Below are 57,671 nucleotides of genomic sequence, written 5' to 3' on the forward strand. Positions count from 1 at the left end.
ATTATGCCGCAAAACACCTCGAAATACCTATCGGCGCACCGCTGATGCTGGTGAACAGGCTGTTTTTTAACGCGGAGCTGAAGCCGTTCTATGCCGCCGAAATATTCTACCGGGCTGACCGCTACGAATACCGAGTCTCGCTAAAGCGCGAAGATGGCAAGGATTTTTCACTCGGCAATTGACGTGTTCCCGGAATTAAAGCTGATGTCAGGTGAAAATTGCACTTATCTTAGCCGTGCGGGTTTCCCAAGCCAACTTTGTGTGACTAAACCAGCCAAACAATCGCTCCGACGATAATCACCCACATTATGAGCGACACGCATAAAACAACCACATAATTTTTAAATCGCTTCGTCATAAAGGTTATTATGCCTCAGCATTGCCACTGGTTAAACAGCCAATAAAAAGCATACCTTACGCTTTGCTAAATCTCTTGAGCTCATTCTGCATCAATATGAGAAAGTGCCCCGGGATGGTGCACTGGCCTGTGGATAAGTGAGGTGATCAGCCTACCGCGCACAGTGGTCAGTGCAGTCGACGTTCTTCGGTCTAGAACGTGGCGAAGCTGGTCAATAGCACGCGACCACTTTTCTGACAGAGCGAAGGGTAGGCGTAGAGGCAATACCGCGGGCATGGCGACTCTTGAAGCCTCGCTGTTTAAAATCTAGGTAATCGCAATTCGGTCTGGATTCGCCTTCGATAGATAAAGTCAGACCTTTTCGTCTTAAACTGATGGGGAGGATGCCCCCTCCGGTCGGCATCGAGTATGATGCCTGCCCAGCGCCATGGTGGCGCTTACGGAGGAAAGGCAGATGACACAGGTGTATGTCCTTGCGATCGACCTCGCAAAGCGGAGTTTCCAAGTCTGTGCGACGGATCGCGGCGGTGCGTGTGTGGATGCCCCCCGGTTTGGCAAGAAGATTTTTTTGACGGCAGTCCGCGAACGAGGAATTCTATCGGTCGTGTGGCAGGCCTCTTGATGTGGCCTGATTAGCCACGGGCCGGGATGCGGTTCGAAGAACAGGAACCACATCCGTTCAGAGAGCCTTGTGCTCGAGCGCCGGGACTGGTTTACCCCATTCTGAACATTGAGGTACTTTCCGCATCGTTCCGTCAGTCGATCTTCCCACCGGGGCTTGTCGCCCCCGGCATCACCGCGTTCGCGAAAGGCAGCGGATTACGCCATTATGTAATTCTGCTCCCTTGTCATCATTGCCCATATGATGCCCACCATCTTGTTCGCGAGCGCGACAGCTGCCACCATCCGAGGCTTTCGCCCAAGATTTGCTCCAAGCCAGTTGTCCGGTAAGACGCCCTTGCGCACAATCCATTGGATTAGGCTCATGGCTCCGACGATGAGAAGTTTTCGGATGTCGGTCTGCCCCACCTTGCTGACACCGCCCAGTCGTGTCTTGCCACCCGTTCAGTGCTGCCTGGGCACAAGGCCCAGCCAGGCAGCAAAGTTCCGGCCGCTCTTGAATGCACGAAGATCGGGGGCAAACGCGGGGATCGCGCCGGCGGTAGCGGGGCCGACGCCGGGAACGGTGCAAAGTCGACGCATATCTTCATTCGCCTTGGTAGCTTCTCGAAGCTTCAGCATCAGCCCATCGATCTTCTCAGTCAGCAGCCTGATCTGGTCCAGGTGAAGCTCACCAATCTCTCTAACTCAATCAGGGAGATCATTTGTTTGATCAGCCAGAATGCACACCACCGCAGCGAGATTGGTTGGTCCTTGAGCAACGACGATTCCGAATTAACCGAGGTGCCCGCGCAACGCATTGATGGGCTGGGTGCGCTGGCGCACGAAGCAATGGTGCGTTCGGAACGCCACCGCACGCGCCTGATGTTCAGCGCTCTTGACTGCAACATAGTGCATGTTCGGCCGTAGAGCGGCATCTGCAATTGCCGCTGCATCAGCTGCATCATTCTTCTGCCGCTTGACGAAGGGCTTAACGCGAATGGGCGGGATCAGTCGTGGCTCGTGGCCGCAGCCTTGAGCAAAGCGACCCCAGAAATGACTGGTGGCGCAAGCCTCCATCGCGACGACGCAAGTGATTACTCACTCAAAAGCTGCAGCAATCGAGCCCGTGAAAGCACCCGGTTGAATAGAACCGCACCGCCGCGATCCGTCGCACAGACTTGGAAACACCGCTTTGCGAGGTTGATTGCAAGAATATGCACTTGTGTCATCTGCCTTTCCTGCGTAAGCGGCACCATGGCGCTGGGCAGGCATCATACTCGATGCCGACCGGAGGGGGCATCCACCCCATCAGTTCATCAAAGTGGCCGAACGTAAGATCATCAACCATTCGATGACCAGCCGCGATCTGCTACATCGGTGCAACCTATCCCCTCAAACAAAAAAAGCTGGAAAGTGTAACCCCACCAAACTCAGGAACAGCGAAGTATGCTCACTGCTCCAGTTATGCTCACATTTTTTGGCGCAACCATTCGCAAGCAAATTATGGATTTTACAATCATCGAATGTGAATATTTGAATTTATGTTATCACTCCACTAGGAATATCACTATCATTAACCTTTCGTTAACATTCTTAATGACTCAGGCTCTGAGTTGTACTAATGAGATAAGGTAATTCGTCAAAGTATATTCAAAGGTTGATCTAGATGAGGATATCGGAGCTAGGATCCAACGTGGAGTATGCAAATACTAGCGCATTAGAGCGGCACCTGTCCCAGTCCTCTAGAGTTGTGGGAGCGGATGGGTCACAGACTTCTTATTCGCCAGCTCAGGTGGTGACGAAGCGCTCAATAGATATTTTTATCGCTGCATCTGTTCTGCTTGCACTTGCTCCAGTCCTGCTGCTCATAGCCTTGCTTATTAGGCTTGATAGCCCCGGGCCTGCTCTATTCACCCAAGCGCGCTGGGGGCAGAATTGTCGCAGGATTCGAATATATAAATTCCGATCGATGCGTGCTGACGCAGGAGATGCGAGCGGTGTCGCCCAAACCGTGGAGAATGATCCGCGACTGACCCGGATTGGCGCATTTATTCGAAAGACCAATATCGATGAACTGCCGCAACTTCTGAATGTATTGCGCGGCGACATGTCGCTTGTCGGGCCCCGGTGCCATGCGATTGGAATGCTAGCTGCCGGAGTTCGGTATGAGGAGCTTGTTCCTCATTATCACGATCGGCACGCAGTGAAGCCAGGGCTGACGGGTTTAGCTCAGATGCGAGGCTTGAGGGGACCAACCGATAGGCCTGGGAAAGCTCGTGCGCGTATTGCCAGCGACTTGTATTACATCGAAAACTTTTCCATTCGTCTCGATCTTTGGATCATGTTCGGCACCGTGATGTCGGAAATAAAGGGTGGCAAAGGTTTTTGACGCCGTTTTGGGTGTTTAGTGACCCCTTATCCGCTGACTTTTAGCATACCGCTATTGTCGCTGATTGCCTTGCCACGCAATAATTGCTCGACTGTCTTTGAAACGGCCGGTGACTATTCGGACGGTTTGCTTAAAACTGTCAGCCATCCGTCGTATATGCTCTTAGCCACGCTGGTCCGCCTACACGAAAGCATGGGAGGGGCGTCTGACTGTTATATATTCCTCCAAACTCCTGAATTCGACTAAGGTATATTCAGCATGACCGTCGTGGTCGAGACAGCGCTTCCCAACCAATAAGCCGTTTAATCTACGTTGAACACCATATTATAGCGGGTGTAGATCGCCTTCTGGACGCAAAGTAACAAGATATCGGCAATTTTAAACACGCCGATCTTACACAAGCACTCTCCAGCTTTACCAGTGCATTAAATGATATGGGCCGGGGTTGCAGCCAGTATGACGCCGTCCCCGGTTTCTAATCCATCTATTGGGCGGCGACTAACGATCAAACTTCACGGCTACGAGGTTAGGCCGTTCGATATGCCCTCCTCTACTGATCAGAATTTCCGTCTTGCCCACGTGCTCCGGTAGGCCTTCCTGCTCAGTACGTCCCAACGGGCGCGCGAACATCAATGACCTTAGCCTTGATGCTGCAATGAAAATCTCGATATCCGCGAAGACGAATGCAGGCCGGGCTTAGAAGTGTCCCTTACAGAACCTGCAAGTATCCTTTTTCCACGGTCAGATCGCAGACCGCGCGACGGAGGCGAGCGTTCGCGGTCTCCAATTCATTTAAGCGCTTTACCCGATCTCTTCCGCCTTTTGCGTTTACACTGCCATTTCAATGGCTTTCTTTGGCTCATAAACAACGGTTCAAAAAGAACCACTTCTAGATGTGGACGGGCTCCTAAGAGTCAGGGAAAAAATCGGCGCCGGTAAACAGGTCGGTTGCGGCGATGTAAACGTCGTCTGCGGTATCACATCCGGAGCTCACGCTTTCTACGGAGTCTGTCGCCTTAAATCGTCCATAACGAAATCAGATTCGGGGAGCCCCTGTTTCCCATATCACCTTGGCAAGATCCTTGTTTCCTCCGATGATCAGCGTCCCGCCCGGAACCTGGCAGGTGTAGCTCCGAATTCGAATTTCTACGGGAGCTTCTTCGACCACTATGAGTGGGACAGGCATATCGGCAATGAAGTCGATATGTTCGATCACTTGAACGGACAATTTTTTCTCGCTGCCTTTGGCGAAATAGTGTGCGGCGCGACCGTTTCCGGTTTGGCCCGGATTGATGCTGATGAGGTGAGTGGAGCGCTTGTCGTACCACATTTTGAAATTACGCCGCGCACCTTCCGCTGTGCAGCGATCAAGCACGGTATCTTGGCTTTTAAGGTCGAAGATGGAGTCGGATGCTCTCTTTCCGTAACAATTTCGATAGACTACGCCACTCCAACCCGCTTCGTCTGAGAATATATCGCCATTAAGAAATCCGTCATAGTCGGAGATCATGCCTTCGGCATAGACGCGTTCTATCAGGATGTTATCGCCGACATCCTGATCCGACTTTCCACCCAACTGTATAACTGCGCTGATCTTCTTTCGGTCAGTATTTATTGCGCTGGATTGATAGTGCACATCCCGGATAATTACATCGTCCGAGCGTCCGCGCAAACGAATGAGTCCGCCGGATCTTGCATCCATAGACCGCACCCGGTTGACTCGAAGGCCCGGGGCACTGCTCATTATGTCATGCCCCTTATCGCCATCACAGCTTACCAAGCGGCCGGAGCGAAGCATTTCAATATCGGTTATATTAACACCTTCGACGACGCTACCAGGACGGACCTTCAGGATCACGGGGCTGTCGGCAAACTTTTTGGACGCAATCCTCTGCGCAGGTTTCGCTGCAATTCCTTTGCTACTTTGCGGCTGTGCGGATCTTGGTAGATTAGGTGCGGAGGGCGGAGCCTGCTCCGCTTGCTCGTCTGTAGCCAGCGCCGAACCATAGGGTAAGACCGCAGCCGCGAGAACTCCCAGAAAATCACGCCGAAGCAGTTTATTCATATCCACCGCCACCTTCGTTCGTTGTTTAATGCGAAAGAATATCAAGATTGCGTACACTCAACCCAACAACAAGTCTGATTAACTTGAGCGATCCCAATCCCCTGCTTATCGTTCATTAATGATCACAAATACTAATTGCATTGATACAACGGTTACACCCGTTGCTATTTAGAGCGTGCTCTCCGCGTTTTGACAGGGCGGCCAGTCCGTTCTGCAAACAAAATCAGCCTTACGGATTGCTTCACGTAGATACGGCGTCAGTGCTTTGCTCGGCTTCTCGAGGATCTCACGCAGCAGCTTGGGCTCCTGCTGGAGTGAAACAGCAAGATCCTTTTGCACCACAAATGAAGTCTTCTTCAATGTGTTGGCACCGAGTGCGTTGTAGAACCTGACCCTGTCCATCACCACCGAAATTTCTGCTGGTGCCAAGTTCTGGGACCGTGTCATTAACTCGGCAATGCGTTCCGGGTCTTCTGCACCCGCACGGGTTACCATTGCCATCCGTAGCCATAAATTTCCGTCTGTCGGTGTGCACCGGATTGCGTGAGCGATATAGCCGTTCGCTTTGGAAACCGCTTCAAGCCAGGAATCATAATCCTGCGGAGCAAGATTGATCTCTATCCGGCTCAGCACAAGGACAAGACCAGCCTTCAGAATATCAGATCGACAGACATTTTCAGACACAATCTCATTAGAGATAGTGCTTAGCTTTACCACGTCTTTGCGCGTGCGCGGTTCGCCCGACAGCACTGTACGCGAGTAAAACTTTACCCCGCTATAGTCACTGTCTAGCATCAAGGAATTTGACGCTAAAATGATGATATAAAATGCCGTTACACTTAGTAAGGCAGACCCGAAGACGGTGAATATATTCAGCCTAAGCTTGCTCAATGTAATACTTTTGATAGCGTGAATTATAAAATTCCAGTGAGCCAAACGACCTGTAAAGGCGCAGTTTCTGCTCATCGACCTTGTTAAGTATGACACCTAGGCATTTGGAAGCTATGAGATTCTCAGTTTCCAATGTATGGCGGACGACTCGCCGTGATGTTTTGCCCCACTCGGCAACATATACAAATGCATCGATTTTGCGCGCCATCGCTCGCGCATCCACGACTGGGCCAAGCGGTGGTAGATCGAGTATGATATAGTCGTGATCGGCGGCGAGCACGGACAATGCTTCAGACATTCCTGCAGATGTAAGAAGATCCGACGAATGGAGCACCCGCTGCGAAATAACTGCAGGGATAAATCCTAGATTGGTTTTCCTATTGCGAACCAAAACCTGCTGAATCGGCATCTTGCCCAGGATTACTTCCAACAGGCCATAGCGAGCGTTGCGTGCCAAGGACCGGGTTGAGCCTGGATTGCGGAGATCGCAGTCAACAAGTACCGTCCGGCTCCCCTGCTTTGCCAGCAATTCAGCAAAGTTTGCTGCAATGGTCGATTTGCCTTCTCCTGGAAGAGTGGAGATTATCCCAATCGTTTTACAGCCGTCCCCCGGAATAGCGAGGTCAGCAGCAATCTTCGCACGGCGAAGGGTTTCGGCGAAACCTGACAGGGGATGCTCAACGACGTAGTTTGTGACTGAACTGACTTTTTCAATCTCGTTTGCGGACGGGTTAGCTAGTGCTTTCTCGCCCTTGGCCGGTGTCAGCAAGGGCGCAGCGCCCAGAAACTGCAGTCCCAGTTCAGCCGTCACCTGCTCACCAGTGCGGAAATAACGGTCGCGGAACTCCTTAAATGCAGCAAGACACAAACCAATCGCAGCTCCGGCCATCAGGAAAAGCGCCAGCAGGAGTGGCTTGCGTGGATGGCTTGGAACGTCAGACACTTTCGCCTTGGCAATAATGCGTGCATCTGTGACGGGAAAGGACTGCTGCTGAAGAGCTTGCTGATAGCGCTCAAGGAAAAGCTTCAGTAGGTTGCTGTCAGTTTCTGCGGTCCGTTCGAGTTGGCGTAGTTCCACCTGCTTTTCGCCAGCCACAGCTGTCACAACCTTGGCTTTATCCAGGTTTTCTGTTGTTATCCGCTCCTGCGCCTTTGCGACTTCGAGTTCATTTCGGTATGAGTTCGAAATGCGGCGAAGTTCACCGAACATTTGGAGTTTGTATTGCTCCATTTCCGCCCGAAGGCGTATGGCCTGAATGTGGTCGGGCCCGAGGCGATTGGATATCTCACTCTCGCGTTTGGAAGCCTCCAGGTATTTCTTCTGCAAATCGTTGGATATATTGCTGTCCAATGAATCGGCAACGACAGCATTGACATCGCCTTTATCCAGAACTTCCATGATACGGCTGTAACGCGCCTCTGCTTTTGCTGCAGCATCCTGGGCAACGACTAGAGCCCGGGTCAACTCATCGAGTTGCTGATCTGAGACCAGAACACTGCCTGCAGAAAGGAGATTGTTATCGCTCCGAAATTTCTGGACGGCCGTATCGGAAGCGCGTGACTGCTCGCGCAGTTCTGCAATACGGCTATTGAGCCAGCTGCTGGCGCGTTCTGTCGTCTCGAAGTTCGAATTGAGCTTATCGAGCAAGTAGCCTTGCCCTATTTCGTTCGTAATCTGTGCTGCTAGAACAGGATCTGCCCAAGTAAAGCTTACGTTCAAGACATAGGTGCGAGGCACGCGTACCACATCAAGATTCGCAACAATCTGATTAATTGCTGCCCTCCGGCGTGCTGTAGCGGTGTCACCGGTCAATTCATCAGGCACAAACCAATTTTTTACATCAACGAGCTTCCGCACCGTCTTGATTGCGTCAGATAGAAAGCCATCCGATTTTAAAAACTTATCGTTATCTGCCAGTTTCAGGCGATCAACTGCGCCGCCAATAACGGCATCCGATTGCAGCAGCTCAACCTGACTTAATATAGAATTCTCGTTGTCTACCGCATCCTGCACCGTTCGCAGCTCGTTTATCACGCTTGCGTTGCCATCATCCATCAAGATGGTGACTTCAGATGTGTAAAGTTGCTGCGCGGAGAAAAGGTAAATCAACCCTAATGCCAGACCAGCGCAACATGCCACACCGAAGATTTTCCAGCGTCGCGTCGCGATTTGAACCAGTTTCTCGAAGTCGATGACCGGCATTTCCGGCAAAATTGCCTTCTGATCCAACTGGTGACGCGTCGTATCGCTGTGCCTCTGGATATTCAATTTTGAACCTCTCTGGAGGCCACCAGCCCTCGGTGCTTAATGAAAAAGAAGGTCGCGCGTCAACGCGGCCTTCAATATGTTCGAAGGAGCAAAAAATCAGTTATGGAGTCACATCGCTCGGGCTGACAGAAGAAGTGGTTACAACACTGCCGGAATATTTGCGAGATGTGAACGAAAACGGATCATCACCGTTCGTATAGACATCATCTGGAACAATTCCTCGGGTTCCACCCCCGGCATCTCCGCCGCCGCCGATTGATGATGCAGAGGGGCCCGCACCAGAAGCACCGGCAAGAGCAGACGTCTGGACGTCGTCAAGACCTGAGGCGAATGCCTCAGCAAGAACCGGACTGTTAAGTTCAGCAACAGCAACCTGAATTTTCGAAGCATATTCGGCATTCGCTGAAACACACGACGTTGCCGCGCGCGCAAGCCCTGCACCAATTGCAGCCTGCTGGCTCGCGGTTGCGGTTTTTGCCAATTCAAGCAACGGGGTCAGGGTATCCGAAGAAGATGCCGCCAGCGATCTGATGCGTGAAGATAAAACAAGTGCATTCACGTCCCGATCACCGGCAACGTCACGGTATATATCCTCTGGTGCAGCTAGAAACGCAACAATACTCTCATCGGACACCCGGGCCGGAGAAACAAGGCAGCTCACGGCACCTGCAGGACCGGAGGAGACCGGTTGAGTAGAGTCAGTGACCGCTGGAGCAGAGAAGGCGCTTCCCGCTGCAAGGCAAAGACCAATGCTCACACTTAAATATAATACGTTCGGGCGCATGTCTTATCTTCCAGTTCGTTGAATTGGACACTACATATCATCGCCTAACCTGCCGGACAAATACTTAAATCTCAATGTTGAAATTTCGTTAATTTGCCCGCGCACCTGGTAAACAGCAATTAGAATGAGCGCACTGCATCCTTCGCATTGGCGGCATCGATCGGCACACCTGATACAGTCGTCGACACAGAGTTCACAACGTTCAGGAACTTGAGAAGTTCAACAGAATCGGAGTTCGTCGTGTAAAGGATATCCTTGTCCTGCATCGGGAACTTCTGCATTGCAAAGAAGCCAGACGGATCACGAACATTGGCACGGAAAATGACAGGAACGGAGTCGCCTCTGAATTTGGCCGTATCTATGCCAAGGCCCGACAATGACTTGCGGTCAACTTCGCGATACACAAGGACCTGAGACGGGTTGGCGCGACCATCAAGAAGACCGCCAGCCTTACCCATTGCTTCACCAAGCGTGAGATTGGCATCCTCGAAGTCCATACGACCATTGATCCCCGACGCTCCAAGAGCAATAAAGGTCCGGCGTTCACGGTTCACGATCAAGGTGTCATTTGGCGCGAGATAAATGTTTTCAGCAGGCGTGTTGATAAGGTGATCGTAGAGGATTGTCGCCGAACGACCGCCACGCTGTAGTGTAATGTAAGTTTCCACCCCTGGAGCATTCAGTCCGCCCGCTTGGGATATAGCATCCAGAACCCGATCACCCGCCTCGGTAAGCTCAATTTTTGCTGGCGTATTAACGTCACCGACAACTGCTACCTGAGCCGAACGATTACGAACTTTCGTCACAACGACCTGCGGCTCGATTGCACGGTTGGCAAGAGCATCCTGGATTTCGGATTGAACTTGATCGACAGATCGGCCCGAAACCTTGATTCGCCCTGCATAGGGGACATTGATCTGCCCGTTCCGGTCGATGGTTTGCTCTGGTAGCGTGATGAAATTACCGGGACGGCTACCAGCATCCGCCGGAATGAACAGGCCACCAGCCTGAGATTCAAAGATAGCGACCTGAACCACATCTCCTGCACCAAGCGGGATACCAGGCGCGGTGCCGCGTCCACCACCAAAGCCACCAGCGAGAGAAGTAACGCCTTTTTCCTCAAAATAATTCAGCACACGCTGGTCTAGGTCTATCAGAGCATAGTCTACTCCAACCACCTTATTGGCTGAATCTTTGCTGGAAACCTTCAGTGAAGCGCCACTCTCGATATCTCGAAAGGTGGGACCGGAACTTGGTGTAGATGTACACCCCGACAGCAGGGCAAGTACAAGAGTTCCCGTCAAAGCTGAGCGCATTATTCACGAGTCCATACAATAAGTGTTCGCCAAGTACGGCAGAACTTGATTAAGAAATTCTAATTGCAATAACGTTAACTGAGTGTTTAGCTTGTTTCAGGCTGAGACCCCTCATCAGCACGTTACTTGGTACAGTCTCTAACCGCAATTGCGCCACATGGCAAGCGGGCTATATGGCATTGTACACATCCTGCTCTTTAGTTGTTGTTTTGAAGCAACAACGCTTATGTACGCGATCATCTCGCGGATAAGTTGGAAAAGCGGATATTCATAAAATTCGATCTAAATCCTTAGCTTCTGAGCAATTCAGCCCTGCTAGCTTGTCCCAAAGCAAAACACCGAGCCAACGCTTATAGATCGTTACGGGAAGGGCAAGTAGAAATGGGCAAGCTTTCTATTAAAACTGCATTGACAGTCGGCGCTGTAATAGCGAGTTTGAGTTCTGCCAATGCGGCCTCACCAAATGCCATGCGCAGTGTTGGTACCGCAATTGAAGGTGCTTTCGTTTCCGAAGGGCGCCCGACATTAGCTCCATTTGCGCAGGTTCGCTTTTGCCTCAGCAATCCCGTTGACTGCGAGAAAAGCGACGTCGTACCAGCCGCTCCCGAAGATAAAGCAGCACGGCTGATGTTGCAGCAGGTGAACGCCCAGGTGAATTCGTCCATCATAGGTCGAAACGACAAGAAGAACGGAAAGTCGGTTGACATCTGGCAGGTCGGCGCCAAATCGGGCGATTGCGAAGATTACGCTTTGACCAAACGCCGCATTCTGATGTCCAAAGGCTATCCGGCTGCAGCACTGCGTATTGCCGTTGCCTACACATCTTCTGGCGAAGGTCATGCAGTTCTTATTGCAAAGACCGCGACTGGCGACCTGGTTTTGGACAACCGGACGAACGTTATAAAGTCGTGGAGAAATGCGGATCTACGTTGGGTCAAGATACAGTCGGGCTCGAACCCGCATCTGTGGTATACGATGTAACCTTTTAGGAGACGTATCAGACTTCTTGCCGCCAGCCCAAGTTGGACATCTTATTAATCCAGCGTCTCATTTTTTTCTGAGACTGTGAATACTTTCTAAACCTTGAACAGCGATATTGTGCTCTTGTATTGGTGTATTATGCCTGTCTGGAGCGTGCGAAATGTCAGTCGGAGATCGGTCCTTACTCACCTCAATCTCCCATTCGAAGGGGATGAAGGGTGGCGTTTTCTGGATGCTGCTGTTTACGACCTTCACAAATCTACTGCTTCTCGTCATGCCGCTTTACATGACGCAGGTATACGATCGTGTATTGCCAAGCAGTAGCGTGGAGACGCTCGTTTTCCTGACTATCATCGCCTGCGGAGGGCTTTTTGTTTTTGGCTGCATTGAATCAGTCAGACAAATCATTGCCCAGAGATTGAGTTCCCTTTACGAATTCTCAGTCATGCCCAAGCTGATCATGGCCGCGTCGGATGGGCATGGCGCTCAAATCCTGTCGGAGACCTCCGGATCGATCAGCAAGGTGGGAGTCGTCAAGCGTTTCATTGCGAGTGGCAGTTTCACCGGTTTGTTCGATCTCCCTTTCGCACCATTATTTTTGGGCCTGATGTTTCTCGCTCATCCTGTCATTGGTTGGGCGACAGTCGGCGGTATCGTTCTGCTGGTTCTTGTGACCTTCGCCAATCAGCGCATTGCAGACAGAGGCTCGCGCAACCTCTCGTTCCTGCAAGGCAAGGCCATGCGCCATGCAGGGGATGCCCTGCGCCAGAGCGAAGAAATCCGAGCTATGGGAATGGGCTTCAACATGGTTCAGCGTTGGAGCAACGCTGCCTTGGCCGCATCGAGGCCGATCGACTCTTTGGCCAAGACAAACGCCAACTTCTATGGTCTGTCCCGATTTGTGAGACAAAGTATCCAGGTACTGGTGCTGGGCGCCGGTGCATGGTTGGTGATCACAGGCAAAATGTCTGCTAGCCTGATCTTCGCAGCGTCGCTGGTTTCTTCTCGTGCGCTCATGCCCGTCGAACAAGTTGTCGGGTCATGGCGCCAGATTAACGAGGCGCTGATGGCGTTTCGGGAAGTCGACCGCTCGTTTACAAAACTCGAAACGACGGAAAATTCGCGGCCCCTCATGACACTGCCTGAGCCAATTGGCCGTCTTGAAATTCGCCAGGCCACATTTTCGTTCAGCCGCGACGCGTCGAGCCCCGCTCTCTTTCAAGATGTAAGTCTTGTTCTTCAACCGGGCCAGATTGCCGCGCTTGTCGGCCCAAGTGGCTCGGGGAAATCCACGTTGGCGAGGATCGCCGCAGCCACGATGCTGCCAACGGCAGGAGAAATACTGCTTGACGGATTTCCACTACGTCATTGGCCAAGTGCCCAGCGCGGCGCAAGTTTTGGCTATATGGGACAAGAAAGCATACTGCATGAGGGAACGGTGGCCGAAAACATTGGTCGCTTTGGGCAGTCTGTGCCCGATGAAGCCATTCTGGAGGCGGCCATGGCGGCAGGGGCCCATAGTTTTATCGCAACATTGCCTGACGGTTATAGTACACGCGTAGGGGCCGGAGGTTTGCGGTTGTCTGGCGGGCAAATCCAACGCATTGCTTTGGCACGCGCATTTTTTGGTAGTCCCAAGGTTCTGGTGCTGGATGAACCGAACAGCCACCTGGATAGCATGGGTGAAACTGTGTTGACCGAGGCGCTGGTAAAGCAGCGCGCTAGAGGTTGCGCGATTTTGATGGTGACCCACCGGAATCGGATTCTCTCCGTGGCGGACCAAGTCTACATGATGGAAAAGGGCAAATTGACGGCTATTGCACCTCGGCCGACACCGGGCAGAGTGGCGGATGTGCATATGGTGCGGGCGAAGGTTTTGCCAGCTAGCGGTGCGCTTTGATGAAGAAGAGTGGTACTGAATTTCGCGGAGCGAACCGCTCGCCGGGCTCCATTGACGCAATAACCTCTATCCGCGGACCTGCAATGGCAGGTCTTGGGGTTATCGCGCTCCTTCTAGGCGGTTTTTCCGCCTGGGCTTTCAGCGCACCTTTGTCGGGGGCTATAATTGCCACCGGGGAGATTGTTACGGACAGCAATGCCCAGATTGTCCGGCATGAGCGAGGCGGTGTCCTGGCGGCGTTGCTCGTCCGTGAGGGTAGCCATGTTCGGGAAGGCGATATTGTGGCGACGTTGCAGCGCGCTCAGGAACAATCCGCGCTTCAGGAACTACGGGCGAGGATTGCAGGCTTGGCTGCACGACAGCAGCGCCTCACCGCTGAGCAGCTTGATCGCAACGATCTCGCCATATCGATAGATACCCTTCCAAAATCTGTAGAGGGTCTCGAAGCAACCCTGATCGATTATCTCATCAATGACCAGATGACCGAATTCCGCGACCGTCGCACACAGCTTTCGGATACGCTTGGGGTTCTTTTGGCGCAGCGACGGGCTTTCGAGGAGCAAATGCTCGGATCTCAGGGTCAACTTGATGCCCTCAACGGCCAGCTTTCAAGTCTTTCCACCGATGTTGAATTGCGGCGCACAGCGATAAAGGAGGGCTTCGGGCGTGAAAGCGGCTTGCGCGAGATGGAGCGGCAGGAGGGTTCGGCTCGCGGCGAAATCGCAAAAATGAACTCAACGCTCGCGGCATTGCGCCACCAGATTAATGAGATAGATCAGCGCATCGGCTCTACACGTTCGCAATTCAAGGAGAAGGTCAGCAATGAACTATCCAAGACGCGTTCGGAATTGATCGAAGCGATTGAAACACTCGCCGGCAAAGCGGAGACCGCTGCCCGTGTCGATATCCGAGCGCCGGTTACCGGTGTCGTGAAGACACTGCATGTGAACACTATAGGCAGCGCCGTAGAGCCTTATCGTCCTCTGCTTGAGATCGTGCCGGAAGGTCGTCCCCTCCTCATCGAGGCGCATATACAGCCGACCGATGTGGACAATGTGTTTCCGCAACAAAAAGCGAAGGTTGTACTGTCTGCTTTCAATCGCCATTTGTTCGATCCCGCCGACGCGCATGTCGAGTTTGTGGCAGCCGACGCGACAAAAGACGAGGCGACGGGGCAGAGCTATTTCGTCGTCCGTCTGGCAGTAGATGCAACGAACGACAAGCCGCTTCCACCAATTGTACCCGGCATGCCAGCGGAGGCTTATCTGGTCACCGGTGACCGGACATTCGCTGAATATATAGCTGAACCCTTCGTGCAAAGCTTCCAACGCGCGTTTCGTCAGTAAACCGCAGCAGGACCATGATGGACTTGCATCGGAAAAGTGGAGCGGTTTTCTTGAGTTAAAAGGAAACCGGAATGCCGAAGCGAAGGCCCTGCGTTTGACACTCTAAGCCCAGCACAGTTCGAGAAAATAGCCGCTTGATCTGAAAATGCCGCCTTACCTTTGCGACGCAAGTCCACCTCAAGCTTTTACTCGTTATCGCGCATTGCTTGCGCCGCCGGAAGCACGTTCTATATCGGAATTGCCGGTGGCACTCATGAATGTGACTGAAGGCGAAAGCTTCTCGGCGACCGATCTGGACAAAGCGCCGATGGCATTCATGTAGATATTGGCCATCGGCATATTCTTGCCGGTTCTCGCCCACCAAAGTGCAAGGGCTGTGAAAACCGCAACATAGACAAGCACAAGTGCTGCAGAAATAGCAGACGCTGGCATTGCGAATGTAGGAATAAGGGCCAACAGAAGATTGGCTAGGAAAAAGTACATGAGAGTGACGCCTCCTGCTTTCGAGATAGCGGCCTTAGCTCGCGCAGGAAGGAGACGATCACCCACTACAGCAAAGAGGAGAAGCAGCGAAGCGGCTAATATTCCATACGCATAATAGCCAAGGTGATGAGAGTTTCGCCACTCCCTGATCACAGCGATCTTTCGGACAACGCCCATTGGTCCGTATGTGATCATTTGGTGGAGAATGACTATCAAAGCCCCGGCAATGATGACAGTTGAAAGCACCAGCCAGGATCGCCTTGCGCTGCTGTTACGTTCCGTCAAGAGCGCCGCCGCTACCGCCATGCCGAACACAAGCAGTACGCTGCTGTGAAGAATACTGGGGCCAAACCCTGATCCAATGCCCATCGTCAAAGAGCCTATATGACCCAGCGGATAGGGCAGCGGGGACAAGCTGCTAAGAAGAAGATGGTGACCCACCCACAAAGTGACCACAAACGCGCCAACACCAATAGCGCCCCATCGGTGGCGGATGAAGAGCAGCGGCAGGGTCAGAACAAGTAGAATCATGTATAGCTTGAAGATATCGTTGTTATGCACCTGGCCGAGAAGAGTGATGCCCCCTACTAGACCCTTCGCGGTCATGGCTCCACTCACAAAGAAGGCAGTCGCGAGGGCGACGAGAGCGAGATAGCACATAATCGCTCTCTGGATTAAGCTGGCCATGGCTCCTTTGAAGGACGTCTTGTATTTACGGTAATACACCAGCTCGATCATCATCCCGAACAAAACAAGTAAGGCAGGCGTTGCCGCTCGTGTGACGGCTTTCATCATCGCGGCTTCGTCCGACGCCGTTTCGTCATAGATCTGGTGATGTATCACGATGTGGGAAATTATCGCGAATGTTACTGCCGAGTAGCGGAAGATATCAAGATAAGCTATCCGCTTGTTGGGCGAAGAAATTCTGGCGGCGTCCTGCATATTCAACACTTTATTATTATTGATAAAAAAAAATTTCTTAGAGAATGAATCTGACAGAAATATTTCAATCGATCGTTTTGCTGCACTTAGACGCTAGGCGACGCCTTGCGGTTCCCAGTCCGCGACTGACCGGATAATGTTGGAGTAAGCCTCTACAGCTTTCTCCATGGAAAAATCCTGCGCGCGCTTTGTTGCACGCAGGCCATAATCTGCTCTCAATGACTGATCGGACAGTTTCCGGATACCATCGGACAGCGCCTCCTCGTTCAGGACAGGCACGAGAAGTCCGTGGGAAGCCTCGGTACAGCTGGTCACCTTTAAAGTGGCGCGGCCGTCGAGAATTTCCGACGGTCCAGAGTCGCAGTCGGTCGAAAGAATGGGCCGCCCAAGACACATTGCTTCCACAAGGGCATTGGGAAAGCCTTCTGCAAGCGAGGAAGAAACATAAGCCTGCGCATTCGCGACAACAGAATAGGGATTCGCAAGATGACCGGCGAATTGTACACGACTGGCCAGACCAAGGTTACGAGCATGTGCCTCGAGGGAGGAACGCTCCGGCCCCTCGCCCAGGATCACAAGGTTGAAGTCGGTGTTGGACCTGGCAAGTGCGCTGATTGTCAGCGCGTGGTTCTTGTTGGGCATAAGCCGACCGACGGACACTAGGTAATTTGATGGAAGAGCAATGGCGGGCTCTTGCGAACCCAGCAACTTTATTCTTTCAATATCCAAGGGATTGAAAGCGGTTACCAGCTTACTGCGGGATATGCCGAAATTGATTGCTAAATCCTCGCTCACTCCATCCGAGACACAGATGATGCGCCGGGAGAGCGGATAGATAAGGCGAATGAGAAACTTATAGATACCCGCAGCGCGTCTCGTCGAGAAATGGCTCGTCGTATTGACGCGCTCACTGATCAATGTGGGGATACCCATTGTCTTGCTGAGAAGGGCGGCAACAAGGTTGGATCGTGTCAGGAACGCAACGACCGCATCCGGTCTTTCCGACTTCAGCACGCGGCGCAAATTTGTCAGGCTAGCCAGCATCGCACCTTTGGAATCCAGACGGTGTCGTTTTATGCTGTCAGGTACGCTGTATTTGTCTTCTACCTCATCCAGCGTTGCAATATGGACATCGACACCGGGGTTAGAGGCTGCAAATTCGCGCGCAATCGTGCACAGAACGCGCTCGGCGCCGCCACCCTCCAAAGAATTAATAACAAACATCAGCTTTGGCGATCTGGCGATAGTCGTCATCTTCTTCTCGATCGAACTGGAATGGCTGGAGACGCGAGGCAGGGGCAGTGAATGGTCACGGGTTGGCAGCTGTCGTTGCATAGATTGCAGGTGGCGGCTCCATACTCAACAGATCAGCATAAAGGGCAGCTGTCCGGCTCGCGATAAATTCCCAGCTGTAGTTGTCAAGTATACGTTTGTCAGCCTCGTATATTTTGGGGTCGTCACTCAAGCGGGCCGTCATCGCGTCCATATCCCCTGGGAGAAAATAGGCGTGCTCTGCCAACCCCAATTCGCGATTTCCAGGTATATCGCTCAACGCAATAGGCGCACCGCAGGCAATGGCTTCCAGTGCGACAAAGGGAAGACCCTCATGATAAGAAGGAAGAACGAACAGCGATGCAGATTTGAAGAGCGCCAGCACCTTTGAGCGCGGCTGCCGTCCGGTAAAAATAATGTCCTCGCTGGCGTGAGACAGCAGTTCCAAAGCAAACTTGTCCTGATGATCAGCGTCACCAGCTATGACCAGTTTCCTCGCGTGGTTCTGACCTCGCCCGTTGGCCCAGGCTTTGACCAGATCCTGAAAGCCTTTCTCCGGTACGAGTCTCGCAACGCCGAGCACGTATTCGCCAGGAACCAGGCCGAATTCATGGAGAATACTTTCATCAACGGTCACATCACCACCGATGGAAACGCCGTTGGGAACGTAAGATATCCGCTGATCCTTTATTCCGTACTCGGATTTCAGCCGATCCTTTATGTTGTGCGTGATGACGATAAGCCTTGAAGCGAATCGTACGGCCATCGCCTCGCCCTTCATCAACATTGTCTTGGCAAACCAGTTCCACTTTGCCCTGCGGTAATCCTCACCATGGTGTGTGACCACCACCTTCATACCTAGAAGTCGGGCAAGCGGAGCCATCAATGCGGGGCCTATGGCGTGGATGTGCACAGCATTTGCCTTGTGGCGGAATTTCGCATGGATGATCGCCAAAGCGGTATGCACGATCGTTTCCAGATATTTGTTGGCCGGGGAGTAGATCGGAACGACCTCTACACCTTTATAAATCATAGGTGCGCTGACGTAACCACGCCGTGCCAGAATCTTAACTCGGAGTTTATCTCCTAGAATTTGCTTGAGACGTGGGTAGAGCTCTTCGCAGTGCGTTTCAACACCGCCCATGACATTTGGAATGCCACGCAAGCCTACCACGCATACGCACATCGGCTGATGAACTGATATACTGGAATTTTCGGGTCGGTTCATTCAGAGCCATTCCTGCGGTAAGGTGGCTGCGATGCAGAACGCACGGGCAAATCCGACCGTTGATCGCGTGTTATTATCTACGCACTGGCCGAATTACGCTCCTGCCGAACCCGCAGACCAGGATTGAGATGGGAGTGGTTATATTCGGATTTAATAATTGCGTCGATTGGAATCTTTTTATATCGTTAAAGCTGATAAGTTGTGCCTGCGATTTCGTCAAGCATTCAGGAAGCTTAATAGAAATATAAACTAAACGGATATGAAATCACTACGCTGGCGCTTTGATTTCTGGGGGCAAAGCCCTATGGAATTTGATTTGTTTGCTAATGCTATAGAGAGACCGGAGAACAAGAATGTCCGATATGCAGATTACCACAGCTACCGGTTCCGAGAATAGCTCTTCCATACCTATGGACGAACCGGAAAAGGTCTGGGGTAAAGCACATACTGAAGGATGTGCAAGATCCTTTACGCAGCTGAAAAATCTGCTGGCTGCCGATCTTACACGTTATTCTGGTCGCGCCGATACAAAGTCATTCCTTAAACATTTTATTGCGACACCAGGTTTCAAATATACAGTATGGATGCGCCTTTGTGGATATTTGAAGGTAAACCCAGTGACACGTCATTGGCTTTACTATTTTGTAAAGTATATGCTTTTGCGTTGCCGTTATAAATTCGGGATTGCGATTCCGGAATATACAGTCATCGGACCGGGCTTATTTATTAACCGATTTGGCGGCATCTACGTTCACGGCGATTCAGTAATCGGTTCGAACGTGAATTTTACGCATGGCGTTGTCTTGGGATATATGAACAGAGGCGAGCGCCAAGGCGCGCCGATCGTGGGAGATGAGAGCTTCCTCGGATCTGGGGCTAAGGTTATTGGACACATCCGTCTGGGCAAACGTAGCGCGGTCGGTGCCAATGCTGTTGTCACCAAGGATTTTCCGGATGACTCGGTAGTCGGCGGCATACCCGCCAAACTTCTTTCTTCTCAAGGTAGCGAAGGCTATATTAATAACAAGGCCGGACCAGTAGCTGATTACCCTCCCCGTTTCCGGTGATAATATTCTGATTGCCAGACAGGCAAACCTTACTCATTGCTAGTGCCGATGATTTATGGCGAGAAAGTAGAGCTATGGAAGTCGGCGTTATGCGTGTGCTGCCCCCCCACGTTGCATTGCTTGGGCTCTGCGTGGCATTGGTTTGCTTCTTTTTAATCATTCGGACGGAGCGAAGCGTGATGCTTCGTTTTCTCGCACTCGCCCTGTGGGCTCGATTCATTTCCGCAGAATTCCCGATCTACACCTTTCGCTCGGTTGGCGGCGCTTCCATAATATCCCTGGTTTCGCTAGCCACCATCGGCATTGGAATTTTGCTGGTCGGTTTCCGGGCCTTTCGGTCGCCGATGGCAATCCCCTGTTACGCGTTGATTTTCGCAAATCTAAGCAGCGGCATTCTCAACGGGTTCATGGGAGGAGCAATAGATGGCTCGATCAAAGCCGTTTACTTCCTTGTCATCGCCACGGCAGCAATGAGAGCATATCTGGAGGTGGGAACCTATCGCGTCGCACGCGTTCTGATGCTGGCACTTGCAGTGCCAGTCGCTTTCCAGTTTATTGGATTCGTGTTCGGTGTTGCCAAGGCCAATGAAACTGATGGTTCGGCCAGCGTCATTGGCGGCTTCAATCACGAATCCGGCTTCTCAATGGTTTCACTGACATTCATTCTCGTGGCGGGAATCTTCGCAGCCAACTGGAAAGCGCGTGGACTGGGTCTTCTCGCTATCGGCGTTGCATCAATCGTGCTGGCGAACTATCGCACAGCCTTGATCGCAGCTTTACCAATCGTTGCGGCAATTGTTCTTGTCACCACTTCACGCGGAATCCGAAACGAGCAGAAGATCTTACTGTCAGTCATCATGCTGCCGATGATCGTTCTTGTGATACTTGCAGGCATCCATTTCCAGGACCGCTTCGTGGATTTGTTTGCGTCAGCAGGAGAGTTCGACCGCCTTTTCGTCATTCCCGATCATTATACAACTGACGCAAGGCGCCTGATGAGTGGTCGCCCCTATATCTGGAGTCAATATCTCAGCGCGTATTTGCAGGGAAGCAATATGCAATTGCTGTTTGGCTTCGGGCCTTCATCCTGGGAGGGGAGCTTCAAGGTATATGCACATAATACCCTGGTATCGGCGCTTTACGACACAGGGATTTTCGGTTTCCTTGCATCGCTGTCCTTCTTGTCGCTGTTTCTCGTGATGTCCATAAGAAGTCTTCAGGGTAGACACAGCATTCTCATACTGCTGGCATATGTGGGGTTTTTCGTTCTCAACATGTCCACCATGCCCATATGGAGCATCGAAGGGCTTATTTTCTATTCATTACTCGTCGGACTTTCCTTCAGTGAAGCCGTCCGTGTTCCTGCACAGAAAAGACCCTCTGTTCCCATCGGCCCACGCCTACCCGGATTTCGGGACGATTTCGTATCCCAGGAGAATGTTCTGCGGCGCGATGCTTGATCGCGCCGAGACAGTATAAATCAGGCGATAAAATCGCTAGCGGATAGAGAAGCGACGTTCTTCAGGAGAATGCTGTCTCCAGAATTGAACTGAACAAGCGCTCCAGCGGCTCCATAGCTGATGGAAAGATCGCTGTAGTGGAGGCCCGTTCCCGAGATATCGATATGGTCGTTATTGCCGTTTGCCTGACCGAAGTCATAAATTGTGTCATGGCCAAAGCCCTTGCCTGAATAGACAAAGGTATCATCGCCACGTCCCCCGAACAGATGATCGTCTCCAGCACCACCGGTAATCGTATCATTGCCTCCGGCAGCCAGCGGCGATCCATCCTTCATGTCGCCGTAGAGCCAGTCATTGCCCGCTCCGCCATCGATCACATCACTCCCACCTGCCCCGATGATAATATCGTGGCCTGCGGCGCCAGCAAAACTGTTGTTCTGGACATTTCCGATTGCAACGTCATCTCCGGCACCAAGATCAATCGGGCGAGTAATCCGGTCTATGACCGTATTGGAGAAATCAAGATAATCCGCATCGGCAGAGCCCATGATACGAATACCAGCCTTACCGCCGCCGGAGATAACCTCAATACCTGTGAAGGAATGCAGGCCGATAGTGGCGTTGTTCTTGTCCGCGAGAATGGTGTCGCGCCCTGCACCGCCGTCGATAGTATCGAACCCGTTGCTCTGTAGGCTAAACGTGATTGTGTCGTCACCGCCGCCCGTGTTGATGATGTCGTCACCGCGCCCGCCTTGAACACGGTCAGCGCCATCCGATGTCACGATCAAATCATTGCCATCACCACCATCGATCGTCCAATTGTCCGCCGAAGTGAAAATCATACGGTCGTTGGCACCGGTACCGATCACGCTCTGGTTCTCGACGACGTTCGTCAACTCCAGCACAAAGGAGGCAGTTGTCGATGCACCATGAGCATTGGATGCAACGACAGACACCGAGAAAGAGTGTGCCTTTTCGTAATCGAGACCAGCCGAATTCGCCACGAATATTTCGCCGGTAAGGGAATTGATTCTGAACATGCCGCCAGCGTCATCAGAAAGCTTGAAAGAGCTTGCCCCGTCGGAAGTGACCTTGGCAACTGATGTGCCAGCCGCAGTGTTTTCGAGGATAGCATTCTTTGCGGCATGAAGTTCCGCTGGCTTGGCCAGCATTTGCTCCACGCTTCCGATCAGCGATGCGGTCTTGCCCATGATGACCGGATTTGTCAGCTTCGAGTTGCCGGTTGTCGACTGGTTGCTCTCGACGCCGCCGATGACAAGTGACGCACCGTTTTCAGCAAGATCGAACAGAAAACCGAGACCGTCATCATCCAGGAATTGAGAGTTTGTGATATCTGCATGCGCACCGGCAGCAAGCCAAACATTGGCGGGTTTGGTGCTGCTACCGCCGTGATAAGTGGGGTTCAACCCGACAATGCCGTCGGCCACTGTGTCTGTTGCCCAGATACGGAAGTTTCTGCTGTTACCGTCGGCAACGGCACCGATCAATTGCGTTGACGTCGATTTGATATCGTAGCCTGCGTCGGTATTGTTGTACGCCCGTGTATTTTCAAAGACGACGTTATAGACTCCGCGCTCTGTGGCAAAGCCATCGCCATTATAGTAGCTGCTCGTTGTGTCGGTGATGTTGCCAATCTCGGTGTTGCGCACAACGATGTCATGTGCAGTTCCATCGATGTGGACGCCGATTGCGAAACTTGCTCCGTCGATATGCTGGCTGTCACCTTTGACATTGTCGATCACGACATTCTGGCTGTCATACTGCAGACGCACAACACCCTTGGCGAAGCCATCAACCTCGACATTGCGAATGGTAAGCCCGTCCACGGACGCAGCGACATTCTTGCCTGTGGCCAGGTTTTCAACATATCTGCTCACATTCTCTGCAGAAGAGTCCTGGATCGTAATGTTTTCCAGATTTCCGCCCAGGCGGAATGCGGTTGCTACATTTTTGAAGTTAACATTGTCGAAGACGAGGTTGTTGGAACCTTCGTTGAGCCGAAATATCTCGATGCCCTGTTGGGCAGTCGGAGAATAGACTTCAGCCCGATTGCTGACGAAAGTCGCGTCCATTTCCTGACCGGTCGATGACATCCCGACAATGGTTATGGGCTTACCCTCGTCACCACCGCTGTAAATATTGATCGATTTCGCAATGTTATAGTCACCCTGGTCAGCGATCAGCACAACCCGGTCGCCGCCGGATGCCTGCGTCACCACAGTATTTATGCTGTTGATCGATGCCGCGTTCTCAATGCTGCTTCCGCTTTTGTCGCCGCAACCTGTCGGAGAAATATAGAAATCGGTCATTGGGGCTTCCTTTTGGATCTGGGACAAATATCCCATGAACATCCAAATGAATTGCTCCCAATATATTTCGAATTTTACCATGTCTCTAAAAAACACGGGGTACGGTGCAATGACAGTCAAGGTTTACTTGCGTTATTTGCTTAACGAATTATTAATGGAATGCTCATTCACCGCAGTGCAAGATAAACCGGATCGTCGAGGATTTCTGACCATGGCTTCATTTTATGTTTCCCCGACTGGAGCGGGACTTATGGATGGGTCAAGCATCGAAAACGCGGGCAGCCTTTATGATATCCCTGCATTTGTAGCAGCCGCAGGCCCAGGCGGCGAGGTGCGCATGATTGCGGACCAGGGCGACTACAAGATCGACTCGACCCCGATTGTGATCACAAACGGCGGCGAGGACGGACAACCCGTCTGGATTCACGGCGTTGACAGCAACGGCAACGCGATTGAAGCCAACATAGTCGGCACACGGTCCGACCCTTACGATCCCGCTGGCTTTGCAGGCGAACAAGGCTTTCGCCTGATCGCTGGCGCCGATAACCTAACATTTTCCGACCTGGGCTTTACCAATATCGGCTATGGCGCGATCCGCGTTGGCGACGATATCAAGAACCTGACAATCGAACATATCACCGCGACCAATGTGCAGCGGTTCTTCGAAAACAATGCTTCCGGCGACGCAACATCTGCGACGATTTCAGGACTGACCATCCGCGATGTCGATATTAATGGATTCTCTAAAGCCGCTATCAAGCTTCAATACGACACGCATGACGTGGTGATTGAGGACGTAAAGGCCGACAGCCAATTCCAGGACGGCGACAACTTCGCGGTCGGCGTTCACATTGATGGAACCGCGCATGATATCATTGTCCGTCGCGTCGAAGTTTCAAACACGCTTGATACCATCAACACCTATTGGAATGGAGACGGGTTCGCGACGGAACGGGGCGTCTACAACGTTCATTTCATTGATACCGTTTCGGCAAACAATTCGGATGGCGGATATGATATCAAGTCGCAATCCACCACGCTGACCAGAACGATATCGGAAGGCAATGGCCGCAATTACCGCCTCTGGGCAACTGATACCGTGCTGGAGGATGTGGTCAGTCTCGACCCTAACCTTCAGGGCGGAGCAAGCAACCAGAACCATTTCTGGCTGGCCAAGGGCGCAAAGGCGACGATTAACAGCGCCCATATTTCAGATACCGATCCGGCGACCATTGTTTTCAACCTGACTGAAAAAAACGCGGCCTTGACGGTAACGGACCTGACTTCTTCGGTCAGTTCAACCAGTTCATGGCTGCGAAAAGGGTCCGGTTCGGTCCTGACCGTAAACGGCCAGGACAGTGGCATCAATGCTGCGACACTGTCTGACCCCTATATCTATTCAGGTTCTACGAAAGACGTTTACCTCTACAGCAACGCCGGTAATGCGATCCTGGTCGGCGGCCATGGGGAAGACGTCCTGCGCGGCTCCGATGGCAATGACCTTCTTGAGGGAGGGCAAGGCGACGACCTTCTGATCGGTGGGGCCGGAAACGATGTTCTGGATGGTGGGGCCGGCGCAGATGTGCTGATCGGAGGCAAGGGTTTCGATCTGGCAAGCTACGCTTCGGCCACATCCGGCGTTACGGTTGATCTGGCCGGTGGAGCCCCTGGCGGTGCCGCGGCGGGCGACTTTCTCGTCGATATAGAGGGGCTTGTCGGCTCCAGTTACGATGACCAACTTTTTGGATCGGACAACACCAATTATTTGATCGGTGGTGCGGGCAATGACGTTCTCGAAGGCCGTGGTGGTGATGACACCCTGAGCGGTGGCGAGGGTGCAGATGTTCTGAACGGCGGCGAAGGAATCGACACCGCAGATTATACGGGGAGTGCGACTCCGGTCACCGTGAACCTTGGACAAGGAACCGGCAGCGGCGGCGATGCGGAAGGCGATCTGCTGACCGGCATAGAAATCGTCATCGGCTCTGGTGGCAATGATACGCTCATTGGCGGCAACGCCAACGAAACCTTTATTGGCGGCGCAGGCGCAGATTCCATCGAGGGCGGAGGTGGCGTGGATTATGCCGACTACACCTCCAGCCAGTCTGCCGTAACTGTAAATCTGGAAACCAATGTCAATCTTGGTGGAGACGCCGAGGGGGACATTCTGGCGGGTATCGAAAATCTTCGCGGTTCGAACTTTGCTGACAATTTGACAGGTGACGACAGCGCCAACCGTCTGGACGGTGGATTGGGCGGGGACATTTTAGACGGCGGCAACGGTGACGACGTCATTGTCGGCGGAGAAGGCGCAGATAGCCTGAATGGCGGCGAAGGCCTTGATACCTCCGACTATTCGTCAAGCAACGCGGCGGTCGTCATCAATCTCGCGCTTGGAACAGGTCTGGGGGGCGACGCACAGGGTGACGTGCTTTCGCAGATAGAGCGCGTCATCGGCACTGCACTGGATGATGTCCTGATCGGTGATGCTGCCGACAATGCCCTGGAAGGCGGACGCGGCAACGATCTGCTGTCGGGGGGTATTGGCGCAGATACTCTCATAGGCGGTGAAGGCATTGATACGGCAGACTATTCGACGGCAGAGTCTGGCATTGCAATCGATGGCATGCTTGGAGCAGGCACAGCGGGAGAGGCTGCTGGCGACACATTGCAGGGCATCGAAATTGTTTCCGGATCAAATTATGATGACACGATCCGGCTTGGCGGCAGCATTATCGAAGCTCGTGGCGGCGCAGGCAACGATTCGTTGATTGGTAGTAGCGGCGATGAAACTTTCAGCGGTGGAGCAGGTGCTGACGTTCTTGAAGGAGCAGAAGGCCTCGACACAGCCTCCTACGCGGACAGCGCTTCGGGCGTCACGGTCAACCTGCTCCTGGGTGTAGGTTCCGGTGGCGATGCCGAAGGCGATACGTTAAGCGGCATCGAGCGGGTTATTGGTTCGGCGTTTTCAGATAACCTGACCGGTGATGACGAAGCCAACATATTTGTCGGCAGCGCAGGGGCGGACACTCTTGATGGCGGCAATCAGATTGATACCGTGGATTACAGCGCCAGTGCGGCCGCTATAACGGTGGACCTTGCTCTCGGCACAGGTCTCGGAGGGGATGCAGAGGGCGATCAACTCATCAGCATCGAGAAAATTATCGGCACGCGTTATGACGATAGCCTGACTGGCGATGATGGCGACAACATCTTCGCAGGAGGCGCCGGCGCTGACAGGCTGGATGGCGGGGCCGGAAATGACACCGCAGACTATCGCAGCAGCAGTCTGGCCATTACCGTCAATCTGGCAAGCGGCGTCGCGACAGGCGGCGATGCAACGGGCGACGTGTTCATTTCGATAGACAATGTGATTGGCACCGCGTTCAACGATGTCATTACCGGCAACGGTGCGGATAACCGGCTGGAGGGCGGGGATGGCAACGACACGCTCGATGGCGGCGCAGGCGCGGACCTGCTGATCGGTGGTCTGGGGAATGATACTTATATTATCGATTCCTACGAAGATGTCGTTGCAGAGCAAATCGGCGGTGGAACTGACCTCATCTCAACCTCGCTCGAGAGCTATACGCTCGGTGCGAATGTGGAAGGCATTTCCTATACCGGCACACAAGCCTTTGTCGGGTACGGGAATAGCGACAAGAATACGTTTTCCGGCGGCAGCGGCTCGGAAACTTTCTACGGTTACGACGGGGCTGACAAGTTCAACGGTTCTTTGGGAGCTGACACCTATTACGGTGGCGAAGGTAACGATTACGTCGATTACTCTAAGGCCGCGACAGCAATCACGGTTAACCTGACCACGAACATCAATCTCGGCGATACGGCCGCAGGAGATCTGCTCTACAGCATTGAAAACATGGGTGCCAGCAACTACGCCGACATGCTGACTGGCAACGAGTTTGCGAATACCATTTATGGACGGGGTGGAGCGGATACCATTTATGGCATGGATGGCAACGATGTGCTGGACGGTGGCGCCGGCGCAGATACGCTGGTCGGCGGAACTGGCGATGATACATATATCATCGATGATGCAGGCGATGTCGTGAATGAGTTGGCGGATGAAGGCACCGACTCGATCAAGACAAACCTTGATAACTACAGCCTGACAAGCAATGTCGAAAACCTTACCCATACCAGCACCAGAACCTTTACTGGCACCGGTAATAGTCTCGATAATATCATAACCGGCGGCGCAGCCGCTGACCACCTGATGGGTATGGATGGTAATGACCGCCTGATCGGTGGTGGTGGGGCCGACATTCTTGATGGCGGACAGGGAATCGACACCGTCGATTATTCTGACAGTCTGTACGGGATTTCCGTCAATCTGGCTGGCGGCAAGGGCGTCGGCGGCGATGCGCAAGGCGATGAATTGATTGCCATCGAGAATATCGTTGGCACCAGATATGCGGACAGAATCATCGGAAACGCTTCCGATAATGCTGTGTACGGTGGCGGTGGAGACGACGTTATCACTGGCGGCGGCGGCAATGACTTTGCTGACGGTGGAAGCGGCAACGATACCTTCGTTCTGGGCGGAGCCTTTTCAGATTACGGCTTTGCCATTGTCGATGGGCAATTGCAGATCAATGACATGCGGCAGGATTCGCCTGACGGAGCCGACATCATCGTAGGATTCGAAACGGTCCGCTTCGCTGATGGTGATCTTACCGTGGCAAATGTGGTGGGCGGATTGGAACTGCCCCCGACCGATGTTCAGCTGTTTCCCACAGTCATCGCGGAGAACAGCGTCAACGGCACACTCGTCGGCACTGCACTTGGACAAGATCCAAATCCAAACGATATCCTCACCTATAGCCTGAGCGACGATGCTGGTGGACGCTTTTCAATCGATCCGACGACTGGTGCCTTGACGGTCAAGGACAGCACGCTTCTCGATTACGAGACCTCGCCGAGCCACGCGATCATCATCAGAGCGACAGACCCGGCGGGCCAATTTGTGGAGCGCACCATTACCGTTGAGGTCAGCAACATCAACGAGGCCCCAAGCTCGGCTTCCCTCGTTAGCGGCCATGTGGCGGAAAATTCCGAAATTGGAACCGTGGCCGGTGTCATTGTTGCCGCGGACCCGGATGCCGGTGATACCTTGTCGTACACCATGGTTGACGATGCTGGCGGACGCTTCGCGATAGACGCGGCAACGGGCCTCATCACTGTGGCGGGAGTTGATCGACTAAATTATGAAACATCAGCGTCCCACGACATTGTTGTCAGGATAACCGATACCGCCGGTAGCTTCATCGACAAGGCCTTCTCGATAGGCGTCGATGACGTTGTCGAGGCTCCAAGTGCAGTTGGTTTCATTGGAGGTAGTGTCGCAGAAAACTCAGCTGCGGGTACCGTGGTAGCCACACTCTCCGGCTATGGCGCGACCGGCTATGAAATGATTGACCCTAGCGGGCGGTTCACTCTTAATAGCGCAACCGGCGTCATCAGCGTGGCAGCAGGCGCAGTGCTGGATTTCGAGGCCCAGCAAAGCTACACGCTCTCAGTTGTGGCATCGAACGATCAGGGGCGCTCCGCACCGTTAGAGCTGGTCGTCAACCTAAGCAACGTTGTCGAAAACCAGAATCTTGTCGGCAGTGCTTTCAATGACGTTATCCAGGTGCCCTCCTCCGATCACTGGACGATTGATGGCGGCGACGGGGACGATACGATCACCACGCTTGGAGGAAATGACAAGATCAGTGGTGGCAGAGGTCAGGACATCATCAACACGGGGGGTGGCGACGACTTTATCTACTACACGTTCCAGAACAATGGTTTCGACCGCGTAGACGGAGGCGAGGGTTTCGACACGATCATGACCAATATGAACAATGCCACGATCGGCCTCACCTCTATTTCCAACATCGAGCGGATTTCGAGCGGCGGCAAAGCTGGCATACAGATCAAGGGGTCGGCCGATGCAGATTACCTTGACTTCTCATCGGTCTCTTTCGATAGGATCACACGCGCGATCGATGCTGGCGCTGGCAACGATACGGTGATTGGAAATGGTCAAGACAACGGAATCATCGGTGGCGATGGGAATGACATCATTGCTGGCAAGGTGGGGCTTGATACACTCACCGGCGGTAAGGGAGCCGACATCTTTGTATACAACTCCGTTGCTGACAGCAGCGCAGCAACAGGCATCGATCTGATTACCGACTTTGAGAAAGGTCTGGACAAGATAGATCTCCGGGACATCAACACAACGTTGCAGCAGGCGGGGGAAAGCCTGACATTTATAAACAACGCAGCATTTTCCGGCCATCTGGGAGAGGTGATGGTCCAAGCCAAATCAAGTTATTTCGAAGTCAGTGCCGATGTAAACGGCGACAGAACTGCGGATCTGATAATCAATGTGACATCGCTTAACGCACCCGGCCACGATGACTTCCTGTTCTCGTAAATCGTGGGGTTACCAAAGTTCTTCATGCCTTAACAACGTGAGGAGTATAAGTTTGAAGCACAACTTCTACTCCTCACGATGATTTCACCCGAAATCTGCAAAAAATTGCTGCCATACCTCACCCAAACATCACCGATTTTCCGGAAATCCCATGTCACGAACATTGTTTAGTGCCGTCAAAAGGCGGTTGAGCGGCTTGCTGGGCAATGACGCCCACGGAATGCAAAAAGGATTTATTGTACTTTTGTTGGGTGCGACATCTGCCAAGCTCATCACTATCCTTGTGATGCCAATTCTGACGCGCATGTACACGCCAGAAGATTTCGGTCTTTACGCAATCTTCAACACTGTCGTAAACTTTCTTTATCCCTTTGTGACCCTGAGATACGTTTTGGCCATCCCGCTGCCCAGGCGCGAAAGATCAGCATTTCTGCTTCTCGTGCTTTGTCTCGCAATGACGCTGCTATCTGCGCCAATCATTTCTGTGGGACTGCTGATTTTTGGTGAACATCTGGGGAATGCGCTAGGGGCGCCGCAGATCGGCACATACTGGTGGATTCTGGTACTCGGAACCACTGGAGCGGGTCTTTATGAGGTCGCCCTTCAGTGGGCCATCCGCGGTCGCAGGTTCAAGAATATCGCAGGCTCTCAGTTCAATCAAAGCATCTCGGGCGCAGTCATCAAGATAGCATTGGGTTGGTGGCACCCTGCTGCATTGAACTTGCTTATCGGCGGCGTGGCAGAACGTACCATGGGAATTCTGTCCTTGCTGCGCGGAATGACCAAGATGGATATCCCGTCTTTGTTTACCCGTGCGAGCCTCGGCCGTTTGTTCTTCTTTTTCCGTTATTTCCGGGAGATGCCAACATTTCGCTTGCCTGCCCAAATTCTGGCGGGGCTCGCGACGCAAATCCCAATTTTGATGATCGCCTTTGCGTATGGCTCGGAAACAGTTGGACAGCTAAGCCTTGCATTCTCGATTCTTTTTGCGACCGTAAATCTCATAGGACAGACAACAAGCAAGGCCTTTATCGGTATCCTTTCCAAAATCGGGAGGCACCGTCCAAAGGAAATTCTCTCGCTGTTGATCAGTACCTGCAAGAAATCCGCAATCATATCTGCCGGTCCCGTTCTTGTGCTTCTTATTGGCGGCAGGCCGCTTTTCGAGTTTGCTTTCGGAGAACAGTGGTCTCAGGCCGGCACCTTCGCTCAATATCTGGCACCACTCCTTTTTGCGCAGTTGCTCGTATCTCCTACCGCCTCCGTCATTTCAGTGCTCAACAAAAACAAATATAACCTGCGTATAAGCTTCGAGCGCTGCTGTCTCTCAGTCATCCCATTTGTCTTTGCCCTTTACTATGCTATGGACGCAAAATACGTCATTGCGTTTTATAGTCTTCTCCTTGTTGTCCATTACGGTACAATCTTGTTGACGACGGTGACAATCTTGAAGAAGGAGATTACACGCCATGCGCTTGAGGGTTGATACGAAAGTGAGACGCGAATCTTCCGAGGTTTCCGGCGTTGCTATATTGCAGGGCGTGTGTGTTTGCGGTTTTTTTAACTGCGGCAAAGGATTTTCAGCTTGAGGGATATCGCAGTCGTCATTCCGCTATTCAACAAGGGGCCTCATATCGCGGAAACCTTGGAGAGCGTGCTGCAACAGACACTCGCCCCTAGGGAAATCATCGTGATCGACGATGGATCTTCAGATGAAGGGCCTTCGATTGTCGAAAGCTTCGTAGCGCGGGATAATCGTATCCGGCTGCTGCATCGTTCACCTCCCGGGCCAGGCGGATATGCAGCGCGCAACTTCGGGATCGAGGCATCAACCGCCGACTGGATCGCTTTTCTTGATGCGGACGACGTATGGCATAACGATCATTTGCAAAGTCTCTCGGCTGCCATTGTGGCGGCGGGGCCAGATGTTGGCTGTGGCTTTTCAGGGGTCAAGATAGTAGAGGGCGGCAAGCAGCGCAGCTATGCCGGTACTCTTGCGCCGATTCCTGTGGGGAAGGCACTCGCACTCCATGACATATTGCGGCCTTGGCTCCAGACGGGTCTCTGCCCCATATGGACGGGCGCATCGGCATTCCGCCGCTCTGTGCTGATCGAGGCTGGCTTATTTCCTGCAGGCAAGGCACGACGCGGCGGTGACAAGGATATGTGGTTGCGGGCGACCGCGCGCACGCGCACTGCATTTAGCGGCAAGGAAACTGCAGAGTTCCGTCAGGATACGGTAAACCGCGTCACGCGTACGACACGGCATGGGGCTGTGCCTATCGTTGTTACGAGTGCACTCGAACTGATCAAGGATGCTCAGGACCCTTCGCTTAAGCTGCTAAAGCAGCTTATAAATCTTGAACTTATGCAGTATGCGCGTTACTCGGCAGGTGCCAAGTCGCACGTCAATCCGCTATTTTTCAAGGCTTATAGGTACGACGGTGGATTGAAGCCCCTATTCAAAATGCTGACATTTGCGACTATAGGGGCGACGCGCGAAGTGATGTCGCGGATTGTCAACAGAACAAATGCCCGTCCCTAATCTGAAATCGACAAGCTCATATCTTGTTGGCACTAAATTAAAACTTGCAATGATAGGCGACAATTGCTGCATTGCAGAAACAATGACCCGTATGGTTTTAAGAGGCAGAGACCCGCTATGAAGATTACGATGATTGGTGCAGGCTACGTTGGCCTGGTGTCCGGTGTTTGCTTTGCAGATTTTGGACATGACGTCATTTGTTTGGATCGAGACGAAAGTAAGGTTGAAGCCTTACGGAACGGCAAGATTCCGATTTTTGAGCCGGGCCTGGAGCAACTGGTCGCGGAAAACGTTGCTGCGGGACGGCTGAGTTTCTCTACGGATCTGGCAGCCAGTGTCAGCGGAGCAGACGTGGTGTTTATCGCAGTGGGCACGCCTTCACGCCGCGGCGACGGACATGCAGACCTTTCCTACGTCTATGCTGCAGCGCGTGATATCGCGCAGAACGTAACCGGCTTTACCGTCATTGTAACCAAGTCAACGGTTCCGGTCGGGACCGGCGACGAAGTAGAACGTATCGTGAAAGAAACCAATCCGAATGCGGATGTAGCGGTGGTTTCAAACCCCGAATTTCTGCGCGAGGGCGCCGCTATCGAAGATTTCAAGCGCCCTGACCGAATTGTGGTCGGCATGAATGACGAGCGAGCTCGTCCGGTCATGACGGAAGTCTATCGTCCGCTTTATCTCAACCAGTCTCCGCTGCTGTTTACAACTCGCCGTACATCCGAGTTGATCAAGTATGCCGGCAACGCATTCCTGGCTATGAAGATCACGTTCATCAACGAGATGGCCGATCTGTGCGAAAAGGTCGGCGCGAATGTTCAGGAAGTTGCGCGTGGTATCGGTATAGACGGCCGCATCGGCTCTAAGTTCCTCAATGCTGGACCTGGCTACGGCGGTTCGTGCTTTCCCAAGGACACTCTGGCGCTGGTCAAGACGGCTCAGGACAACGACAGCCCGGTACGTCTGATCGAGACCACGGTCGCAATCAATGACAACCGTAAACGAGCCATGGGTCGTAAAATCATCGCAGCCGCCGGCGGAGATGTACGTGACAAGACTGTTGCTATCCTCGGGCTTACATTTAAGCCGAATACGGACGATATGCGCGATAGTCCCGCCATCACCATCATCCAGACGCTGCAAGATGCCGGTGCCAAGGTTGTTGGTTATGATCCCGAAGGCATGGAAAACGCGCGTAGCATGATGAACGACATCTCCTATGCATCGAGCCCCTATGCCGCTGCGGAAGGCGCGGATGCGCTGGTCATCGTGACAGAGTGGAACCAGTTCCGTGCGCTGGATTTTGATCGCCTCAAGACAATTATGAACCAACCCGTGCTTGTGGATCTGCGTAACATCTATCGCAGCGATGAAGTCACCAAACATGGCTTCACCTACAGCAGTATCGGTCGCCCTGAGTAGGGATTAACGGTGCGAATGGCGAATGCGAAAGGCAGTAACATGAGATATCTGATAACTGGAACGGCCGGATTTATCGGTTTTAATGTTGCAAAGCGGTTGCTGGATGAAGGTCATTTTGTGACCGGTCTCGATGGGATGACGCCGTATTACGACGTCAGGCTCAAAGAGGCTCGCCATTCGATACTTGCGCGCTCTAACGGTTTCCGACCCGTTATTGGGATGCTCGAAAGCAAGGAGACACTTGCTGAGGCCGCGGACGCTGGGGAGCCAGATGTCATCATTCATCTGGCTGCTCAGGCTGGCGTTCGATATAGCCTGGAAAATCCCAAGGCATATGTCGACAGTAATTTGATAGGTTCCTGGAACATCCTTGAGCTTGCAAAAACGGTTGGCGCCAAGCATCTTCTGATGGCGTCAACGTCTTCTATTTATGGTGCCAACGAGCAGATCCCGTTTGCGGAAACCGATCGCGCAGATGAGCCCATGACGCTTTATGCTGCCACCAAAAAGTCGATGGAAGTCATGGGGCATAGCTATGCCCACCTTTATAAAATTCCTACGACGTGTTTCCGGTTCTTCACTGTTTACGGACCATGGGGCCGGCCGGATATGGCCCTGTTCAAGTTTGTCGATGCCATCGAGAACGGCAGGCCAATCGATATCTATGGTGAAGGCCAGATGAGCCGGGACTTTACGTATATCGATGACTTGGTAGAAGCCATCGTCAGGCTGTCCAATATCCCGCCCTCCCCTGAAAACCGCGTCGAAGGAGACACGCTTTCGGCTCAAGGACCTTTCCGGATCGTGAATATCGGCGGCGGCCAGCCTGTTGCCTTACTCGATTTTGTCGACACGATCGAGGAGGCGTTGGGCAAGAAAGCCATTCGCAACATGTTGCCAATGCAGCAGGGCGACGTTCCTCGAACTTTTGCTGCAACGGAGTTGCTACAGTCACTTACCGGCTTCGTACCGCAAATCGATGTAAAAACCGGTGTTGGTAGATTTGTGGATTGGTACAAATCTTACTTTAACTAGTTTCGCGGCAGCCATGTCGATTGATGTGAGACCAGTGAAGAGATTTATCTTCCGACATTTGCGCAATTAAATTTTAACAACCTCGCCCTTGCTTAAATCGCTGCAGTTGAATTGACAGAGCAGAGGCGGTGAGGAGTAGGTATGTTGAAAGATCGTCAGTCGACAGGCCCGTCCGCGCTGCTAGAGCCGCTATCTTTGCAGCGGACTAACGACGTTGAATCCGCGGCGACGCAGCGATCGAAAGACCTTCTATTCCGCGTTATGGAGGTCGGTTACTGGCTGATCATAAGTTTTTCGCTTCTGACTTATGGCGCAGTCGATACCACTGCGGTCGCTGCAGTCACCATTTTCGCCTTCCTGTACCTCCCAGTTGTTGTTGTCGGCAATCGAGGCATACCGGAGCATATCCGTGGTCTGTTCTTCCTCACGACCCTGACCCTTGCAACTGGCGTAGCATGGGCTCATTTCCAAGCTTTGCCCAGCTACAGCTCCGCCTTTGCAGACCTAGTGTGGAATCAAACCGGCGGGCTTCTGGCCAATGACATTCAGCGCACAGTAAGCCTTACTCCCGGCGATGCACAAACGGGCATAATGAAACTCGCACTTCCTTTTGCTGTATTCATTCTGACTTTGCTGCTCTTCAACAATGATGACCGCGCGAGCCATGGATTGAGAATGCTGGCGTTCGGTGGCGGAGCCGTGGCTATATTTGCAGTCCTACAATTCACGATAGCGCCGAGGTCGCTTCTGTTCGGACAGAAGGCCTTTTATTTCGACAGTTTGACGGCACCTTTCGTGAATCGAAATACGGCAGCAACATTCTACGGAGTCCTACTACTCATTCTCACAGCTTTGCTACTGAAATGCTGGCGCTCACTTGACCTCAGCCGCGGTCGGGTGCTGGCGACAATTTTCGACCTTCAGCACAGCTTTATCGTGCGGCGAACATGGCTAATCGCATTTCTGACACTCGTCGTGCTCACAGCCTTGCTTCTGACGCGATCACGAGCTGGGGTTGGCGCTACCGCAATTGCAGTATCGTTCTTTCTTGTCATTTCAGCGCTGGTTGATACGCGTAAAAGAAAAACTCCGGAAACCAAAGCTCCATTGAACACCTGGATGAAACGCTCGTTGGTAGCCGCGTTGATGCTTCTGATCGTCGGCGCTGTCTTCGGCACGTTTTCAGGGCAAGCAGTGTTGCGCGCCAAGGAGAGTGGTCTCACCGATTCACGCTTTTGTATATTGCCCGGCATCATGAAGATGCTGTCTGACACCTGGCCAATGGGTGCTGGATTAACGAGCTTTCGAGATGTGTTTCCCGCCTATCGCGATCCAGCCTGCGGCTTGGGTGGCGTTTTTGACCGCGCGCACAACGTTTATCTGGAGGCCATCGTGGGTTTCGGCGCGATGGGGTTGGCAATGATCGTCGTTACGATTGCCGCTCTTGCATCAGTATTCGTAAATGGAATCCGCAAACGTCGCAGATTCCGTTTCGCTGGCATTCTGGGGCTTTCAGTTCTGCTTCTGGTCATGCTGCACAGCGCCCTAGACTTCTCATTACAGATACCTGGATTTGCGGTCTGGTTTGCATCAGCATCCGGGCTCCTCGCAGCATTGTGCGCCCTGCCGCCGAATAAGATGCGGCGCCGATAAAGCGACAGCGCCAGCTGGGTCTACGGCGGCCTAAAATCAGCCGCGCTGCGGCTTAAAAGCGGCCATCTAGGGCGTGCGCGTGAACCCGAGGGCAGGTGTAGCCCGAACGGGGCATCGTGCGCGCTCCGATTTTAAAAGGGTTTTCAGCAAGCTTGACGTGTCTAGCTGTATTCACAAACACACGGGCTGATGCAGACGGAGAGGACCGCAATCTCAAATAAATCCACAAGCTCCCAATCAGAGCCCGGAAATTTGAACGGCTGTGCCGATAGAATCGTCATTCAGGAGGCCGCATTCCGCAGCGATGGTCAGACGCGCCATGTCTGCCTCATAACGTGCATTATTCACCGCTAGTTGCGCGTCCGCAATATCAGAAATGGCACGGATTTCGTCAAAAACGCTCCGCTCACCCAGTTCTCTCTCGGTTTTCACGCCGACCGATCTCATTCGCGCACCATTTTCTTGCTTTTGCGCAAGCGCAAGTATCGCACGAGCGGTCTCGAGACGTTGCATGGAAGCGGTCAGTGTGGTTCCGACATCTTGTAAAATAGCGTGTTTATCGAAAGTAGCCGCCTCAATTTCCTTTTCGCGGCTGCGAAGGGACGCCTCTCGTGCACCTCCGGTATAGAGAGGCATCGAGAAGTTTAAGGTTGCACTGGCATCCGTGGAATTGTCCGATTGGCCGTAGTTTTCACGTTCCAAACCCGCAGAAAGTCGAAGACCGAGGCGCGGCTTATAAGCTGCATCGGCCTGACTGAGACGAGCATATGCTACCTCTATCTCGGCTTGCCTTGCAGCAATACGAGGGTTGTTCGCGGCCGCAAGCGATTGCAGTTCCGCTATCGCTTTTGGGAAACGGGACTCCAGCTTTGCCAACATCATGCTGGCTTCAATCGAAGTCGGCGCGCGCAGCCTTACCAAGGTCCGTTCTGCCTCAAGCCGCTGCAAACTGGATTGGCGTTGGTTCAGTTCGATCTGAAGTAATTGCCGGTCTACATCTGTAATATCCACGCGTGTTGCGGATCCTTCGGTCTGCTCCGAAGCAACGGCGCGGCGCAATTGCGTTAAAGCCTTGCCGTGCTGCGTCAGAATAGCCTTCGTGCGATCCTGGCGACGAAGTTCAAGGTCAGACGATAATATGGCTACCGAAACTGAGAGAAATGTAGTCGCGGTCGTTGCGCTGGACGCACGATAGTTCGAGTAAGCGAGCGCTAATGCGGCGGTGTCCCTGCCACCTTGATAAATCGGGATGTCCATGACAAGCGCCGTACTCTGCTCGTTTCCGCTCAGATTACGTGTTCCGTTTTGTAATGGCGTCAGTTTGTAATTTGCTTCGAGAGAGACGCTCGGACGTGACATCGCTTTGGCTGATTCAATTTCACTGCTTGCCGCTCCCTGACGTGCACGAGATGCTCGAACCTCGGCGGTGTTCCCGGCCGATTGAGAAAGAGGCCCAAGGTTCGCCGGATCTCGATTTTGAGCTGGAACGGCACTAGCGCACGTCCTGTCTGGAGCCGGACACGACGCCTGTGAGGTCGTCTGAGAGCAGCCGGTCATCAGCATCAGTGCCAGCAGCAGAACAGGCGCCAGGGTCAACCCCAAGTGTCGCATCGATAACCTCCGGATGGTTACCGAATATTAAACAATATTGCTTAATGAATTCTTAAGAAAGAAGATAGGCATAGTCATCAACTGGCCTCCTCGTAGTAACTCGAATAACGGGAAGCGTAGTATTCCGTATCCCCGTGTAAGCTGTAAAGGCGCATTTTTTTCTGGTCGACCTTGCTCAAAATAACGCCTGCACATTTACGAGAGATCTGTTCTTCGTTCTGAAATGCATTCCTAACAGCACGTCGCGCTGTTCTGCCCCATTCAACGACATAGACAAAGCTATCGATTGTGGATGAGAGCGCTCTGGCATCCACCACTGCACCAACAGGCGGAAGATCGAGCACGATATATTCATATTTGACAAGAAGATTGGCAAATACACCGCGCATTGCTGGCGAAACCAGAAGTTCGGCAGAAAATGGAAGTCGCTCGCGCAGGACCGTTGGCATAAACTTCATGCCGCTCAGGGGATCTGTCATCAACGCATCTTCCACAGATACCTCGCCCAGAAGTACTTCAACCAAACCGGCCTTGGCATGTGGAGCAATCATCCGCGTTGCTCCCGGGCTCCGAAGGTCTGCATCTATCAACACGCACTGATGACCCTGGCTCGCCAGAAGACGTGCGAAATTGACGGCAACAGTGGATTTTCCTTCATCTGGCAATGTGGAAGCGATGCCTACTATGCGGTTTGCATTTGGGCTCGTGCTGAAGTCGACGGCAATTTTTGCGCTTCTCAGTGTCTCTGCAAACGAGGACAATGGATTGCTGAGCGAATATCGAGACGTCAGGCTTCCTGCACGAACGCTTCGTTCCGTCGCTTGTTCAGAAACCACTGGCAGAGCGGTATTATCGCGATCATCAACCAACGGCAGCATGCCGAGGAACTCTTTACCCAAGTCCTCTCTGAGACCATCGCCTGTCCGATAGAAGCGCTCTTGAAATTCACGCAATGCGCCTATCGCGCCGCCGAGAATACCGCCAAGAAGGAGGCCTCCGACAATGCTCAGCATCAATTTCGGAGAAGACGGAATCAACGGAGGGGCAGCGCGCGAAATAATGCGAGCGCCGGTCGCTGAAAATGACTGCTGCTGGATAGCTTGCTGGTAACGCTGCAGGAATGATTGGTAGAGGTTACGATATGTCTCCGCTTCGCGCTGCAGTTCACGGAGTTCCACTTGACTTTGATCTGCGACGGCGCTTTGCGAGCTCGATGTTGCAAGACTGGCCAGCAGGCTTCGTACGCGTCCGTCGGCCACCTGCGCTTCGTTGTTATAACTTTGCGCGATACGACCAAGTTCACCAAAAAGAAGCGCCTTGTATTCCGCCATGTTTCGGCGGTGTCGAACTGCCTGCTCATGGTTTGGGCCAAGTCGAGCCGAAATTTCCGCCTCGCTTTTTGCAGACAGCAAATATTGTTCGCGGAGATTATTGGCTATCGGGCTGTCCAGAACTTCCTTGACCACCGCATCGACGTCGTTTGCTTCGATGTTTTTCGTGATCTCCTCGTAACGTGCCCTCGCTGTGGCAGCTTGGGACTGCGCAGTGCCCAAAGCACTGTTTATCTGCGCCAGGTTCTGGTCCGTGACGAGACCATTGCCCGTGCTGAGCAAGCCATTTGATGCCCGGAAGCGCTCAACCGCGAGATCAGATTGTAGGGCTTTTTGCTCCAATTCGGCTATGCGTTCCTGCAGCCACTTGCTTGCACGGCGGGTCGCCTCATATTTGGAGTTCAGCGAATCCCTCAGATAGGCTTCCGCTATACCTGTCGCAATTTTTGCGGAAAGTTCGGACGAGGGCGACGTGTAGGAAATGTTGATGATGTATGTCTGCCCAACGCGCTCTACATCCATGCCTGCCTGTAGCCGGGAAAGTGCTGAATCCCGAAGCTGATCCGCATCCGGCGAGTCTTCTGTCTCATCCGCGCCAAAAATGCCCCCTAACCCGCTTTTCAGCACGTCGATCACCGAACGGTCTTCAGCCATGAATTCGGCATTATCGACGAGTTTCAGCCGATCGACCACCTCGTAGCCAACTGCTTGTGAGCGAAAGACTTCAATCTGGCTAAGAACGGTTGTTTCATCATCAGAACTGCCCCCAAGGTCGGTGAGTTGCTGAAGAACCATACTCCGTCCCTTGTCGATCATGACACTGGAAGTGGCCGTAAACATGGGGACGGCTGTAATTGCGTATATGCCCGAAACAACCATCATAAAAGCGGCTACTGCCGCGACAATGATCCGCTGTCTCATCACGGCCTTGAACAACCGTTCGAGATCGATCACCCCGTCACCCTCGACATCTGTGTTGTCGTTGAAAGCAGGCCTTTGCTGAAACGTCGGCATTTCATTCACCACGGTCGCCCTCAATGGTTAGGCTCTCGAAATCCAACTGGCTTTCTCAAGAGTATCTTTTTTATCATTCAGAATAAGTAATCAGACCGGAGGTACAGTATTCTAGCTTCTCCACTACGATCAGCATCGTGTCCTGATAACAAGTTTCCCGTCACGTGTCTCAATTATGATTTATCGGATATGCCTCTGCACTGATTTTTTTACTGCCGGAAGGCCCTGCGGAAGCTTTGCACGAAGGGCTCGGCTAGATACTCAAAAAACGTCCTTTGATGAGTGGCCAAAAACACTTCACTTGGCATTCCTGGCACAATTTCAGGAATCTTGGCCCGTTCCCCATCATCCACTGCCAACCGTATCGTATAGTAAGGCGGCAAATCGGCACGATCCTGACGTACATCGGCACCGACAAAGGTAATATGCGCAGAAATCTGATCGTAAAGATGCCGGTTGAATGCAGAAATCACGACACGTGCGTTCTGGCGAAGATAAACATCGTCAACATCGGAAGGATCAAGCTTGGCCTCAATGAGCAAGGGCTGGTCCACTGGAACGATTTCGAAGAGCGGACTGAATGGCTCAACCGCACTTCCGATTGTATTGACATGCAATTTGTTGACAACGCCGGTCACTGGCGAACGAATTTCTATGCGAGCAGTCGCATCCAGTTTGCCCTTGAGGCCCTCGCTGATTTCCAGATAGTCGGAGCGGGTTTTTGACATTTCATCGCTGATCTTCTGATAGAAAACCGAGCGCTCTGCTGCCATGCGGTTATCAGTTTCACTAATCTGGTGATTGATCGCCTCAATTGCCGCTTCTGTCTTAAAGACATTGCCGGACAATGAATCGGACTGGCGCTCAATTTCACGCAGCAGGCTTTCACGGCCAAGGCCGTTACGAATGGCTTGTTGCCTGAGAGCAATGTCCGTTGCCATGCTTTCCCGCTGCTTACGAAGGGATTCAAGCTCACCTGACAAGCCAGTTAGCTGACCCGTCAACGCCCGCCGCTGCGACTGGAATATCTCCAGCATATCGTTTAACTGCGTCCGTCTGGTGGTGAACTCCCGTGTTTGATCCTCCAGCAACTGCGCAATCTCTGCTGGATTGATTGTAGGCTCAGCGTCCATCAAGGATTTGATGTCCAGATCGAGCCTCTGCTCCTGACGCATTTCCGCATCCAGTCGAGCCTGTTTCAGACGCAAGCCCACCTTTCGCGTTTCCAGTTCCTTTACCGCAGCCTCATCTTCTGCACGCGAAAGGACTGCTATAACGTCGCCCTGCTTGACTTGTTCTCCCTCACGAACGGACAGACTGGCAAGAACACCGCCGCGCTCGTGCCTTACGACCTGAACATTGCCATCTGTGATAACGGAGCCCCGGGCTATGATTGCACCAGAAAGTGGAACAGTGAACGCCCATGCAGCAAAGCCGCCAAGAAAGATTGCCGTCATCAACGCGCCAATCAACATTGTACCATTGATGGACGTTACACGGTGCCGGATTTTGATGAGATCTCTTTGGTCCATGTTACGTTCCTGCTTGCGCTCCGCCACTTGTGGTGGCGGAAACCGTTAGCATCTGACCACGCGCAATGACTGGCGAGTTTGCGAGGCGGACCTTGCCCTTTTCCATCAGGTAAACCGTATTGGCTATGGCAAGTAGGCTTGAGCGATGTGTGACCGCGATGATCGTACGCCCAGCAGCCCTTTCCCTTACCAGAACCTGAATCAGTGCGTCTTCACCCGCACTGTCCAGATTAGAGTTCGGCTCATCCAGCACCAGAACCGCGGGTTGCGTATGTAAAGCGCGAGCCAATGCAATTCGCTGGGCCTGGCCACCAGAAAGCCTGACGCCGCGCGACCCGATGCGGGTGTTGTAACCTTGCGGAAGCGTGGAGATGAATTCATGGGCTTGAGCACGGCGCGCAGCCTCTACAATGGAACTATCGCTGGCTGCCAAATCAAAGCGAGCTATGTTTTGCGCTACGCTTCCTTCGAACAACGTGGTCTGCTGAGCCATGTATCCAAATGCTTGCCCTCGAGCTTTGGTAGGCCACTCCGAAAGCCGGAACCCGTCCAACCTGATTTCACCACCAGTTGGAAGTCCTGCGCCGCACAGCAACCGCAAAAGTGTCGATTTTCCTGAGCCGGAAGGGCCGACGATAACGCTGATCTGACCTGGAGCGAAATCAATGGAAACATCGTTCACAATGAGCGGGGCGTCGGCCCCTGCTCCGAGGGCCAGTTTGACATTGCGCGCTGATACATGCCCGGTCGGTGAGGGCAGATCGACTCGAGCATCTGTTGTCGCGCCAACCTGATTGATGACCGTGTCAATGTCGCGCTTGGCCTTGCGAGCTTCCGAAATAACCTTTGACGCCCATACAAGTTGCTCGATTGGCATCAGGGCGCGTGCTGAGACGATGGAAGATGCAAAGATAAGACCTGGAGACATATTACCGCGGATAACTAGCCAGGCGCCAAAACCAAGTGTGGCCATTTGTAGAGTTTGGCGGATAAAGCGAGATAAGCCATAAAATCTAGCCTGCACCGCGCCTGCACGGTCTGTAGCATCTGCAGCGTAAAGCGCGCTGCCCATCCAGCGGGTTACCATTGCTGGCCCCATTCCCATGGCCCTCAAATCTTCATGCGCACCAAGCGCTTCCTCAGCGTATCGTGCCGCAATGGATTGCTGCGCCGATGCTGCAGCCGACGCCCGACGGGAAAGCCACTCGTTCATCAGAGTGACCAATGCAAGCAGAACCATGCCTCCAGCCGTGAGAGCGCCCAGCAGCGGGTGGACGAGAAACATCAAGAGCAGAAACAATGGAGCAAATGGCAAGTCATAGAGATTGATGTAGGCGCTTGAAGCCACGAAGCGCTTGACCGCTCCAACTTTGCTTGCCAGTTGCGGATCAATAGCGGAGACCCAACTATCTGAACCGCTGATTAAATATGGCAGGACAGTCAACTCGTACCGTGCAGCAAGCTTCCGGGCCAGCGTCTGCCGAACCGTTTCGATAAGACCGAAAAGACCAAGCGCTGCGCCAGCCATGATACTGAGATAAACCAGCGTTTCCACACTGTGTGTCGGCAGAATACGATCGTAGACCTGGGTCATGTAAAGCGGCATGACGAGCAGAAGCACATTGGTCAGAACAGTGAAAACGGCTAAAGCAGAGGCTGGACCAAGCAGATCCATCTTCACAGGTTTCTTATTCATATCCAGGTATCTTTACCGTTATAAGACCTCGGACGTATGAAGCTTATGCTCTACGCATTCAATGATATAATTGATTTATCATTAACGCTACTCAGAACGCAGAAAAACCTGACGCCCAAGGCGAGTAATTCCAATATCGATATGTGTTAATCACAACAAACACACGTTCTGGCCGTCGATTTTAAGGATGGTCAGATTACCGGTTGAATAAGCTTGGGTATCGATCCCAATTCGACTTGGTGACATGAACGGCGCTGGGCTCGGAGTGTGGCCATGAATGACTGTCAATGGCAGCCCAGAACCCTTCGATAGGAATGGCTCCCGAATCCACATTAGGTCTTCGTCGCTCTGGTCTTCAAGTGCGATGCCTGGACGAATGCCTGCATGGACGAAAAAGTACCGCCCGATTTTCAGGCTCACAGGCAGATTCCGCAAAAAATTAATGTGCTCATCGGGCACAGCCTCCCGCAAAAGCCTACCAATCATTTGGGGCATGTGCTGCCGGCGCTGACGCATATGATCGATATCTATGCCGTAGGACAGCAGGGTTTCCTTGCCGCCAAAGCGAAGCCATTCTTCAATGGTTTCCGGATGCTCAATCGCATAGAGGAACGCCTGATCATGGTTACCGCAAAGTGCGATACGCCGAAACGGCTTAACGTCTGGCGATGATAGATGGGAAATTACTGCCGAAGATTTTCTTCCTCGGTCAACGTAGTCACCAAGTGTAACAACCAACCCCTTACGGCCAGTATTTCTGATATCGTTGATGATCTTTTCTTCCCCTGCCTCAAGCAGGTCCATGCAGCCATGGATATCACCTATGACATAGATGGGGTAAACAGGATCACTATCTCCGAGATCAAGGCGCCGACGCGCGGGTACGACGAACGAATTAGCATTCGATCTTCGGAAAAAACTCCAGAACTTCTTAATCATGGATGACCGCTTATTGCCTCACCGTGCGCCTTGTTGAAAGCAGTGTTTGAACCGCCGCGATACGCATACACAATAGTTGACAGATTCGTCTTAAGGCTTTGGGAAGATATGCGACGGATTTCATGGAGCGATTTAACCTCGCATGTATGTGTGTCCAGTTGTCCGCCACATATTGCGGCGGTGACGGGACAAGACTGAGGGTCAGCTTTGCGCGGGCTGCCTGCGATCTTGATGTTCATGAAAATGCGCTGCGCAAATGGGTCAAAGGATACGGCTCTGCCCTATGCAGGCTTTTTCTGGGCACTGAAAAATGAAGGCCGCGCAGAGATTGGGATCGACAGGCTTCAGAGACAAGTGGCCCAGCTGAGGGCGGAGCGTGACATCTTAACTCGGCGTCAAAAAACCCGGCAGCATGCCATAAACCATTACATTAGACTTCTACAAGAAAAGGAAGCCCATCCGCCTTCTTCGGTAGACTCATCTGATGCTTCATGTCGGTTCGGAAACAACTTTACCCATTTTTAGGTTGTTTCCGCTTATCAACAAGAATGAGCAATTGGAGGTATCATGTCCACACGAGCAAAGGCTTTTGTCACGGTGTTGTCGATCTCCACCATCATGTGGGCCACGATAATCTATGGCGTCGCAGCACTGTATGGAAGTGGATACCCGGGCATCGATAATTTCAACACAGCGAGCACTCGATAACGGGAGTCTCGTGAACGGAACCGGGCTTGCCGGAGGCCATTTCGTTTAAGTTATCAGACCATCGCTGTTGCGTCCCAGTCTCAGCGCTTTGCGGCATTCTCACTCTTTCACCTTACGCTCGGCCTCTGCTCCCGCCTTCATCATGGCGTGAAGCATATCCAGTCTTGGCTCAACCGGGGGCGGATAGACATCTCTGCCGTGGGTTAGACCAAGGGCTAAAAACGTCTCGACCAGTTTGTAAGTGAGCGGACCAGGATTGACGACGGGTACCGGCAGGTTCGCGGCGAGATATTCGCCTGCCTGGTGCATAGTGGTTGAACCCAGGCAGATGACTTCCGCGCCATCCTCTTCGATGCAGCGCATCGCGACATCGCGCATGCGGGGGAACACGCTATCTTCTTTGCCGCCCAGCAGGTTTGAAAAATCCGGTGGCTGATCGAAACTGCGCACCGAGGCGCATTGCCGGTCGAAACCATATTCTCGGATGGCCTTGCGGTATCTCGGCAGCGCGGGTGCCCATTGCGCGAGTACCGAGAACTTGCCACCGAGTGTAAGCGCATAGAGCATCGATGCCTTGCCTGCGCCGATGACGGGAATGGAGAGCACCGAGCGGAGCATGACCATGCCGCTGTCAGACATGGTATCGATGCAGACAGCATCAAACCCCTCGTCTTGCGCGTTGCATCCTGCCTCGAAAATGGCGAGGTCCATCAGGCCCCAGTCATGCGGCGACATGAAAGACGTCGGGCCGCAGGTGACGGGGCGATAGGTCAGTTCCCAATCCGCAGGCAACGGCACGTAGTGCGACTGCGCTTCACGATTGCGCACGCCCTCGGCGTCCAGCGCGAAGGGAACGATGACGAGAATGCGGGTCATTGGCTGCCCTCCAGATAGGCCGCACCGGCAGCGCCGATGGCACGGATCATGTCATGCTTGGGCGAAAGCGGCGTGGGCCATGTCGCCTTGCTGTGGGTGAGGTTCAGATCGAGCGCAATAGACGCCAGTTTGTAAGTCAGTGGGCCGGGGTTGATGACGGGAACGGCAATGCGAGCGGCGAGCCAGGAATGGGCTTCATGCATTGTCGTTGATCCAAGGATCAGAACCTGCGCGCCATCTTCCTCAACGCATCTTTCCGCAGCGTCTAGCAGAAGTGGAAATACCTCGTCTTCCTTGCCGGAAAGCAGGCTCTTATTATCTGGCGTCACACCAATCGAACGCATCGAGGCGCATTTATGCTCCATGCCCAGCTCACCCAGCGTCTTGGTGTAGAGCATTTTCCAGCGGTCCCACATCATCAGGATCGAGAACTTTTCGCCCAGCATCTGTGCAAGCAGCATGGAATGACGCCCCGGCGCGATGACGGGTATGGTCAGGACGGAGCGTAGCATCGACATGCCGCTATCGGACATTGTGTCGATGCAGACGGCATCAAAGCCTTCCTTCTCAGCATCAAGCCCGGCATCGAGGATAGAGAAGTCGGCAAGCGCCATGTCGTGCTGGCTGGAATAATTCTTGGGCCCAACCCGCACGGAGCGATAGTGAAACTCAATGCCGGGACCGAGATCCACGGCCTTCATCTGCGCTTGTCGGCGTGCGATATCGTCTTTGCCCATGGGAAACGGTACGATGACCATAACCTTCTTCATGACGTCCTCCTCTGGTTCTTCAGCTTTCAGTGGCAATGCGGGCGGCCGTGATGCCAGCCAAGCGGCCAAAGCTGGTCGCAGTCAAAAGACCATTGCCGGAAAGATAGCCGTAGTTGGAATCGCCTGAGACGCCGCGCGCAGCACCGCCTCCCGCAAGCAGGTTTGGCAAGGCCGTTCCATCTTCGCGCAGCACACGGGCCTCGGCGTCGATGACCAGGCCACCTTGAGTGTGGAACAGCGCGCCGTTGACCTTTACCGCGTAGTAAGGCGCAACCAGCACCTGATCCTGCGTAAAGCTGCGACCAAAACGGTCTGGCTCTCCGGACCGTGCGGACGTTTCGATGACTTCGAACTCTTCGCGGATGGCGGGAAGCGGAAGACCCGTTACCGAAGCAAGTTCCTCCAAACTGTTTGCGGTTTTGACGGCGCCCAGCTTGCGAATCTCGCGGTAGTCGTAAAAGCCGATTGCCGCCTCTTCACCCTTGGCATCATAGATGTCCCAGGCAATGTTGTCGGGCTGGGCGGCGACTTCAGCGGCGTGTTCGGAATAACCGCGCATCTCATTGGAAAAGCGGTGTCCCTCCACATTCAAAAGAATGCCGCCTTTGGTAATGACAGCCCATGTCAACGGCAATGCGTGCGGGTGAGCGACGGACCCATGGCCCTGATAGGCTGCCATATCGGCCACGGCAGCGCCGATCTCCAGCCCCCACTTTACGGCGTCTCCGGTGTTGGAGAGGTGGCCGCAACATTCGGCTTCAGCGATCTCCGGGATGTATGTCTGCACCAGCGCGACATCACCCGCAAAACCGCAGGAAGCCAGAACAAGCGCCTTGCAGCCAAGCATTTCCAGCGCGCCATCAGGCCTGCGGAAGCGAACACCAGTGACGCGACCGGCGCTATCCACATAAAGGTCTTCAACCGACGCTTCGGTGACAAGATCGATATTGGCACTGGACACCGCTGCGAGAAGCGATTGCTCCAGATCAGCGCCGGTCCGACTTTTCGGGCCATGCATACGAAGACGCGAGTGGCCGGGATACATGAAGCCCGTGACCAGTTCGAACTCCACCTTATGCGTGTCCATCAACCAGTCGATCATCGGCCCTGCGGTCTTCGCTGCTACCAGCGCCATGTCGTGCGGCGTATGGTCATGGGTCTTGGCGACGAGGTCTTGAGCGAAAAGTTCTGGACTGTCTTCGATGCCAGCTTCTTTCTGCAACCTTGTGCAGGGTGCGGGAATTAGACCGGCAGAGAGCGAAGTTGAGCCCGTGGGGCTTTCATCTCGCTCCAGCACCATGACCTCCTGCCCCGCATCATGAGCGGCAAGGGCTGCAACCAGACCGCAGGCCCCTGCCCCGACGACCACGACAGGCACTTCAAAATCGAACGTCACGCCTTCGGCTTGTAGCACTGCCATGGCTCAAATCTCCTGCTCAATAGGTTGTGCGGTTTGCATCCGGTGTGCCGTAGCGCGCTTCCAGCTCCTGAATTTCAGGCATGCGCGCCATGTCGAAGAATTCCTTGAAATTCATCACGTTGGGCGCGACAGACGCGATGGTCTCTTCGGTCTTCAGAACCTGAAGCGTCTTGCGCGCCGCTTCGCAGGCCGAAAGCAGCAGCCAGTTGGGGTAGATGATAAGCTTGAAGCCCAACGCTTCGATTTCCGTGCGGGTCAGGAAAGGCGTCTTGCCAGAGGTTGCCATGTTGTAGAGCAGCGGAATGCCGGGAAAGCGCGGTGCGATATAGGCCAAGTCATCCGGGCCGGGACTTTCGATGAAGATGACGTCGGCGCCGGCCTCACGGTACATTTCTGCACGGTCGAATGCGGCGTTTCTGCCATGCAGTGCCAGCGCATCCGTGCGGGCAATGACGACGAAATTCTCGTCAACACGGGCATCGACTGCCGCCTTGACCTTCGCCACCATATCTTCGACTGGAACAATCTGTTTGCCCGCGAGGTGCCCGCAGCGCTTCGGCAGCACCTGATCTTCAAGATGAACAGCTGCCACACCACCGCGCTCGTAAAGCTGGATGGCACGCCGCACATTGAGCGGGCCACCAAAGCCATTATCGGCATCAGCAATCAGGGGGATATCGGAGGCATCGGCAATGCGTGTGGCATTATCAACCATCTCGGTCATGGTCAAAAGGCCAACATCGGGATAGCCAAGCCGGGTGGCAGAGGTGCCAGCGCCCGTCATATACATGGCGTCGAAACCGGCTTCCGTGACAAGGCGGGCGTACATGGCATCAACGACACCGGGAGCCATGAGGGCTCGTTCGCCTGCGAGCAACTGCCGCAGACGTTGGGTACGTGTTAGGGACATTATATTCTCCATTCTCCGTAAATTGGTTGCGCCCCGGCGCATGTTCTCCGGGGCGACTTTTCACATTCCGAGATAGGCCTGGCGCAGTTGCGGATCGGCCAGCAGGGTTGCGGCTTCTCCCTGCATGACGAAGCGGCCCTGCTCGATGACATAGGCGCGCTTGGCGACACTCAATGACTGCATGACGTTTTGCTCGACCAGCAGCACGGCCACGCCATCTGCATTGATCTTGGTGATCAGTCCAAACATCTCCTCCACCATGATGGGGGAAAGGCCGAGAGACGGCTCATCCAGAATGAGCAGTTCCGGCTCCGACATCATCCCGCGACCAATCGCCAGCATCTGCTGTTCGCCGCCAGATAGTGTGCCGGCCAACTGGTTCATTCTTTCGCGCAATCTCGGGAAGATTTCACAGATCTTCTCGAAGTTCTGCTTGGTGTTTTTGCTCGCACGGCGAAACGCGCCGAGTTTGAGATTTTCGCCCACCGAGAGGTTTGGGAAAACCTTTCGCCCCTCGGGCACATGGGCAATGCCGAGCGCGACGATATCGCGTGCATTCTTGCCGGTGATGGTCACGCCCTTGAAGGAGATCGACCCGTCGCTGGGCTTGATGAAGCCGGAAATGACATTGTTGAGCGTGGTCTTGCCCACACCGTTCGATCCAAGGAGAGCGACAATCTCACCATTGTTGACGCTCATGTCGATGCCTTGAAGGACGCTCATAGAGCCATAGCCTGCGCGGATACCGGAAATCTCAAGCATGGTTTTCCTCCTGCAGGCGAGCGGCCGCACCGTGGCCGAGATAGGCTTCCACCACGGATGGGTCCTTGACGAGTTCACGCGGTGTTCCGTGGGCAATCATCTTGCCCTGGTTCAGCACATAAGCCGTTTCGGCAAGCTGCATGACTGCCTGCATGACGTGCTCGATCATCAGGAACGTATGCCCCTCCTCGCGGATCTTTCTAATGATTCCGACGATCTCGGTAATCTCGGACGGGATAAGCCCGGCCATGACCTCATCGAGCAGCAGCAGCTTCGCACCCGTTGCCAGCGCGCGCGCAAGCTCCAGTCGCTTGCGTCCTGCAATGGTGAGCGAAGAGGCGGGCCGATCCAGCATCGCGCCCATGCCCAGCCGCTTGCCGACATCTCGCGCCACGGCCATGGCTTCGCGCCGATCGTGGTGGTGAAGATAGGCTCCCACCGCGATGTTCTCCTGGACCGTGAGCCCCGCAAAGGGCTGGACGATCTGGAACGTCCGGATCATGCCCAGCGCGCAGATGCTGTGTGGGGCAAGGCCGACAATGTCCTTGCCCTGAAAGCGAACAGTTCCTTCATCCGCCTTCGTAAAACCAGCAATCATGGTGAAGCAGGTCGTCTTGCCCGCACCGTTCGGTCCCAGTAGGCCAACGATTGAGCCCTCGGGCACATCGAGCGAGGCGTCTGTGACGGCTTTCAAGCCGCCGAAGCTTTTGGAAAGATTACGAACCTCAAGCATTGTCGTCTTCCTTCTTCTTGAAGGTGCCGAGCTTGCCAGCAAGGCCGACAAGACCGTTTGGCAGGAAGCGCAGGGCGCAGATCAGCACAATCGCGTAAAGTACGAAGTTCAGGCCGGGCGCATTGGGCAGCAGGTGTTTCGCACCTTCGCCAAGAAGATGCAGACCGAGTGTGCCAAGAAGCGGACCCCAGATGGTTCCGGCACCGCCGATGATGGGGCCGATCAGCGCTTCGATGGAAACGGCGCTGCCATAGACCACGCTGCTGTCGATGAAGAGCCAAAGCTGGAGGTAAAGCACACCGGCCAGACCACCGAAGGCACCTGATATCGCCATTGCCTGCACTTTGATCTTGTAGGTGTCGATACCCAGTGCTCGTGCCGCGTCTTCATTTTCCCTGACCGCAATGAGATAGGCACCGAAGCGGGAATATTTGATGAGCGCCGTCAGCGCCATGACCAATGCAACCACGACCAGAAGAGCGGTGTAGCCAATGGCGCGGTCGTTAAACTGCAGGTTGGCAACGCCGGGGTCCAGCTTCAACTGCAGTCCGCTGCCGCCCCCCGTGAAATCAAAGGACGATGCACAGATCCGCAGCACTTCGGCAAAGGCCAAAGTAACAAGCGCGAAATAGGAACCCTTCAGGCCATACCGAAACGCAAGAGCGCCGATGAAGGCACCCATGACGGCACCGGCCAGAATGCCGGCACCGAAGCCAACCCAGGCGTTAACACCGTATTGGACCTGAAGGATGGCCGACGCATAGGCCCCGGTTCCGTAAAGTGCTGCATGACCGAAGGACGAAAGGCCGCCGAAACCACCCGTGATGTTCCAGGAAAGGGCGACGACCGCCACGATCAGCGCGTTTATGGTAAAGCCCATCCAGACTGGCGACGACGCAAAATAGACCCCGAAGAGATAGGCAAGAGCAGCAGAAATAAGGGCAATCTGCCCAATGGATTGAGGTCTCATGTCTTTGCCCTCCCAAGAAGCCCTGACGGTTTGAAGAGAAGGATGAGGATGAAGGCGAGAAAGATGCCGATCTGTCCGAGGCTTTCGCCAAGGAACAGGCCGCACATCGACTCGATGACACCGAGCAGCAGACCGGCGACCAAGGCACCCAGAAGACTGCCCATTCCGCCCAACACTACCGTGGTGAAGGCGACCAGCACGAAGGTGTAGCCGACCTGCGGGGTGATGTAGAAGGTTGGCAACAACAGGCAGGCGGCAAGCGCTACACAAGCGGTTCCGATGCCGAAACAGACGGCATAGGTGTGGTTGACATCGATCCCCACCAGTTCGGCCCCGCGCTTTTCGATGGCAACGGCGCGAATGGCTGAGCCCGTGCGGGTATAGGCCATGAAGCACCAGAGCAGAGGCGCGACGGCAAGGGCTGCACCAAACGCGATGACGCGACCAAGCGGCAGATAGGCACCCAGCACTTCGACAGTGTCATAGGCATAGGCAATATCTGCCGTGCGCGTATTCGATGTCCAGAAGTAGAGTGCCAGATTGTCAATAATCATCGATACCGCAAGGGTAATGAGAAGCACGTTCTGTTCCGAGCCGCTGCTCATCGGCGCAATCAGAAAACGCTGCAAGACGTAGCCGAGCGCGAAGAAGGCCGGAAGAACGAGGGGAATGGCCAGATACGGATCAGCCCCCAAATAAAAATACAGAAAATAGACGGCGTAGAGCGCCAGCATCAACAGGCTGCCATGCGCAAAGTTGATGATGTGGAGCACGCCGTAGATGAGGGTCAGTCCTAGCGCCACAAGCGCATAGATGGCTCCCATCATCAGGCCGCTCAACACGGCAGGTAAGATCAGACTTGACATCAGGGCTCGCCTCTCTGTCGTTTGAAGAGCGCCCCCATGACCATGGGGTCATGGGGGCGAGACCGTGTCAGTTCTTGGCAGGGATCGGGAAGACCGCTTCTGCGGTGGCGTATTCTTTGGGGAAGACCAGTTCGATCTTTTCTCCACGGATCTGGGTGTTCACAGGCCGTGAATTGACATTGTCGCCATTGACGAACTTCGTCGGTCCATAGGGCATGATCGACTGGTCGAAGGTGGAGGCCGACAAGGCTTCGATCATCTTCTGACGATCTGCAGAGCCGCTGCGCTCCAGCGCATCCGCGATGACCTGTATCGTCGCATAGGACACCATAACGTCATAGGTCATGTCTAGCTTTGCAGCGGCAACGCTGGCGGCAAGCGCTTTGGACAGATCCTTGGACGGATCGTACCAATGATTGCAGTCCATCACATATTGCGCGACTGCATTGTTTTCGCGTACGAATTTGATGTTGGATGCGGCACCGCCCAGGATGGAATAGATTGCTTTCAACTCCACACGCTGCTGGTTCAGTGCACGTGCCATCAGGGTGTATTCATTGATGTAGTTGGACGGAATGAGGATATCGGCCTTCGATGCTTTCACACGCAGCGCGATGTTGGAAAAGTCGCGCTGGGGCGTTGGATGCGAGATGGTCTCGACAACCTCAATCCCCTGCTTAGGGAGCTGCTCGGCAAGGATTTTTGCCATGTTGGAGCCGAAAGGCCCGTCTTCATGAACAATGGCTGCGGTCTTGACCGTGTTGCCTGTTCCTTCATTGAGAAGCTTCAGGTTTTCCAGCGCGACGCTGGTGCATTTGTTGACGCCCGGCGTGAAGCGGAAAACGTTGGGCAGGCCGCGCTGGACAACGGTTTCGGCTGTGCCGATGGAGAAGACCTGAGCAAGATTGTATTTTGCCGCAGCCTGAGAGGACGCGAGGCCAAGCGCAGATGCTGTCGCGCCGGTGAAAGCACAGGCATCGGCCTGAATAAGCGTATCGACGGCTGAAGCGGCCGCTTCCGGGCGGCTTTGTGCGTCGACCACCACGAGTTCGATCTTGGCGCCGCCCATGCTCTTGATGCCGCCAGTTGCATTGATCGCTTCTGCGGCGAACTTTGCTCCGGCCGCACTTTGCGTACCGTTATAGGCAAGATTGCCGGTCAGTGGCTCGATAACGCCGACCTTTACGGTTGGCGTCTGTGCACGCAGGATGGAGGGTGCGGCCAGGCCTACAGCCAGCGCTCCCGATACTTTTAAAAGGTCGCGTCTTTCGATTTTGAATGTCATTTTTATGCTCCCAGTTTTTTTATGAGACGGCTAAAGAAACTCGCTGGTCCGCCCGTCAACGGCCCAGCCAGGAATGCGACGCCATTCGATCCGTTTCGAAGGCGGTGATCTGCTCCATGAAAGTGAATGTCATCTCGATCTCATCAAGGCCGCGTAAAATACAGTCCCGAGCGAAGGGATCGATGGCAATGGGGTGAATGCCGAGATTACCCGGCAAGACAAGCTCTGCAGCCTCCAGATCAACTGTGACCTCAGCCTCAGGATAACGAGCGAGATGATCCGCCAGCGCCTCACAGTGTTCCGCAGCCAAACGGACTGGCACCAACCCGTTTTTGAGAGCATTGTTGAAGAAGATGTCGCCGAAGCTAGGGCCAATAAGCGCCCTTATGCCATGATCCACCAGAGCGTATACGGCACCCTCGCGAGATGAACCGCAGCCGAAATTGTCCTCGACGAGAATAATAGTCGCGGCATCGGCACCGGGCTTGTTAAGCGGAAATGCCGGATCGATTTCCCCCTGCTCATCGCGACGGATGTCATGAAACAGGAACTGGCCGTAGCCCTGCGCACGATCAGCTTTGAGGAAGCGTCCGGGAATAATCTGGTCTGTGTCGCAGTTGACGCCGGGGATCGCGATTGCCTTGGACGTTTCGCGTGTGAATGCTCTCATCATACCGCCCTCACATTTTTCTGACGTCGGTCAGACAGCCGCTGATGGCAGCGGCGGCCGCCATAGCGGGGCTGACTAGATGGGTGCGTGCGCCGGGGCCCTGACGGCCGACGAAATTGCGGTTTGAGGTGGAGGCGCAACGCTCACCGGGGCCAACCACATCACCGTTCATGGCCGCACACATGGAACAGCCAGACGCGCGCCACTCGAAACCCGCCTCGCGGAACGTCTGGGCAATGCCCTCGGCTTCCGCCTGTTCCTTTACCTGTGTCGACCCTGGCACGACGATGGCAGGGATCATTGCCTTGCGGCCCTTAAGTATGGAAGCAGCAGCCCGCAAATCTTCGATCCGGCTGTTGGTGCAGGACCCGATGAAGACCTTGTCCAGCTTCAAGCCCTCCAAAGGGATGCCGGGGGCAAGCTCCATATATTCAAGTGATTTCGTCGCGGCTTTGCGCCTGTCGGAGCTTTCGAAACTTGCCGGATCGGGAACGCGCCCGTTGATGGAAATGGCATCTTCCGGGCTGGTACCCCATGTTACCATGGGCGCTATATCCGCACCGTCTATACTCACTTCCGCGTCGAAGAACGCGTCATTATCGCTCGCGAGCGTGCGCCAGTGGGCAACCGCACCGTCCCATTCCTGCTCCGATGGTGCAAAATGGCGACCTCTGACATAGGTGAAGGTCGTTTCATCGGCTGCTACCATCCCGAAGCGGGCTGCGGCTTCAATCGACATATTGCACAGCGTCAGCCGCGCTTCGATAGAAAGATCGCGCACCACCTGGCCTGAAAATTCAATGGCATGACCACCGGCACCGGCTGCCCCGATTTTCGCAATCAACGCCAGCATGACATCCTTGGCAGTCACGCCCTGCCCCAGCACACCATCAATCACGACCCGCATAGTCTTGGGGCGAGACTGCCATAGCGTCTGGGTTGCCAGAACATGGGCATTTTCGGATTGGCCAATACCGAACGCTATCGCGCCTAGCGCGCCCTGCGTCGACGTATGACTGTCCGAACAAACGATTGTCAGCCCCGGCAGCGTGATACCCTGTTCCGGTGCCACCACATGGACGATACCCTGCTCACGGCTGGACAGACCGAAATGGCGCATGCCGCCCCATTCCATGTTTTCATCGAAAGTATCAATCATGTGGGCGATGGCAGGACTTGCCGCATCGCTCGACGTACGACCAAGCGTCGGCACGTAATGATCGGCCACACCGAAAATCTGTTGCGGTCGCCGTGGCTTAAGGCTGCGTCGCTTCAGATCCGCAAAGGCATGGAAGCTGCCTTCGTGGATCATGTCCCGATCAATATAGAGCAGCGACGGGCCTGCTGGATGGCGCAATATTTCATGCTCATCCCAAATCTTGCCCAACATTGTGCGCGGTGCAAAAGCTTGCGCCATGACGTTGTCTTTCTGTTATCAGTTCGACGTTTGGCTTTAGCCAGCGGCGCGGAATGCCGCACAAATGTCACCTGCGGGTGCATTCCACACACCTTCATGTGACAGAATGTAATCCAGCGCCTCGCGCAGATACTCAACGCGATACGGCATGCCCGAAACCCAACTGTGTAGCGGTAGGCTCATGACGCGACCGCCATATTGCGCACTTTCGCGGTAGAGAACGTCGAAGCGGTCCTTGACCTGCTGCACCCATTCCGCTTCCGAGTGGAAATACTCGTCTGCAACCACACGGTCATCCGTCTCGTAAGCCATTGGCATGGCCAGCAATGAACCGTTGCGCGTTTGCATCTCGTAAGGAAGGTCGTCATTCGCCCAATCAAGGCTGTAGGCAACGCCGTTCTTGGCCAGCAGATCAGGGGTATTAAAACCCTCCGCGCGACCAGGCGAGAGCCAGCCCTCGACCTTCTGCCCGCTTGCTTCGCGAAGCAGCGTCAGAGCCTCGGCAATGATGGCGTTTTCTTCGTCTTCACCCAGCCCGGAGTGATGCACTTTGCCCATATCCAGACCGTGGGCAATGATTTCATGCCCGCCTCTGACAACAGCGTCGATCAGCGCCGGATACCGCGCAGTAATTACGCCATTGATCGCGAAGCTGGTTTCAAGCTCTTTCTCGGCAAGAAGCTTGAGGACACGGAAAATGCCGATGCGATTGCCATAATCGCGGTTCGTGTAGTAGCGAAAATCCGGGTAAGGCATGGATAGAGCGCCCGGCGCCTTGAATGGCTTGGACGGCATATCAAGCGGGAAATGCTGGACATGGGTGACGATGGACAGCGCAATGCGCGCGTCATCTGGCCAGGCAATCGGCTTGCGAGAGAACAAATCGCTCCACTCATAGCGGTCATGGTCCATGCCGTAACGACGGGCGGGATAGTTGAGATAGTCTTCAGGCATAGACATCAGCGCGCACCCTTCCCGGAATTGTGGGTCGCCATCGCGGCACTCATGGCGTCATAAGCGCCGGTGGCGTGATAGGCAGCGGCGATTTCGCGGCCAGTCGTCTGCCACACGCCGTCGTGCCCCGCGATGTATTCGATGGCTTCTGCAAAAGCGTCGATGCGATGCGGTTGCCCGACGAGATAGGGATGCAGCGGAATGCACATAACGGTGCCGCTTTCATCGCCTTCTTTGTACAACTGATCAAACTGCCGCTTGATGATTTCGCCGTAATGCCGCGGCGTGACCTTCTGGCTGTTATAAACGATGACGTCGTTCATCTCGAGCGAGTACGGCATGGAGATGAGCTTACCTGTGTTGACCTTGACCGGCATCGGCTGGTCATCGTGGAACATGTCGCAGGTGTATTGGATGCCC

41 protein-coding genes and 1 pseudogene (2 of these 42 only partly in view) are annotated in these 57,671 nt (G+C 53.8%); 14 read left to right on the forward strand and 28 right to left on the reverse strand.

Features of this window, described 5'->3' with window-relative positions:
- Positions 1-182: the end of a GntR family transcriptional regulator gene (locus tag ACQZ51_RS18055; protein ID WP_448779325.1), read on the forward strand. It extends 586 nt beyond the left edge of the window; only the last 182 of its 768 coding nucleotides appear in the window; the start codon falls outside the window, past its left edge; its stop codon occupies positions 180-182.
- A gap of 995 nt (positions 183-1,177) precedes the next feature.
- Here ACQZ51_RS18055 and ACQZ51_RS18060 read toward each other — a convergent pair.
- Positions 1,178-2,190, reverse strand: a pseudogene (locus ACQZ51_RS18060) (IS110 family RNA-guided transposase).
- A gap of 437 nt (positions 2,191-2,627) precedes the next feature.
- Here ACQZ51_RS18060 and ACQZ51_RS18065 point away from each other — a divergent pair.
- A complete protein-coding gene (locus ACQZ51_RS18065) occupies positions 2,628-3,350 on the forward strand; it encodes a sugar transferase (protein ID WP_448779327.1) in 723 nt (240 codons plus the stop codon).
- Positions 3,351-4,386: 1,036 nt separating this feature from the next.
- Here ACQZ51_RS18065 and ACQZ51_RS18070 read toward each other — a convergent pair.
- From ACQZ51_RS18070 to ACQZ51_RS18090, 5 genes are all read right to left on the reverse strand, one after another.
- Positions 4,387-5,415, reverse strand: coding sequence for a hypothetical protein (locus tag ACQZ51_RS18070; RefSeq protein ID WP_448779329.1), 1,029 nt, complete (start codon positions 5,413-5,415; stop codon positions 4,387-4,389).
- A 168-nt stretch (positions 5,416-5,583) separates the two neighbouring features.
- Complete coding sequence (locus tag ACQZ51_RS18075; protein ID WP_448779331.1) at positions 5,584-6,306, reverse strand: hypothetical protein; 723 nt, start codon at positions 6,304-6,306, stop codon at positions 5,584-5,586.
- On the reverse strand, positions 6,293-8,575 hold the full coding sequence (locus ACQZ51_RS18080) for a polysaccharide biosynthesis tyrosine autokinase (protein ID WP_448779333.1): 2,283 nt from the start codon (positions 8,573-8,575) through the stop codon (positions 6,293-6,295). The genes ACQZ51_RS18075 and ACQZ51_RS18080 overlap by 14 nt, the downstream gene beginning before the upstream one ends.
- A 100-nt stretch (positions 8,576-8,675) precedes the next feature.
- Positions 8,676-9,359: a hypothetical protein gene (locus tag ACQZ51_RS18085; protein WP_448779335.1), complete on the reverse strand. Its 684-nt coding sequence runs from the start codon at positions 9,357-9,359 to the stop codon at positions 8,676-8,678.
- Positions 9,360-9,478: 119 nt separating this feature from the next.
- Complete coding sequence (locus tag ACQZ51_RS18090) at positions 9,479-10,675, reverse strand: polysaccharide biosynthesis/export family protein (protein ID WP_448779337.1); 1,197 nt, start codon at positions 10,673-10,675, stop codon at positions 9,479-9,481.
- Between the two features lie 381 nt (positions 10,676-11,056).
- Between ACQZ51_RS18090 and ACQZ51_RS18095 the strand changes: the two genes are divergently transcribed.
- From ACQZ51_RS18095 to ACQZ51_RS18105, 3 genes are all read left to right on the forward strand, one after another.
- Positions 11,057-11,656 carry a transglutaminase-like cysteine peptidase gene (locus tag ACQZ51_RS18095; protein WP_448779339.1) on the forward strand — a complete coding sequence of 200 codons (600 nt, stop codon included), beginning with the start codon at positions 11,057-11,059 and terminating at the stop codon, positions 11,654-11,656.
- 160 nt (positions 11,657-11,816) lie between these two features.
- Complete coding sequence (locus tag ACQZ51_RS18100) at positions 11,817-13,556, forward strand: type I secretion system permease/ATPase (protein WP_448779341.1); 1,740 nt, start codon at positions 11,817-11,819, stop codon at positions 13,554-13,556.
- A gap of 83 nt (positions 13,557-13,639) precedes the next feature.
- Positions 13,640-14,902, forward strand: a complete 1,263-nt coding sequence (locus tag ACQZ51_RS18105; RefSeq protein WP_448779343.1) for an HlyD family type I secretion periplasmic adaptor subunit — start codon at positions 13,640-13,642, stop codon at positions 14,900-14,902.
- Between the two features lie 192 nt (positions 14,903-15,094).
- On the opposite strand, the gene ACQZ51_RS18110 is transcribed toward ACQZ51_RS18105, so the two are convergent.
- The 3 genes from ACQZ51_RS18110 to ACQZ51_RS18120 all read right to left on the reverse strand — a co-directional run bounded on the left by ACQZ51_RS18110 (position 15,095) and on the right by ACQZ51_RS18120 (position 18,827).
- On the reverse strand, positions 15,095-16,327 hold the full coding sequence (locus tag ACQZ51_RS18110; protein ID WP_448779345.1) for a hypothetical protein: 1,233 nt from the start codon (positions 16,325-16,327) through the stop codon (positions 15,095-15,097).
- Positions 16,328-16,420: 93 nt separating this feature from the next.
- Positions 16,421-17,581, reverse strand: a complete 1,161-nt coding sequence (locus ACQZ51_RS18115; protein ID WP_448779347.1) for a glycosyltransferase — start codon at positions 17,579-17,581, stop codon at positions 16,421-16,423.
- Between the two features lie 55 nt (positions 17,582-17,636).
- Positions 17,637-18,827, reverse strand: a complete 1,191-nt coding sequence (locus ACQZ51_RS18120; RefSeq protein ID WP_448779348.1) for a glycosyltransferase family 4 protein — start codon at positions 18,825-18,827, stop codon at positions 17,637-17,639.
- Between the two features lie 353 nt (positions 18,828-19,180).
- On the opposite strand from ACQZ51_RS18120, the gene ACQZ51_RS18125 reads away from it, so the two are divergent.
- Positions 19,181-19,894, forward strand: coding sequence for a serine O-acetyltransferase (locus ACQZ51_RS18125; RefSeq protein ID WP_448779349.1), 714 nt, complete (start codon positions 19,181-19,183; stop codon positions 19,892-19,894).
- A gap of 11 nt (positions 19,895-19,905) precedes the next feature.
- A complete protein-coding gene (locus ACQZ51_RS18130) occupies positions 19,906-21,354 on the forward strand; it encodes an O-antigen ligase family protein (protein ID WP_448779351.1) in 1,449 nt (482 codons plus the stop codon).
- Between the two features lie 20 nt (positions 21,355-21,374).
- Here ACQZ51_RS18130 and ACQZ51_RS18135 read toward each other — a convergent pair whose 3' ends face one another.
- Positions 21,375-23,684, reverse strand: a complete 2,310-nt coding sequence (locus tag ACQZ51_RS18135; protein ID WP_448779353.1) for a cadherin domain-containing protein — start codon at positions 23,682-23,684, stop codon at positions 21,375-21,377.
- A 211-nt stretch (positions 23,685-23,895) separates the two neighbouring features.
- On the opposite strand from ACQZ51_RS18135, the gene ACQZ51_RS18140 reads away from it, so the two are divergent.
- The 6 genes from ACQZ51_RS18140 to ACQZ51_RS18165 all read left to right on the forward strand — a co-directional run bounded on the left by ACQZ51_RS18140 (position 23,896) and on the right by ACQZ51_RS18165 (position 36,787).
- The gene (locus ACQZ51_RS18140; RefSeq protein WP_448779355.1) at positions 23,896-30,129 is read left to right on the forward strand and encodes a cadherin domain-containing protein; all 6,234 of its coding nucleotides are present in this window, start codon (positions 23,896-23,898) and stop codon (positions 30,127-30,129) included.
- A 151-nt stretch (positions 30,130-30,280) separates the two neighbouring features.
- Positions 30,281-31,615: a lipopolysaccharide biosynthesis protein gene (locus ACQZ51_RS18145; RefSeq protein WP_448779357.1), complete on the forward strand. Its 1,335-nt coding sequence runs from the start codon at positions 30,281-30,283 to the stop codon at positions 31,613-31,615.
- Between the two features lie 99 nt (positions 31,616-31,714).
- Complete coding sequence (locus ACQZ51_RS18150; protein ID WP_448779359.1) at positions 31,715-32,674, forward strand: glycosyltransferase family 2 protein; 960 nt, start codon at positions 31,715-31,717, stop codon at positions 32,672-32,674.
- 117 nt (positions 32,675-32,791) lie between these two features.
- Positions 32,792-34,099, forward strand: a complete 1,308-nt coding sequence (locus ACQZ51_RS18155; protein ID WP_448779360.1) for a UDP-glucose dehydrogenase family protein — start codon at positions 32,792-32,794, stop codon at positions 34,097-34,099.
- A gap of 39 nt (positions 34,100-34,138) precedes the next feature.
- Complete coding sequence (locus ACQZ51_RS18160; RefSeq protein WP_448779609.1) at positions 34,139-35,134, forward strand: NAD-dependent epimerase; 996 nt, start codon at positions 34,139-34,141, stop codon at positions 35,132-35,134.
- Positions 35,135-35,275: 141 nt separating this feature from the next.
- The gene (locus ACQZ51_RS18165; protein ID WP_448779361.1) at positions 35,276-36,787 is read left to right on the forward strand and encodes an O-antigen ligase family protein; all 1,512 of its coding nucleotides are present in this window, start codon (positions 35,276-35,278) and stop codon (positions 36,785-36,787) included.
- Between the two features lie 237 nt (positions 36,788-37,024).
- Here the strand turns inward: ACQZ51_RS18165 and ACQZ51_RS18170 are convergent, their stop codons facing one another.
- From ACQZ51_RS18170 to ACQZ51_RS18190, 5 genes are all read right to left on the reverse strand, one after another.
- Positions 37,025-38,398, reverse strand: a complete 1,374-nt coding sequence (locus ACQZ51_RS18170; RefSeq protein WP_448779363.1) for a TolC family protein — start codon at positions 38,396-38,398, stop codon at positions 37,025-37,027.
- 77 nt (positions 38,399-38,475) lie between these two features.
- Positions 38,476-40,743: a polysaccharide biosynthesis tyrosine autokinase gene (locus ACQZ51_RS18175; protein WP_448779365.1), complete on the reverse strand. Its 2,268-nt coding sequence runs from the start codon at positions 40,741-40,743 to the stop codon at positions 38,476-38,478.
- 209 nt (positions 40,744-40,952) lie between these two features.
- Positions 40,953-42,275: an HlyD family type I secretion periplasmic adaptor subunit gene (locus tag ACQZ51_RS18180; RefSeq protein WP_448779367.1), complete on the reverse strand. Its 1,323-nt coding sequence runs from the start codon at positions 42,273-42,275 to the stop codon at positions 40,953-40,955.
- A gap of 1 nt (position 42,276) precedes the next feature.
- Positions 42,277-43,971 carry a type I secretion system permease/ATPase gene (locus ACQZ51_RS18185; protein ID WP_448779368.1) on the reverse strand — a complete coding sequence of 565 codons (1,695 nt, stop codon included), beginning with the start codon at positions 43,969-43,971 and terminating at the stop codon, positions 42,277-42,279.
- A 150-nt stretch (positions 43,972-44,121) separates the two neighbouring features.
- A complete protein-coding gene (locus ACQZ51_RS18190) occupies positions 44,122-44,910 on the reverse strand; it encodes a metallophosphoesterase family protein (RefSeq protein ID WP_448779370.1) in 789 nt (262 codons plus the stop codon).
- A 567-nt stretch (positions 44,911-45,477) separates the two neighbouring features.
- Here ACQZ51_RS18190 and ACQZ51_RS18195 point away from each other — a divergent pair.
- Entirely contained in the window at positions 45,478-45,618 is a 141-nt protein-coding gene (locus ACQZ51_RS18195; protein ID WP_448779371.1) for a hypothetical protein, read from the forward strand.
- 99 nt (positions 45,619-45,717) lie between these two features.
- Here the strand turns inward: ACQZ51_RS18195 and ACQZ51_RS18200 are convergent, their stop codons facing one another.
- The 13 genes from ACQZ51_RS18200 to ACQZ51_RS18260 all read right to left on the reverse strand — a co-directional run.
- On the reverse strand, positions 45,718-46,494 hold the full coding sequence (locus ACQZ51_RS18200) for an aspartate/glutamate racemase family protein (RefSeq protein ID WP_448779372.1): 777 nt from the start codon (positions 46,492-46,494) through the stop codon (positions 45,718-45,720).
- The gene (locus tag ACQZ51_RS18205) at positions 46,491-47,264 is read right to left on the reverse strand and encodes an aspartate/glutamate racemase family protein (protein ID WP_448779374.1); all 774 of its coding nucleotides are present in this window, start codon (positions 47,262-47,264) and stop codon (positions 46,491-46,493) included. The genes ACQZ51_RS18200 and ACQZ51_RS18205 overlap by 4 nt, the downstream gene beginning before the upstream one ends.
- Positions 47,265-47,283: 19 nt before the next feature.
- Positions 47,284-48,684: an FAD-dependent oxidoreductase gene (locus ACQZ51_RS18210; RefSeq protein ID WP_448779376.1), complete on the reverse strand. Its 1,401-nt coding sequence runs from the start codon at positions 48,682-48,684 to the stop codon at positions 47,284-47,286.
- A gap of 16 nt (positions 48,685-48,700) precedes the next feature.
- A complete protein-coding gene (locus ACQZ51_RS18215) occupies positions 48,701-49,594 on the reverse strand; it encodes an isocitrate lyase/PEP mutase family protein (protein ID WP_448779378.1) in 894 nt (297 codons plus the stop codon).
- 60 nt (positions 49,595-49,654) lie between these two features.
- On the reverse strand, positions 49,655-50,356 hold the full coding sequence (locus tag ACQZ51_RS18220; RefSeq protein WP_448779379.1) for an ABC transporter ATP-binding protein: 702 nt from the start codon (positions 50,354-50,356) through the stop codon (positions 49,655-49,657).
- Positions 50,349-51,089, reverse strand: a complete 741-nt coding sequence (locus tag ACQZ51_RS18225; RefSeq protein WP_448779380.1) for an ABC transporter ATP-binding protein — start codon at positions 51,087-51,089, stop codon at positions 50,349-50,351. The genes ACQZ51_RS18220 and ACQZ51_RS18225 overlap by 8 nt, the downstream gene beginning before the upstream one ends.
- Entirely contained in the window at positions 51,082-52,059 is a 978-nt protein-coding gene (locus ACQZ51_RS18230) for a branched-chain amino acid ABC transporter permease (RefSeq protein WP_448779382.1), read from the reverse strand. The genes ACQZ51_RS18225 and ACQZ51_RS18230 overlap by 8 nt, the downstream gene beginning before the upstream one ends.
- Positions 52,056-52,925, reverse strand: coding sequence for a branched-chain amino acid ABC transporter permease (locus ACQZ51_RS18235; RefSeq protein WP_448779384.1), 870 nt, complete (start codon positions 52,923-52,925; stop codon positions 52,056-52,058). Before ACQZ51_RS18235 ends, ACQZ51_RS18230 begins: the two co-directional genes overlap by 4 nt.
- A gap of 67 nt (positions 52,926-52,992) precedes the next feature.
- Positions 52,993-54,210, reverse strand: coding sequence for an ABC transporter substrate-binding protein (locus ACQZ51_RS18240; protein ID WP_448779386.1), 1,218 nt, complete (start codon positions 54,208-54,210; stop codon positions 52,993-52,995).
- A gap of 55 nt (positions 54,211-54,265) precedes the next feature.
- Positions 54,266-54,883, reverse strand: coding sequence for a 3-isopropylmalate dehydratase small subunit (gene leuD / locus ACQZ51_RS18245; RefSeq protein WP_448779387.1), 618 nt, complete (start codon positions 54,881-54,883; stop codon positions 54,266-54,268).
- Positions 54,884-54,890: 7 nt separating this feature from the next.
- Entirely contained in the window at positions 54,891-56,297 is a 1,407-nt protein-coding gene (leuC, locus tag ACQZ51_RS18250) for a 3-isopropylmalate dehydratase large subunit (protein WP_448779389.1), read from the reverse strand.
- A 36-nt stretch (positions 56,298-56,333) separates the two neighbouring features.
- Positions 56,334-57,257 (reverse strand): polysaccharide deacetylase family protein, encoded by a 924-nt coding sequence (locus tag ACQZ51_RS18255; RefSeq protein WP_448779390.1) that lies wholly within the window; start codon positions 57,255-57,257, stop codon positions 56,334-56,336.
- Positions 57,257-57,671 carry the 3' end of a polysaccharide deacetylase family protein gene (locus tag ACQZ51_RS18260; RefSeq protein WP_448779391.1) on the reverse strand. It continues 533 nt past the right edge of the window, so the window shows 415 of its 948 coding nt (coding positions 534-948); the start codon falls outside the window, past its right edge; its stop codon occupies positions 57,257-57,259. Before ACQZ51_RS18260 ends, ACQZ51_RS18255 begins: the two co-directional genes overlap by 1 nt.

The organism is Agrobacterium sp. CG674 (assembly GCF_053521645.1).

Excerpts from the sequence above, each read along its gene's own strand:
- ACQZ51_RS18065 (WP_448779327.1), top strand. The coding sequence starts at position 2,628 with ATGAGGATATCGGAGCTAGGATCCAACGTGGAGTATGCAAATACTAGC.
- ACQZ51_RS18070 (WP_448779329.1), bottom strand. The coding sequence starts at position 5,415 with ATGAATAAACTGCTTCGGCGTGATTTTCTGGGAGTTCTCGCGGCTGCG.
- ACQZ51_RS18085 (WP_448779335.1), bottom strand. The coding sequence starts at position 9,359 with ATGCGCCCGAACGTATTATATTTAAGTGTGAGCATTGGTCTTTGCCTT.
- ACQZ51_RS18090 (WP_448779337.1), bottom strand. The coding sequence starts at position 10,675 with ATGCGCTCAGCTTTGACGGGAACTCTTGTACTTGCCCTGCTGTCGGGG.
- ACQZ51_RS18095 (WP_448779339.1), top strand. The coding sequence starts at position 11,057 with ATGGGCAAGCTTTCTATTAAAACTGCATTGACAGTCGGCGCTGTAATA.
- ACQZ51_RS18100 (WP_448779341.1), top strand. The coding sequence starts at position 11,817 with ATGTCAGTCGGAGATCGGTCCTTACTCACCTCAATCTCCCATTCGAAG.
- ACQZ51_RS18105 (WP_448779343.1), top strand. The coding sequence starts at position 13,640 with ATGGCAGGTCTTGGGGTTATCGCGCTCCTTCTAGGCGGTTTTTCCGCC.
- ACQZ51_RS18110 (WP_448779345.1), bottom strand. The coding sequence starts at position 16,327 with ATGCAGGACGCCGCCAGAATTTCTTCGCCCAACAAGCGGATAGCTTAT.
- ACQZ51_RS18115 (WP_448779347.1), bottom strand. The coding sequence starts at position 17,581 with ATGACGACTATCGCCAGATCGCCAAAGCTGATGTTTGTTATTAATTCT.
- ACQZ51_RS18120 (WP_448779348.1), bottom strand. The coding sequence starts at position 18,827 with ATGAACCGACCCGAAAATTCCAGTATATCAGTTCATCAGCCGATGTGC.
- ACQZ51_RS18125 (WP_448779349.1), top strand. The coding sequence starts at position 19,181 with ATGTCCGATATGCAGATTACCACAGCTACCGGTTCCGAGAATAGCTCT.
- ACQZ51_RS18135 (WP_448779353.1), bottom strand. The coding sequence starts at position 23,684 with ATGACCGATTTCTATATTTCTCCGACAGGTTGCGGCGACAAAAGCGGA.
- ACQZ51_RS18140 (WP_448779355.1), top strand. The coding sequence starts at position 23,896 with ATGGCTTCATTTTATGTTTCCCCGACTGGAGCGGGACTTATGGATGGG.
- ACQZ51_RS18145 (WP_448779357.1), top strand. The coding sequence starts at position 30,281 with ATGTCACGAACATTGTTTAGTGCCGTCAAAAGGCGGTTGAGCGGCTTG.
- ACQZ51_RS18155 (WP_448779360.1), top strand. The coding sequence starts at position 32,792 with ATGAAGATTACGATGATTGGTGCAGGCTACGTTGGCCTGGTGTCCGGT.
- ACQZ51_RS18160 (WP_448779609.1), top strand. The coding sequence starts at position 34,139 with ATGAGATATCTGATAACTGGAACGGCCGGATTTATCGGTTTTAATGTT.
- ACQZ51_RS18165 (WP_448779361.1), top strand. The coding sequence starts at position 35,276 with ATGTTGAAAGATCGTCAGTCGACAGGCCCGTCCGCGCTGCTAGAGCCG.
- ACQZ51_RS18170 (WP_448779363.1), bottom strand. The coding sequence starts at position 38,398 with ATGCGACACTTGGGGTTGACCCTGGCGCCTGTTCTGCTGCTGGCACTG.
- ACQZ51_RS18175 (WP_448779365.1), bottom strand. The coding sequence starts at position 40,743 with ATGCCGACGTTTCAGCAAAGGCCTGCTTTCAACGACAACACAGATGTC.
- ACQZ51_RS18180 (WP_448779367.1), bottom strand. The coding sequence starts at position 42,275 with ATGGACCAAAGAGATCTCATCAAAATCCGGCACCGTGTAACGTCCATC.
- ACQZ51_RS18185 (WP_448779368.1), bottom strand. The coding sequence starts at position 43,971 with ATGAATAAGAAACCTGTGAAGATGGATCTGCTTGGTCCAGCCTCTGCT.
- ACQZ51_RS18190 (WP_448779370.1), bottom strand. The coding sequence starts at position 44,910 with ATGATTAAGAAGTTCTGGAGTTTTTTCCGAAGATCGAATGCTAATTCG.
- ACQZ51_RS18195 (WP_448779371.1), top strand. The coding sequence starts at position 45,478 with ATGTCCACACGAGCAAAGGCTTTTGTCACGGTGTTGTCGATCTCCACC.
- ACQZ51_RS18200 (WP_448779372.1), bottom strand. The coding sequence starts at position 46,494 with ATGACCCGCATTCTCGTCATCGTTCCCTTCGCGCTGGACGCCGAGGGC.
- ACQZ51_RS18205 (WP_448779374.1), bottom strand. The coding sequence starts at position 47,264 with ATGAAGAAGGTTATGGTCATCGTACCGTTTCCCATGGGCAAAGACGAT.
- ACQZ51_RS18210 (WP_448779376.1), bottom strand. The coding sequence starts at position 48,684 with ATGGCAGTGCTACAAGCCGAAGGCGTGACGTTCGATTTTGAAGTGCCT.
- ACQZ51_RS18215 (WP_448779378.1), bottom strand. The coding sequence starts at position 49,594 with ATGTCCCTAACACGTACCCAACGTCTGCGGCAGTTGCTCGCAGGCGAA.
- ACQZ51_RS18220 (WP_448779379.1), bottom strand. The coding sequence starts at position 50,356 with ATGCTTGAGATTTCCGGTATCCGCGCAGGCTATGGCTCTATGAGCGTC.
- ACQZ51_RS18225 (WP_448779380.1), bottom strand. The coding sequence starts at position 51,089 with ATGCTTGAGGTTCGTAATCTTTCCAAAAGCTTCGGCGGCTTGAAAGCC.
- ACQZ51_RS18230 (WP_448779382.1), bottom strand. The coding sequence starts at position 52,059 with ATGAGACCTCAATCCATTGGGCAGATTGCCCTTATTTCTGCTGCTCTT.
- ACQZ51_RS18235 (WP_448779384.1), bottom strand. The coding sequence starts at position 52,925 with ATGTCAAGTCTGATCTTACCTGCCGTGTTGAGCGGCCTGATGATGGGA.
- ACQZ51_RS18240 (WP_448779386.1), bottom strand. The coding sequence starts at position 54,210 with ATGACATTCAAAATCGAAAGACGCGACCTTTTAAAAGTATCGGGAGCG.
- leuD (WP_448779387.1), bottom strand. The coding sequence starts at position 54,883 with ATGATGAGAGCATTCACACGCGAAACGTCCAAGGCAATCGCGATCCCC.
- leuC (WP_448779389.1), bottom strand. The coding sequence starts at position 56,297 with ATGGCGCAAGCTTTTGCACCGCGCACAATGTTGGGCAAGATTTGGGAT.
- ACQZ51_RS18255 (WP_448779390.1), bottom strand. The coding sequence starts at position 57,257 with ATGTCTATGCCTGAAGACTATCTCAACTATCCCGCCCGTCGTTACGGC.